Genomic DNA, 57,531 nt, shown 5'->3' on the forward strand with positions numbered 1-57,531 from the left:
ATGTATTTTCTTAGTGTGATAAAGTGAAACTTCAATCAGTGGGGGTTTTCTTCATCCCACACTGATTGTTAGTTGAACCAATCGGGCTTTTACGGGCAGTTATCTCAACCTATACTTCTCAATCTTGCTAAGTTTCAGGGGGATTACTGCCCGTTAATGCGGGGCAAATGAAAACGATTATCATTACTAATAACTTCATTATAAGTAATGAATATTGTAAAATCAACCTTCAAATAGGAAAACGAGTGGCTCGGATTACGCAACCCGTTCCATTACGAAACGCTGTCCCCACTTACTTTGTAGGGATATCCCGGTGAGGTTTCGGGAGTATTTTCACAAAAACTTCATAAATTATGATAGATTTTCCTTTATGTACGTGAGAGCTTCCTCAACATGACCTTTAACGGAAACTTTACGCCACTCTTTGACGAGATTTCCTTCTTTATCAATGATGAAGGTAGAGCGTTCAATACCCATGTATTCCTTGCCGAAGTTTTTCTTCAGCTTCCAGACTCCATATTTTTCTGCTACTTCGTGCTCTTCATCTACTAGTAATAAGAATGGAAGATCGTATTTGTCGATGAATTTTTTATGGCGTTCTAGTGGATCTGTGCTAACACCAAGTATTACAGTGTCAAGCCCGGCAAAGCTTTCGTGTGCGTCTCTGAAATCACAAGCCTCTGTCGTACATCCTGGTGTCATATCTTTTGGATAAAAATAAAGGACAACATTCTTCCCTTTAAAATCTGCTAATGAAACTGTTTCTCCGTTGCTTGCTGTTGCAGTAAATTCAGGTGCTTTTTTTCCAATTTCAATTGTCATCGTTTTTACCTCCTGTTTTTTTCCTTTTAAGAATAGGTTACATAATTTCGAATCGATATACAAATAACTGGATTTGTTCCTATTCGATTTAGTGCTAAAATAGAAACGTTGAGTTCAAAGCTAGGAGGATTAAAATAGATGAATCATTCAAAATCAGAAGAACTATACAGTGAAGCACTCGAGCATATCGTTGGAGGTGTAAATAGTCCATCCCGTTCGTATAAAGCGGTTGGCGGTGGTGCACCAGTGGCAATGGAACGTGCAAAAGGTGCTTATTTTTGGGATGTTGACGGAAATAAATACATAGATTATCTAGCTGCATACGGTCCAATCATTACCGGCCATGCTCACCCACATATTACAGAGGCGATTACAAAAGCGGCTGAAACTGGTGTTTTATACGGAACTCCAACACCACATGAAGTAAAGTTTGCAAAAATGCTGAAGGAAGCTATGCCAGGAATGGACAAAGTGCGCTTTGTCAACTCTGGAACAGAAGCGGTTATGACGACAATTCGTGTCGCTCGCGCTTATACAAATAGAACAAAGATTATAAAATTTGCTGGCTGTTATCATGGGCATTCCGATCTTGTACTAGTTGCTGCAGGCTCAGGTCCTTCAACTCTTGGAACTCCAGATTCTGCTGGTGTTCCTAAGAGCATTGCCCAAGAGGTCATCACCGTTCCATTCAATGACATCGAGCCGTTTAAAGAAGCCCTTGCAAAATGGGGCTCCGAAATCGCGGGTGTTCTTGTTGAACCAATCGTTGGGAACTTCGGCATCGTGGAACCGAACGAAGGCTTTTTAGAACAAGTACTTGAGCTTTCCCATGAGGCTGGCGCACTCGTCATTTTTGATGAAGTCATCACAGCTTTCCGCTTTATGTATGGTGGCGCACAAAATCTATTAGGTATCACCCCTGACTTAACTGCCCTTGGAAAAATCATCGGCGGCGGACTACCAATCGGCGCATACGGCGGTAAAAAGGAAATTATGGAACAGGTTGCCCCACTAGGCCCTGCATACCAAGCTGGAACGATGGCCGGAAACCCAGCATCCATGCTTTCCGGAATTGCTTGCCTAGAAGTCCTTCAAGAAGAAGGCTTGTACGAAAAATTAGATCAACTAGGTGCGATGCTTGAAAAAGGAATTCTTAAGCATGCTGCTACCTACAATGTGCCGATTACGATTAACCGATTAAAAGGTGCATTGACTGTTTTCTTTACGGAGGAAAAAGTAGAGAACTATGAGCAAGCTGAGAATACAGACGGAGAAATGTTTGGCCGCTTCTTCAAATTAATGCTGAGCCAAGGCATTAATCTTGCTCCATCCAAATATGAAGCATGGTTCCTCACCATCGCTCATACGGAAGAAGATATTGTGGAGACGTTACAAGCTGTGGAATATGCTTTTAAGAATCTATAAATTGAGTTGAAGAACCTGCCGGGTGGCTAACGGGTTCGGTTTTGAAGTAGAAAATGTAAAATAGAAGCATTAATAACGTGTGTTTTAGCGAACATTTTACAGAGATTCTGGTAACAGATTTAGCAAAAAAAGACATCGATTTATCGATGTCTTTTAATGATTTTATTTAGCGTATCCAACTACTTTTCCAATGAATTTTTCTTCTTTTAGTATCATCATTTTGCCTCGAAACCAATCATCTCCGATTAAATAGTATTCATCATCTGAGAGTTTTACTTCTCTCATACTCCTTTCGAAAATTTCCATCATACCTTTTTTATCGTAATCTTTATCCATCATTTCCAAATAACCTTTTTCATCCAAACCAAGTCTATGTGCTTTACCGTAAAATGTATCTAACTTTTGACCGTTAATATAAATCTGTCCTTTAGTTATTTTTATTTTTTCACCAGGCAAAGCAACCACTCTGGATATGTCTTTTTCTCCACCCTCATTATCGAAAAAAACAACATCTCCTCTCGAAATATCAGCCACACTGATGTTTGTCTCAATCGTTAGAGTTTTATCAAAATAATCGTGATTACCTCTGTCCATATTATCGGACATATGGTGATGTGTTATCATTTCGGAACCAAGGTTTTCAATAACCGTAACATCTGGGGTTGTATTTTCATCTGTAAGTGTCTCTGATGATCCATTAATGGAACAACCTAAAATAATTAAGACTGTAAATACCATTAAAATGAATACAAGAATTTTTTTCACCTCGTCACTCCCTTTTAGAATATCCACCATCTTTTTTTACAAATTATACCATAGACAAGTATTATTTACTTGGCTAATTGATACCTAATTAGCAGACGTTTTATTATCAGATCCAGACTGCTGAGAGACAGCAGGCTCACGTTATTTGCTATGCTAATTTATCTGTTAAAGTGGATAAAATATAAAGTAAAATCCCATTAAATCAATGAAAAAAGGTAAACTAATTAGCTTACCTTTTTGTATTCTCAAATCTGAACCCGTTACCGGGTGGCAGGTTCTTTTTATTTTTGGGGTGTTGATTGGGAATTGCGCTTTATTTTTGATATTTGCGCGTTATTCTGCGAATTTGCGCGTTATTTATGATATTTGCACTTTCCATGGGAAATATGCGTCTTTCTCTCAATTTTTGCGTCTCAGTCAGCTGATTTGCTTCCTCATTTAAAAATCTGCTTCTTTATCTATCCTTTCAACTAGGACATGTTTCCCTTGCTATACGCATAAAATCATTGTATGATACTGTATTGGTTTAGATTATGCAGAAAAAGCTAAGTATAAGATGATGTTTAAAAAGTCCGGTAAAAAATGACACACTGAAAGAGGAACTTCGACTAAATGCCGACACGTCCTGTGTCGAACGTCGAAGTCACCACATCCTGTTGGAAGCTCGTTGGCTTGCTTTTCCGCTCCTCACGTATAAATATCATACGTTCCGGTGCTCAAAGCTTCGCCGCCTCGAACTTTCGACGCACAGGATGTGCTAGTGTCGACAATGCCACAGGACGTGGCGTTATTGTCGACGTGGTCCTTTTTATCCTCCTTTTTAAACAGAAATTTTAAGAAAACAGCTTTTTTATAGAAAGGATTCGAAAAAATGAAATTTGGTGCCCGCATGCTAAAAACGGGAATTGCCATCACACTTGCATTAATGTTAGCGAAACTTTTGGATTTGCCTTCGCCCGTATTTGCAGGGATTGCGGCTGTTTTTGCGATTCAGCCTTCGATTTACCGCTCTTATTTGACGGTGATTGAACAGGTTCAAGCAAATGTTATTGGTGCGATCTTTGCCATTTTATTTGGATTGTATTTTGGCAATAATGCATTTATCATTGGACTTACCGTCGTTCTTGTTATTGCGATTAACCTAAGGTTTAAAATGGAAAAAACAATCTCAGTCGCAATCGTAACGGTCATCGCGATTATGGAAAGTCCGAGCGAACAGTTCGTTCAGTTTGCCAGTTTGAGATTCCTTTCCATTTTACTGGGGATCCTATCGGCATTTGTTGTGAATCTCGTTTTTCTCCCACCTAAATATGAGAAAAAACTATATGACGCAATTGTCGAGCAATGTGAGGAAATTTTCAAATGGGTGCGAGTTAGTACAAGACATGCTTCTGAGTACAATACATTAAAAGATGACATCGATAAAATTAAAGAAAACATTATTCAGATTGATCAGCTATTTCTCCTTTATAAAGAGGAACGGAATTATTTTAAAAAAGTAGAATATGAAAAGTCTAGAAAGCTTGTTTTGTTCCGACAAATGATTACTTGTACAAATCGAGCATTGGATACACTAAAAAAACTGCACAGGCATGAAAATGAACTGCAGGAATTGCCGATTCCGTTTCAGCAATTATTCGTAAAAGAAATCGACGACCTCCTCCATTTTCATGAGCAGATCTTGTTAAAATTTGTGGGTAAGGTAAAGGTTCAAGCTCCTGAAGAATTAATAGAGGATTTTTCATTCGATCGAAAAAAAGTCATTGATACATTGTTCTCCTATCACCGTCCAGGCGATGAAGAACACGAAGAAGCCTGGTACCATTTGATGACACTTGTTTCAGCCATCTTTGAATACTCGGAACAACTCGAGAGATTGGATACGTTGGTAGATAGCTTTCAAAGTTTCCACAACGAAGTGATTGTGGAGGAAGCAAATAAAGAGTAAAAAACAGCTAACACGAGTTAGCTGTTTTTCTATTGCTTCATTTTGGGATCCAGTGCATCCCGCAATCCGTCACCCATTAAATTAAATCCAAGCACGGTCAGCATAATGGCGATTCCAGGAAAAATCATTGTCCACGGAGCCTGTGTTAAGTAATTTTTTGAATCCGCAAGCATCTTCCCCCATTCCGGATTTGGTGGCTGTGCTCCCATTCCAAGAAAGCCAAGTGCTGCAGCTTCAATAATGGCTGTTGCAATGGCCAGGGATGCCTGGACGATAATCGGAGCCATGCTATTTGGCAAGATATGTTGAAATAAAATTCTTCTGTCTTTCATCCCAACGGCCCGGGCCGCAGTAATATATTCTTCTTCCTTAACACTTAACACCCTCGATCGAATCAACCTTCCGAAGTTTGGTACATTAATGATGGCGATGGCAATTAGCGCATTGCGCAGTGATGGTCCAAGAATCGCAACAATGGCAAGTGCTAATAAGATGCTTGGAAATGCTAGTAAAATATCAAACATGCGACTAATTAAGTTATCTACCCAGCGACCGTAGTATCCGGCAAGAATGCCTAGCAAGCTACCAACAATGGCTGAACCTAATACCGCAAAAAAGCCAACCCGCAATGAAATTCTCGCCCCATAGATAATCCTTGATAAAATATCCCTTCCAAAATCATCGGTTCCAAGCCAATGTTCACTGGATGGCGGCTGAAGGCGATCAGCCAAATTTTTATCATCAATCCCTTGAGGAGCGATGAGCGGTGCAAAAATGGCAAGAATAATAAATAAAAATACAATACAAGTCCCAACAAGGGCTAATTTATTTTTTTGAAAGCTTCGCCACGCTTCCTTCCATGGTGACACAGCCTCATCACTTTTTTTCAATGGTACATCCGTTTGTGTTAGCTCTGCCATCTGATCACCCCTCCCTAGCGATATTTAATTCGCGGATCGATAACCGCATATAAAAGGTCAACGATTAAATTAATAAAAACAAAGAAGGTCGCAACCACTAAAATCCCTGACTGAATCACCGGATAGTCGCGGTAATTGATGGCTTCATAAATATATCGTCCAATACCAGGCCAGCCAAAAATGGTTTCTGTTAGGATCGCTCCTCCAAGCAATAAACCGGTTTGTAATCCGATGACCGTTAAAACAGGAATAACTGCATTTTTCAAAGAGTGCTTGTACACGACCCAGAACATTTTCACTCCCTTTGCACGTGCTGTTCGTACAAAGTCTGACCGCATGACTTCTAGCATGCTTGAGCGAGTGATCCGTGCGATTATTGCCATTGGAATAGTGGCTAGCGCGAAACTTGGGAGAATTAAATGCTTTAAAACGGTTACAAATTGGTCCGTTCTCCCGTTAAGTAATGTATCGATTAAATAAAGGTTTGTGACCGAGTCAACCGGGTCACGCACATTTTCCCTACCCGTCGTTGGCAGTAAATCTAATTGCAAGGCAAACGCCCATTGCTCCATTAAACCTAACCAAAAAATAGGCATGGATACACCAATTAAAGCAAGTACCATTGCAATGTAATCGAACCATGAATTTTGAAACCAAGCACTTATGATACCTGCGTTAACGCCTATTACAATTGCAATAATCATGGCAACAATGGTTAACTCAATTGTAGCTGCAAGATATGGCCAAATCTCTGCACTTATGGCTGTCTTAGTCCGGATTGATTCCCCTAAATCACCAGTCAATAGCCCTTTTATATACTCGAAATATTGGATATACAACGGTTGGTCCAGTCCCAGTTTTGTGGTTAGTGCGGCAATGGACTCCGCTGTAGCGCGCTGGCCAAGCATGATTTGTGCAGGATTTCCCGGGATTAGGTGAATAATGGAAAAGACGACAAGTGTCATGCCAATTAACACTGGGATGACCATTCCGATTCTTCTAAGCGTATATGTGAACAAGGTTATCACCCCTTTTGTTTGAAAAATAGACACCAAAGAGGAGTAATGAAAACTCCCCTTTGACATGTCTCAAACTCTCAATTTCTTATTCGAACTCAACCTTCGTTAAAATATCCGAGCCAGTAGGGTGTGGTAGTAACCCTTTAAGATTTTTCTTTCCAGCCAACAAAGGTGTTGAGTGAACAAGTGGCGCCCATGGAGAGTCCTCATGGATGATTTCCTGTGCTTTTTTGTATAGAACATTACGTTGCCCTTGATCAGGAATGGTTTGAGCTTCTATTAAAATATCGTGAAGCTCATCATTGCTGTAAAATGAATAGTTATTGCTTCCAATGCTGTCCTTATCCAATAAGGTATAGATAAAGTTATCCGGGTCCCCATTGTCCCCAGTCCAACCTAGCATATAGGCATCAAATTCACCTTTAACCGCTTGGTCTAAATACGTCCCCCAGTCAACCGTTTTAATTTCTGCTTTCACACCAATTTCTGCAAAGCTAGATTGGATGACTTCTGCTACCTTCATTCCATCAGGCATATAAGGGCGTGGTACAGGCATTGCCCATAGATCCATTTCAAATCCATCTGGGTAGCCTGCTTCAGCTAATAATTCCTTTGCTTTCTCTAAATCATATGGATATGGCTCAATCTCATCATTATAGCCTTCCAATGCTGGCGGAAGTGGATTTTTGGCAGGCTCTGCAAGTCCACCATAAAATGCCTCAATGATTCCTTCTTTATCAATGGCGTGGTTAAGTGCTTGACGAACAAGTTTATTATCAAATGGTGGTCGAGTAACTGTAAAACCTAAATATCCAACGTTCATAGAAGGACGCTCAAATGTTTGAAAATCCGGATTTCCTTGAATCTGCTCAAGGTCCGATGGGTTCACTCCATCCATTAAATCGATTTCACCAGCTAGCAATGCATTTAATCGAGCAGAGTTTTCAGGGATTGATCTAAAAATGATTTTTTCTAGCTTTGGATAGCCTTCCATCCAATAATCAGGATTCTTTTCTAACGTAATTCTGTCGTTTTCTTTCCACTCTACAAATTTGAAAGGACCCGTACCTACTGGATTTTTCATAAAATCATCCCCATATTTCTCAAGCGCAGCCGGGCTTGCAATACCAAATGGAGACATCGCTAAGTTCTTTAAGAAAGGTGCTTGAGGACGATTTAGCGTGAATTTTACAGTATAATCATCTTCGGCTACTACCTCTTTAATCACGTGGCCTTCCTCCCCTTTATAACCACCAAACATGGTGTAATAAGGGAATTTTTCAGAATCTCCATTCATCCAACGTTCAAAGTTCTTAACCACTGCTTCCGCATTAAAATCTGTCCCATCATGGAACTTAACACCTTCACGTAGTTTCAACGTATATTCAAGACCATCCTCTGAAGGTGTCCATTCTGTTGCCAGACCTGGTTGTAAGGTTGTATCTTGCTCTCCATAATTAATTAACGTTTCAAACATATTCACTGTAACCTTAAAGGTTTCCCCTTCTGTTGTTGTAATCGGGTCTAAAGACACAGAGTCCCCACCGCGCCCAAAAACAAGCTCGGTTTGCACCTCTGCTGATGGTGTTTCTCCTGTTGGTTTTTCTCCCTCATTTGGACTTTCATTTCCTTTTTCACTTCCTCCATTACAGCCGACTAAAGCTGTTGATACTAGGAGTAGGAATAGAAACGAAAGTAGCACGCCTTTCCTTTTAAACAAAGAAATTCCCCCTTAAAAGCTTTATTTTTTATCATGAATGCTGCGAGTCACCCCAATGGCAAATTCAATAATGAAGAAAGTCCGTTAATAGAGATGACAAGCAACATAATGACCGTCTTCCACTTCCTTAAACTCTGGACGCGTCGTTTTGCATATCTCCATGCAGCTCCGACACCTTGTGTGAAACGCACATCCTGCAGGTGGATTGGAGGGGCTTGGTATCTCCCCGGTAATGCCCACTGTCTCTTTTTTATAATCTGGGTCCGGAATAGGCACCGCTTCCAACAATGCTTCTGTGTATGGATGAAGAGGCTTGTTATAAAGCTTTTCGCTTTCTGTCAATTCTATGATTCTTCCTAAATACATGACGCCCACTCTATCACTTATATGCCTGACTACCCCTAAATCATGTGCAATAAATATATAGGTCAAGCCATATTTCTTCTGTAAATCTTCCATGAGGTTTAATACCTGTGATTGAATCGAGACATCGAGCGCAGAAACAGGCTCATCGGCAATAATAAGGGATGGATTGGTCATTAACGCCTTTGCAATACCAATGCGTTGACGCTGACCTCCGCTAAATTGGTGGGGATAGCGCTTTGCATGATAACTACTTAAACCAACAACCTCTAGCATTTCTCGTACTTTACGTTTTCTTTCCTTTTTGTCGCCAATCCCATGAACAATCAGGGGTTCCTCTAGTATTTTTTCGACTGTATGTCTTGGATTAAGGGATGCATATGGATCCTGAAATATGATTTGCATGTCATGCCTTAGCTTTCTCATCTCAGAGATTGATAGATTCGTAACATCCTTCTCGTTAAATAGAACCTTGCCTTCCGTTGGTTCCAAAAGCCGCAAAATTAGTCGTCCTGTTGTGGATTTTCCACATCCACTTTCCCCAACGATTCCTAATGTTTCACCCTTATTTACAAAAAAGGAAAGCCCGTCAACCGCCTTTACGTCTCCTATCTTTTTTCCAAACACGCCCCCCTTGATTGGAAAATACTTTTTTAAGTTATGGACTTGTAGTAAAGGTTGTGTCATGATTGCTTTCCTCCTCTCCAAACTGTAAAAAGCAACGAACACGATGCCCGTTATCATCGACACTGTAAAGCTCAGGATTATTTATAAAGCAGCGATCAAACGCATACTCACAGCGTTCCGCAAATCGACATCCCTGTTTTACCGAACCTGGCTTTGGCACATTCCCCGGAATGGAATAAAGTCGCTCATTTTTATTGCGGATATCGGGTACTGATTTTAATAAGCCTATCGTATATGGATGCTTAGGAGTCTTAAAAATGGACGAGACTTTCCCTTCTTCTACAATTTTTCCGGCATACATAACAACAACTCGCTCGCAAATTTGCGCTACAACACCTAAATCATGGGTGATCAACATGATCGCCGTATTCATTTCATCATTTAATTTTTTCATCAGCTTTAAAATCTGGGATTGGATTGTTACGTCTAAAGCAGTCGTAGGCTCATCAGCAATTAATAGTTTTGGATTGCAGGCCATAGCCATAGCAATCATCACTCTTTGCCGCATCCCCCCTGAAAGTTGGTGCGGGTAATCGTTCATTAATTCTTCAGCGCGTGGGAGACCGACCCGTTTCATGATTTCAATGGCTCTTGCACGCGATTTTTTCTTATCCCATTTCATATGAATCTTGATTCCCTCTACCATTTGATCCCCAATGGTAAATAGAGGATTGAGAGATGTCATCGGCTCCTGGAAGATCATTGCAATGTCATTCCCTCTAATTCGACGCATCTTTTTCTCAGTGAAATGAACAAGATTTTCACCATTAAAGATAATTTCGCCTCCTACAATCTTTCCAGGAGGAGTTGGAACTAGTCCCATTATGGATAACGATGTGACACTCTTTCCGCATCCTGATTCTCCGACTACTCCTAAAATTTCTCCTTCGTTTATATGAAAATCAACATCGTCAACTGCTGGTATTTCCCCTTCATCGGTAAAGAAAGAGGTACGGAGACCCTTGACCTCGATTATTTTTTCCCCCATCCATTCCACCTGCCTTTACAAGAAGTTTTATTAACAAGTTGTCTCAAATATTACCTCAATGTAAAAAAAGGCATCGAGATTCGAATGGGATTTTCCGCTATTATCCGACACCATTTCCCTGGAAATAAGAATGTTTGTCGAATGAAAAAAGACATGGAAATTTACGGGTGTAGATTTAACAGTATTTTTCTTTCTGTTAAAATGTAGATAAACAAAGAGTTGAGGGGGAATTGTGATTAAATTTTATAAACTGCTAATTTTAAGTACTGTGGCCATGATTATCATTTCAGGATGTCAATCAAAAGCAAATACACAAGTTGAAATAAAAATGAAAAGTGAAGAAGAACAAAAAGAGATAGTGGACACTTATACTTTCGATGATTATAAGAAGGTGTTTGATGAAGCTGTATCTGAAGCAAATAAATTAGAAGATGATGAACAATTAAGGAAATGGATTATTAGAACATTAGCCCAAGAAAAAGTGTATTTTGAAACAGATTTAACTGATGTGCAAGTAATCGAACTATCTAAACAAGCAATGGAGAGAGATAAAGTATGGAAGTCAATTGCCAAAAATGAATATGGTATTATCGTAACTGATGAAGAAATTGATCATTATATTAAAGAGGGACCCGATACAAGCGATTTGCCACAACACCTGGCGTATGCAGATGCGTTAGGGTTATCCTTGGAAGAACTTAATCACGATTTTGACAGAGATATTTATGAAAAAAATGTTATTTGGTTAAAGCTAAAACCTAAACTAGAAAAAAAATACGCAACGACTGACAATAATCAACAGGTCGAAAGGTTTGAAAAGGAAGTAAAAAAACAACTAAATTAACTATTAAAAAGGCATTGGTTATCCAATGCCTCTTCGTTTGCTGTCAACTATTTTTCACTTCAAAACCTAACATCTTTTAATCATCTAATTGCTGAACCTGGAATAGGTCGTAATAATGTCCTTTTTTGCTCATTAATTCAGAATGTGTCCCGATTTCGACGATTTCCCCGTGTTCGATGAGGACTATTTTATCTGCATGTGTAATCGTGGATAATCGGTGTGCAACGATGAAGGTGGTTCGATTTTTAGCAAGTTCCTCTAGTGATTCTTGAATAAGATGCTCACTTTCAAGGTCCAATGCCGAAGTGGCTTCATCCCAAATCAATAATGGTGGATTCTTTAAGAATACACGTGCAATCGCAATCCTTTGTTTTTGGCCACCTGATAACTTAACGCCTCTTTCCCCTACTTTTGTATCATAGCCGTGTGGAAGATTTTCGATAAATTCATGGGCATTGGCTGCTTTAGCTGCTTCAATAATCTCCTCGTCAGTAGCACCTGGTTTTCCAAGAAGAATATTATGCTTAACCGATTCACTAAATAAAAAGGTATCTTGATGAACCATCCCAATTTTATCGCGGAGGCTTCTTACCTTAAAGGAGCGGATATCCGTTCCATCTAATAGAATCCTTCCATCTGTTACATCATAAAACCTTGGAATTAAGCTAACGAGTGTCGATTTTCCGCCGCCACTCATTCCAACTAAGGCAACGGTTTCCCCGCTTTTAATATCTAAATTGATATTCTTCAATACAATTTGATCATCGTCATCATCCCCATATGAGAATGAGACATTTTCAAACTTCATTTTCCCAGATACATTTTTACATTCAACTGCATTTGGTCCATCGACGATATCATATTTTTCATCAATAAATTCAAAGACACGGTCCATTGACGCGAGAGCCTGTGTTAATGTTGTCGATGAGTTCACGAGTCGTCTTAACGGATTATAAAGTCGGTCGATATATGCAACAAACGCAACTAAAGTACCGACTGTTAGATTGCCTTGAATGACCTGATATCCGGCATACCCAATCACAAGAAGTGGTGCGATATCAGTAATGGTGTTCACGACTGCAAAGGTTTTTGCATTCCAGTTTGTATGGTCTAATGCTTTCTGAAGAAAATTACTATTTTGTTTATCAAAAAGCTTTTGTTCATGGTCTTCAATTGCAAAACTTCGGATAACAGGTATCCCTTGAACCCGTTCATGGAGATAACCTTGAACCTCTGCTAGTGCCTGTGAGCGAGACCTTGTGAGATGGCGAAGTCTGCCATAAAAATACTTAATCGAGAATCCATAGAGTGGGAACAAAATGATAGACACGATAGTTAACGGGATATCCAATGTCAGCATAATACCTATGGCAATAAAGATGGTAAAAAGGTCGAGCCACAGGTTCATCAATCCAGTAATAACAAAGGTCTTTGTTTGTTCTACATCATGAATAACCCTTGAGATCACTTCACCTGCTCTTGTGTTGGCATAATACCGAAGACTAAGCTTTTGAATATGATCAAACAGCTGGTCGCGGATATCATAAAGAATTTTACTGCCGACCCATTGCGCATAATATTGGCGATAGTATTCGACAGGTGGACGCAGTACAAGAAAAATAAAAAACATGATTCCCATTGCAAGGAAAAGCTTTGATAGTTTTTCATCCTGCGTAAGGTCTGCTGCGATGACATCATCCAATACATATTTCAGTAATAGTGGTGTCAGCATCGGAATCGAAAATTTTATAATCCCAATGATGATTGTAATCAAGATTTGAAACCGGTACGGTTTCACGAATTTCAAATAACGTCTAGTACTCCCCAAACCCCTGACCTTCCTTCAAGTTGTTGTGCTAAAAATATTGAAAACCTGTTGCTATATTTTCAACAGGTTCTTTTCAAATTATTAACTTCGATAAGTTAAATAGCGCTCATACCAAATATCAATAAAATCTGGTGCGAATGGACCTTTTCGTCCACGAATCCATTGGATAAGCTTGTCTACATTATTTTTTAATATCTTATCAATTACATCTGGATAATTCATTTCACGACGATGCTTTTCATATTCATCCTCATCTAGCAGGATAAATGTCATATCAGGAAAAACCTTTATATCCAAATCATAATCAATATATTTCAACGCTTCGTCATCAGAAATGAATGGTGAACTGATATTACAATAATAATACACTCCGTCCTCACGTATCATTCCGATAATATTAAACCAATGGCGCGCATGAAAATAACATATAGCCGGTTCACGTGTAATCCAAGTACGACCGTCGGATTCAGTCACGGTTGTGCGATCATTTCCGCCAATTACAAGGCTCTGTGTTCCTTTTAGCACTCTCGTTTCTTCCCACACACGGTGAATATGGCCATTATGTTTATAACTATGGATTTGTATTTTATCTCCTTCCATGGGAATACCCATTCTCTCTCCCTACTTTCACTTTGGGCAGCTTTGTCTTATACATTTCAAATTTCATTTATGAAATCTCCCGTATCGAAAGTATAAAAAACAAAGAAAAACCTTTTTCTATTATTATAACGGTTCAACTAGTATTTTAAAACAAAAGAGCCATCGGAAATTTTCGATGACTCCACTTAGTTTAGACTGTTTGATGCATTTTGCCCTGATAGGACCGGATGACTTCTTCGGTTTGTTTTTGAAATAAGTCATGAATTTGCATAAGTTCTTCCTGCATACGCTTAATCTCTTCCTGTATCGTTTCGAGGTCTGTTTCTTTTTGGAGTTCTAAAATTTGAGACTCTAGTTCCTGGCATCTTTCAATTTCGGATTGAATGAAAAGTAGCTTGTCCATTGTTTTTAGCTGCTCACCAACAAGGTCATTAAAATTGCTCATCTTGTAATCCTCCTATAGTCTATAAGTGAGTGTTCAAAAAGGAGGATGAAAAGGACCAAGAAGTTCGAAGCGGTGCAGGTTTGAGTAGCGGAACGTATGTAGTAAATACGTGAGCACAAGGAATACTTCTACCCTGAATCCGCATCGCACTCCGGAAAAGTGGTTTTCTTTTCCAAGGAACGGAAAAGCAAGCCAACGAGCTTCCACAGGATGTGGTGACTTCGACGTTCGACACGGGAAGTGTCGGTAGTTAGTCGAAGTTCCTCTGTGATGTATCATTTTCACCGGACTTTTTGAACATCCTCTTAACCATCTTTATTGTTATAACCTATTATTTCTGTAAATAGACTTAATTTCCTTTGTCTTTATATGTAGTTATATAGGAGGTTTTGTCACATCAGTAGGAAAAATTCTTTTATCTGGTTTATGAAGGACTTTTCTGAGGAATTCTCGTGGCGGAATGGTCTTCATACCGCTTATGAAGAACCTTTCGAGTATGTTCCCTTGACGAAATGGTCTTCATCCGGCTTATGAAGGACTTTTCGAAGATGTTTCCTGGCCGAAATGGTTTTCATTCCGCTTATGAAGAACTTTTCGAGCTGGTTTCCTTGACGAAATGGTCTTCATTCCGCTTATGAAGAACCTTTTCGAACTGGTTTCCTCGCCAAAATGGTCTTCATCCGGCTTATGAAGAACTTTTCAAGTATATTTCCGTGGCAGAATGGTCTTCATCCCATTTAATCGGTCAAAACTCCCCCTCCGGAATGACCTTTATCCTTTGACGCACAAAGAAAAACACTTCCAGCCGAATGCTTGGAAGTGTTTTTTGGTAAGTATGAAAATCTTGTTTATGTTAGCCTTGTCCTTTGTTAGACTGAGACTGTTGGTTTTGACGTCTTACTTCTTGAGCGTTAGTTTCGCTAGCAAACTCAGTACCGAATTGACCACCAGCACCTTGAGATTGAGCGTTTTGTTGTCTTACTTGCTCAATGTTTGTTCCAGCTGAAGATTTGTTTGGTTGTTTAGCCATTGTTATCACCTCCACGACCATTAATTTGTCCCAGAAGTGAAGTTTATATCCGTAAAAAAATTTATTTGATTTTTAGGATAATTTTTCTACAATTGGATAATCTTATTATGAACAAAGGAATTAATAGTGTGTGTTCAAATAGAGAGACGGTTTGAACATCCAATCAAAAGGAGGGTAATTGAAGATGTATTCTGGTCGTGACATGACTCATTTATCAATGATCCCAAAAAATGAATGGAAGGAAAGCGAACTCGCTTTTTTCCACCATTCCTTTCAACAAATTGTTCCATATTTAAATGCGGAGGGGCAATCCCTACACCGCGAAATTGTCCAGGAAATCGAAGCTAGAGGCGGTTTCCATCGTAACCATGACTACACAAGTGATATTAGGATGTCGTATGACACTGAATGAAAAAAGAGCTTTCTCATCGATTGAGAAAGCTTTTTAAAATTTTTTGATGAGAGACAGGGAATGTATACTCCTCCAGCCCCTTTAAACTAACCAGTTTCAAATGAGGTGTTTCAGCTACGGAGCCATCAATTCTCCCTTCAAAAACAGTAATATTCCAAATTAAATGGGAAAACACATGTTGAATTGTTGTAAATGCTTGTCCAATTTTCGCATCAACTTCATATTCCCTTTTTAAAAATTCACCTAATTGTTCTTTTGGTGCTTGTAGGTCTAAAATCGTTTCGTGATTTGGAAACTCCCATAAATTTGCTAAAAGTCCTTTTTCCGGACGTTTATGAATTAAAAATCGACCCTCTTCGTCCTGTAGGACAACTGCTGCCATTGAAACTGCGGTGGGAGCCTTTTTCTTACTTTTTACAGGAAGTTCCTTTTGGACTCCCTCAGCAAAAGCCCTGCAATGTTCACGAACCGGGCATAATAGGCAGGCGGGGTTTCCAGGAACACAAATCAAGGCGCCTAATTCCATTAAAGCTTGGTTAAAAGCAGACGGGTCTTCTTTTGAAATCAGTTCTCTAACTATGTCTTCAAACAATTGGCGTGTTTTCGGTTTTGCAATGTCATCCCAGACGGATATAATCCTTGAAAGAACGCGCATCACATTACCATCGACGGCTGGTTCAGGTATTCCATACGCAATACTTAAAATGGCTCCAGTTGTATAGGGTCCGACACCTTTTAGACTTGAAATTTCCTCCACTGTGTTGGGAACTTTGCCTCCATACTCTTGTGCCACTTCTTTAACCGCCGCGTGTAGGTTTCTCACCCGTGAATAATAGCCCAAACCTTCCCAAGCTTTAAGAACTTTTTCCTCGTCAGCTTCCGCAAGTGCCTCAATTGTCGGAAACTTGGAAATGAAATTCTCAAAATATGGAATGACGGTATCGACTCTTGTTTGTTGGAGCATGATTTCAGAAACCCATACTTTATACGGGTCCTGATCCTGTCTCCAAGGAAGTTCCCTCTGTTCGTTCTCAAACCACTCAATTAAATCCTTTTGAAATTCATTTATCGAAAAATTTTCTAACATTTTCATTAATTTTTACCATTCCCTCTCACATGGTGTTATTATTATCAAAAATGCCTAAGCGTTAACTGCTTCATTTGAAAATCCGCTGAGGTCTTTACCCATATTCAGCAGTAGTCCACAACAGCTGAATAAAGGTATCATAATTTATTTAAATACATGATTTTGGTTACATTAATCTTAGATACGTATGGAAAAGGAGGTCCCATTTTTGGACACAGGAACACATATTGTTATGGGTCTTGCTTTGGGTGGTATTGCCACTCTTGACCCAGCTGTTACAGCCAACCCCGCTACTACTCATGCAGTGCTCTTTGGAACGCTTATTGGTTCACAGGCACCAGACCTTGATACCATACTTAAATTGCGTAACAATGCTAATTATATAAAAAATCACCGTGGAATAACACATTCCATTCCGGCCGTGCTACTGTGGCCACTTTTAATCACAGGAGCCCTTTTATTCTTTTTCCCTGGGGCTAACCTACTGCATCTTTGGATTTGGACCTTTATTGGTGTAATTCTACATGTGTTTGTCGATATTTTTAATGCATATGGAACACAAGCATTACGTCCTTTTTCACATAAATGGGTTGCTTTAGGCGTTATCAATACATTTGACCCATTTATCTTCCTGATTCATTTAGCAGGGATTGTTGTTTGGAAGCTCGGCTTACATCCGGGAGTTACTTTTTTTTCTGTCTATGCTATCCTGTTTGTCTATTATATCATCCGGTTTCGAATGCGAAATAAGGTCGAGTTAGGGGTTCGTGCTAAAATCGATGAAAACATCAAAGAAATCATCATATCGCCAACGTATCGCTTTAATCAATGGCATATTGCAGTCGTGACTGATAAATATTTTTATGTCGCACGCTCCAAAAACAATGAAATTATTATCCAGGACCAATTTGTAAAACGCCCAATTCCTGATACTCCGGTTGTTAATGCGGCGAAGGAAGACAAGAACTTGGCTGCCTTCCTTCACTTCTCACCTGTGTATCGTTGGGAAATCGACGAGTATGATGATTACTATGAGGTTCGCTTTATTGATCTACGTTATCGAAGCAAAGGGCATTATCCATTTGTTGCGGTCGTTCAGTTAGATCTTGATTTAAACATTGTAACATCCTATACTGGTTGGATTTTTAGTGAAGAAAAGCTTCGTAAAAAGCTTGATCTCCTTCCAAGCTGATCCATTTTCCCCATAACAACGGTTGTTATGGGGATTTCCATTAATTCACGTTGTCCTTTTTACATGTTAAGAAGGCATGAACTCCATACTAGTAATACGTGTTTAAAGGTGAGAGTTCCCTTTTTACACGATGCCCAAATGCCCTTTTAGGAGGTATTCGTATGCGGAACAAAAAACGAGGATTCCCAAATCAGAATCGTAATAAGTTTCAGGGTGAGCCAAGAGCAAAGGCTGAATACGCTTCAACAAGAGCAGATGGTTCCATTAACACACATCCACAGGAGCGAATGAAAGCTTCAGGTGAACGACACGATTTTTAAAACCAGGAGTTTTTAGACTAAAACGCCACATCCTGTGGCAACTCTTTGTGCTCCACCTCGTGTGGGCCTAAAATCGAGTTTAACTCGGAGGTGCGTGTAATGGGTAAAAAAGGATATAAACGCAATGAATACAACAATCCTTTCCAACAAGCATGGGCTAATCCGAAACATGCTTGGGCACAGGTGAATGGAGAAACAAGACTAACTCAAAACCTCATCATATTGGAGCGAGAGACTAGAAAACGCTCCTAGAACATCGAAAACCAGAGAGATCCTTCTCTCTGGTTTTATTTTTTAAGAAGTAATGAAATCGGTAATGCCTCTTCTCTATCCTCTTGCCCAACACGATGCCCCCATGCAAATACACCGTTAAGATAATGAATCTTAAAATAACTTCCAGGGTCGCCATCGATTTCATATTCTTCCCCTTTATTAAAATCCGCTGGATTTAGCATATACGCCTTAGCCATCGCTGCTTTACGTTCAAGGACAGCAAGTTCGTTTATAATTCCGAGCTGTTCGGCTTTACGTGCTAGTTCTTTTAAGTTTGCAATTTCTTGTCTTAATTCAAATTCTGGCATTTGACTATATCGTTTTTCTTGCATGTCAGTTCTCTCCGTCCTTCATGTGTTCAATGAATTTGTCGATCATATCTAAATCAAAGCCTTTTCGGAAAAGGGCTGCCTTCATTTTTTGTTCATATTCCCATCCATCCAATTTTTCATATTTACGATGGGCTTTCAATCCTTGATGTTTTAAGGCTTCCCACTCTTCATCCGTATCTTTCTCGGTTTCTGCTTCTTCCATGGCGATTTGAATAACATCCCATGGATAGCCTTTCCTTTGAAGAGTTTGCTCAAGCTTTTGTTTGGTTTGGCGTTCTGAAGCTTTATTGTTTTTAGGGATCGTTTTTATAATTAGTTTAATGGATTTTTCAATTTGCTCGTCCTTTGAAAAAAGCTCAAGACTTTTTGTTACGATGTCCGGGTCAATTCCTTTTTCAAAGAGCTCTTGTTTGATAACCTCAGGTCCCTTTGAAGTTGTATTGATTTGCGTTTGAACATAGGCTTTTGCAAATTCAGTATCATTCACATATTTATACTCAGCAAGCTTATGCATCACATCAGGAATAATCGGGTCATCTACTTCCTTTTTCTTCAGATAATCAATGACTTCCTTCCTTGATCGCATTCTATATGATAAAAAGTTCAACGCCAAATTAAAGGCTTTCTTTACTTCATCCTCAAATTGGATTTCCGTAATATCAAGGTCATCCAGTTCCATCCCTTTTTTGAGTTGAAAGGAAATTAGAATATCTTGATCAACGCTAAAAGCATATTCTTCACCCTTGCCATTCCCGTAATCAAGATAAATATTAAAGCGTTCCGTATTTTTCTTTTGAGTTGTGATTTTTGCTATTATCGCCATTTGAATTACACCTCCCTATAATAGTAGCATAAGATTTTTGAAGGATATACGGAAAACTTATTGAATTATCTAGGAAAAGAGATGGAAAGGAAGAAAACCATGAAAATTGCAATTGCGGGAGGAACGGGCTTTGTCGGTAAAAGCCTTACAGATTATCTTTTAGACCAAAATCATGAAGTATTTATTTTAACGAGAAATGCAGCCAAAGCAAGTCATCACCCTAGGCTATCTTTTGTAGAGTGGCTAAAGGTGAATAGTGCTCCTGAAACTGAACTTCAGGATGTTGATGCCGTTATTAACCTGGCGGGAGAATCTTTGAATAGTGGAAGATGGACGGAAGCCCGTAAAAAAAGAATCTTGGAGAGTAGGGTGACTGCAACAAAGGAAATTGTTCGCATCCTCTCTTCATTACCAAAAAAGCCAAAGGTATTATTGAATGCAAGTGCAGTAGGTATTTATGGAATCTCTGAGAGTGAGACTTTTACGGAAGAAGCTACTCAGATTGGGAATGATTTTCTCGCCAATACGGTATCTGCTTGGGAGCAGGAAGCAAATAAAGCCTCTACACTAGGTGTGAGGACTTGTTTCTTACGATTTGGAGTTGTGCTAGGTGCTAATGGCGGTGCTCTAACACGGATCGTCCTCCCCTATCAGTTTTTTATCGGAGGTACAATTGGCTCTGGGAAACAGTGGCTATCCTGGATTCATATTGATGATGTATTAAAAGGAATTGATTTTCTATTACATCACGAGAACGTAAGTGGACCTATTAATTTCACTGCACCAAATCCAGTGCAAATGAAGGAGTTTGGTCAAACGGCAGGAACCGTTCTTCATCGACCACATTGGCTTCCTGTACCCGGATTTGCTTTACAGCTTTTACTCGGTGAAATGAGCATGTTAGTGCTGGAAGGACAAAAAGTACTTCCGAAAAAACTTGTTGAAAATGGTTTTTCTTTTACTTATGAAACTGTTGAAAAGGCATTAAGCGACATTTTTAGAGGGTAATTCGACACAAGGTCACAAAATTCTGCAGAAAGGTCGAAATTACCAATAATTTGATACAAAAATTTCACAAAAAACCTATTTATTTTTACAAAAGATTCGAGTATGATACCTAAAGTGAAGTAAAAAAATTTAACTAAAAAGTAGTGTTCAAAAAGGAGGATGAAAAGGACCAAGAAGTTCGAGGCGGCGCAGCTTTGAGTACCGGAACGTATGACAATAATACGGGAGGAACGGAAAAGCAAGCCAACGAAGAAATTCGATGTGTCATTTTCACCGGACTGTTTGAACTTCAACTAACAAATCAAATACAAAACTTAAATTTGGCCAATGCAAAATGGCTAACTTTAGGGAAGGCAAATGGTGCGCCACCAGTTTCACTGGTTCTAGTGGGTTCGATTCCCACCCCGAAATTTTTTAATGACACAAAAAATTTCGAGGGTGGATCCTGGCCACAGGTCCGGTCTGTCCTCATTTGGAGGGGAAACTGATGCTAAAAAAGCGTGAACTTCAAGATAGTCAAGCTCTTTATGACTTAATGGTGCACCCGGATGTCTTTCCTTTTGTGCGTCAAAAGGCATATTCTTACGAAGAGTTTTTATTTTTAACCAAGCAAACGATTGAGGCAGAAGAGCGAGGTGAACTAATTTCACGTACCATTTTAGATGAGTGGGGCTCTCCAATCGGAACTATTAATTTATTCGATATCCAAGAAAATGCAGGTTTCCTTGGAACTTGGCTTGGTAAACCGTTTCACGGTAAAGGCTACAACCAACCTGCTAAAGATGCATTCTTTGCTGAGCTCTTTTTTGAGCTTGGGATTGAAACGATTTTTATGAGAGTTCGTAAAGTTAATCAGCGCTCGTTGATGGCTGTTCAAAAACTCCCATATGTTACTTTAGCAAATGAAACGCGAAAGTCTTTACTTGACGAACTAAATGCCAATGGCGATATTTACAACCTTTTTGAAGTATCAAAGGATTTATATACATTACACACGATGCGTGTTGGACATATTTCTGAAGAAGAACATTTGAAAGAAGCTTAAACTGGAACCCGTTTTTTAACGGGTTTTTTGTTTGGAATTTTTTTGGATGGATAAAATAATACTACATTACTTAGAAAGTGAGGGAACTTTGATGCCAAAAGATAAAAGGCGTGAAAAGTCGAAAAGCACATTAAGCAGCATGCAGGCTGTAACTTATTCTAGGGAATTTAAAATGGCAGATCGTGCTGGCGGGTATACGACGAAAAAGTAATACATATCAGTATCTTCCACTTATGAAGCCTGTCATCAAGGTCATCCTATAATTGAGCAGGTTGTCATAAGCGACCTCTCCATTATTGTTAGGGTGGTGTTGGTAATGGGACGATCAAGAGGACAAAAAACACGAGATAAAAACAAAGGGAGCCTTCCACAGGTTCCAAAAAATATGAAATCAGACGGTCGTGATGTCGAGTTCTCACGTGAACTTGCTGACCAGGATGATTTAGAGGCACTAGCACGTTCTAACGCAGCCGATGCTAGAGCGAAGAAACGAAAAAAGAAATAGGGTTTATAACAAACCAGAGGGAGGAGAAGTCTATTCCCTCTGGTTTGTTTTTGAAATGAAGGAACATTTTATTTAGACCCTAAAATTGAGTCAGTTGGTTAGTTTGTCCGAATTGATGCTTCATTTGGACTCGACTTGCTTTTTTCCTTTCACTTCTGTCCAAATTTTAATCTCAATTTAACAACACATGCTCCCTAGTCTCCTCCATGAACCAAGCCTATTTTGGCACGTTACAAACATTAAAGTCATAAAATAAATGGATTGTAATACTCATAGTTCATGGAGGTGAATGAAATGGAGTATCCAATTACTAGAGATTATATTCGTTTTGGAAATTCACGTTCTGGTCAAAAGATTTCAAAGGTCCGTTTTATCGTAAGTCATGATACAGGGAATCCAGGTTCAACGGCCTATGGAAATCGAAATTATTTTGACCGATCACAGCCAAGTGCTTCTGCCCATACATTTATTGATGATAAATATATATTAGAAATCATTCCACTTACTGAGAAAGCTTGGCATGTCCGCTACAATGTAACGACAGATAATAGATTGTTTGGTGATGATGCAAATGATGCAGCCATTGGCGTGGAGTTTTGTCACGGAGGGAAAATTAATTTCCAAGAGGCATATAATCGGTATGTCTGGTACCATGCTTATTTATGTGACAAGTTCAATTTAGATCCGAAAAGACATATCGTTGCGCATAGTACTTTAGATCCTTCGCGCAGATCAGACCCACAGAATGCGCTGCGGCCACATGGTGTATCTTGGGAAGAATTTATTAATGATGTACAAGAATCATATAATCGCGATTTTAAAGGAATTCCGACGAGCAACCCAAAACCTGTTGTTGCAGGAGTGTCAACACGACTTCCAATTCGAAGAGGGAATACAGGTGCCTTTGTTAAGGAAATTCAACAAGATTTAATTAAAGCAGGTTTCCCACTACCTCGTTATGGTGCGGATGGAAGCTTCGGTCCTGAAACAGAGACTGCAGTCATGCGGTTCCAAAAACGATATAGATTAGCCGTGGATGGTCTAGTTGGTCAAGCGACTTTGAGGAAGCTTGAGGAAGTTATTAAGCAGGGAAATTCAACCCACGAAGAGTTCCCACTTCCTGATGGCGTTTGGGGACGTGGGGACAAGGGCGAAGAGGTTCGCATGATCCAACGTGCCTTAAAGCATATCAACTTTGATCCTAAAATGATTGATGGTAGCTATGGTCCGTTAACGGAGGATGCTGTTCGAAGATTTCAATCGATGTATGCCGCTCTTGCCGATGATGGAATCTATGGACCGAATACGAAAAAATATATTCAGTTGGAATTGAATGATATGTAAAATGTAACCCACTGGCGTCAGTGGGTTGTTTCAATTTTGAAGCTAGTAGCAGTATTTCCGGGATAGTGGCAGTATTTTTAGTTAGTGACAGTAATTTCGAAATAGTGACAGTATTTTTCAATTAGTAACAGTATTCGAAGTAATGACAGTATTTTTTAGTTAGTGACAGTAATTACTTCACATTCAACCGCAATCACCTATTATTAATCTCCTTCCACACCTCTTCATACACTTTTTTCAATGGAACGCCGTGTTCTTCGGCTATGCGGCGGCAATCTTCATATTCAGGAGACCTTTGAACTGATTCTCCCGCGAAAATTCCTTCTTTGATCGTGACTTTTCCCCATTGCGTAATTACTTCTGTAAAAATTCGCTCGAGGCGGTGAACAGTCAAAGGATAATACCGCAAACCTAGTGTGGTGGTCTCCGCAAATAGGATTTCCTTCATTTTATCTAATTTATGTTTTGAGCAAAGAAGCTGAAGAAGGACAGCTGGCCGATTTTTTTTCATATAAATTGGGGTGTAATAGACGTCATTTGCCCCTGCATCAAATAATAAATCCATGACATAGCCCAGCCATTCGCCAGACATATTATCAAGATTTACCTCAAGCTTGATCATGTCGTCGTCAACATGCTCATGATTTGGTGGAAGTTTTTTGTCCATGATTCCCTTCCCTTTCATTCGAAAATTCACTACCGCTAGTATATCATTGAGAGATGAAAATAGCCCGCCAAACTGGCGAGCTATCAACGGTCGTTCATTTTTTAAAATTCAAAGTACTCTTTTGCGTTTTGGTAGCAGATTCCTTTAACAACATCTCCTAGTAAGTCCATGTCGTTTGGAACTTCACCGTCTTCTACCCATTCTCCGATTAGGTTACAAACTAAACGACGGAAATACTCATGTCGAGTGTATGATAGGAAACTTCTTGAGTCTGTTAGCATCCCGATGAATCGGCTGAACAAGCCAAGGGCTGCTAATGCTTTCATTTGCTCAAGCATACCTTCTTTTTGATCATTGAACCACCAAGCTGTTCCGAATTGCATTTTACCTGGCTTACCTCCACCTTGGAAGTTACCAATTGTTGTTCCAATGATGTAGTTGTCGTTTGGATTTAATGAATACAGAATCGTTTTTGGTAGTAAATCATCAGTAGCAAGTGCATCAAGGAATTGGTTTAATGGTCGAGCTAATTCACCATCGTTGATGCTGTCGTAACCAGTGTCTGGTCCTAGCTTGCCAAACATTCGTGTGTTGTTGTTACGTAATGCGTGAATATGTAATTGCATCGCCCAGTCGCGTTTTGCATACTCTTTTCCTAGGAAAACCAATGTATAGGATTTATATTTAGTCTCTTCTTCTATAGAAACCTTTTCACCTTTGAATCCCTTTTCAAATGCTGCTGCCGCTTCTTCCTTTGTTGAGTGCTCATACATCATTGTGTTAAGAGCATGGTCAGAAACACAACCGCCGAGTGAATGGAAGAATTCAATTCGGTTTTCTAATGCCTTTAAGAAATCATCGTAGCTTGAAATTTCAATTCCTGAAACCTCACTAAGCTTCTGCACCCAGCCTACAAATGTATCTTGGTTGATTTCTAGCCCTTTGTCAGGACGGAAGCTTGGTAATACCTTTACATCGAAGCTTGCATCTTCTGCAATAAGCTTGTGATACTCTAGAGAATCAGTTGGATCGTCAGTTGTACATACTACTTCTACATTCGATTTTTTAATTAAGTCTCTTGCTCCGAAACCTTCTCCAGTAAGCTTACTGTTTAGTTTTTCCCAGATAGCTGGAGCTGACTTTTCGTTTAAAATTTCATGAACGTCGAAGAAGCGTTGAAGCTCAAGATGAGTCCAGTTGAATAACGGGTTCCCGATTGTCATTGGAACTGTTTTCGCCCACGCAACAAATTTATCATAATCTGATGCATTGCCTGTTACATACTCTTCTTCAATTCCGTTTGCTCTCATTGCTCTCCACTTATAGTGGTCACCATATAACCATGCTTCAGTTATATTTTTGAAGGTTTTGTTTTCATAAATTTCCTGAGGACTTAAATGGCAGTGATAATCAATAATTGGCAGATCTTTAGCGAAATTATTGTACAATGCTACCGCAGTGTCGTTTGACAATAAAAATGTTTCATCCATAAATTTTTTCATCTTGTCCACCTGCTTTTAATATTTTACTTTCTAATAGTACCCTAATCTTGGGGAGATAATCAACTTTGACCTGGCTTTTGCGCCAATGTCTAAAAGAAAAAAAGGGAAAGGGGTATCTACATAGACACCCCACTTCCTCTATTTTATAAGCAAATCTGGTAAGAAGAGAGACAATTGTGGAATGAATGTAATCGCAAGTAATACTGCGATCATTGCCGCATAGAACGGAATCATTCCTTTCATGGTCTTCTCTATTGGTATTTGACCAATCGCACATCCAACAAATAGACAGGTGCCTACTGGTGGAGTGATTAATCCTATTGCAAGGTTTAGAATAAGCACAACACCGAATTGCACCGGATCCATACCGGCCGCTGTAGCAACAGGTAATAGAATTGGAGTTGCAATTAAGATAAGTGGAGCCATATCCATAAACATACCAAGTACTAGTAGAATTAAGTTGATGATTAATAATGTGACAATGTCATTTGGTGAAAATGCAAGAAGCCCCTCTGTCACCATAGCTGGAACTTTTAATAATGCTAATAACCATCCAAAAGCTGAAGATGCAGAGATTAAGAAAAGCACCATCGCTAGGGTTTTTGAAGTTCTAACTAAGATAATACGCATTCTTGAAAGTGGAATATCACGATATACAAAGAATGTAATAATAAATGCATATACAACACCAATCGCAGCAGATTCAGTTGCTGTGAAAATACCACTTACAATACCACCGATAATGATAACTGCTGTAAAAAGACCTAGTAAACCTTCACGAATAATTTTTGGAACTTCTTCTTTTTTAACAGGTTCACCTTTTGGATAATTACGTTTAACCGCAATAATATATGTGACAACCATTAGAACAAGTCCTAATAAAATTCCTGGAACAAGTCCACCCATAAATAGCGCGCCTACTGAAACCCCACCGGCAGCCGTTGAATAAATAATCATGTTATGGCTTGGAGGAATCATAACTCCTTGAGCCGCACTGGAGATTGTTACGTTAACTGCATAATCTGCATCGTATTTCGCCTTTTTCATCATTGGAATTAACACGGAGCCGATTGAAGATACGTCTGCAACCGCCGAACCTGAGATTCCGCCGAAGAAAGTACTTGCTAATACGTTAACGACAGCAAGTCCACCACGAACCTTACCAATCATAACGTTTGCTAAGTTAATTAAGCGTCTTGAAATACCGCCTTCATTCATAATTTCTCCTGCTAAAATAAAGAATGGAATCGCAAGGAGTGAGAATGAATTAAGTCCGCCTACCATACGTTGAACCAATGCTGCTAAATCGATATCCATGTAAATTCCTGTAATAAATGAGGAAACTACTAGGCTCAGTGCAACAGGAACGCGTATTAGTAAGAGAAGAACAAAGCTTCCTAATAATATTAATACTTCCATTTACAACTCACTCCTCTATCTGTTCATCCCATTCTTGATGCATACCCTTTTTAAACAAGAGCTCGATACCATAAATTAGCATTAAAATACCCGTTGCTGGGATTGCACCGTATAAAACACTTTGTGGAAGTCCTGTACCCGGCATTGTTGACCCACCCATAAGTGCAGTAAATCTAAGCCCATAAAAAATAAAAACAATTGCAACCAAAATAACTAAGATTTTTGCGATAATATCACACAATGTTTGGACCTTTTTTGGCATTATTGCAACTAATGCACCCACACCAATATGGAGCTTATCCCTAAAGCCGACTGCGATTCCAATGAATCCTACCCATACAAGTAGAAGTAATGATACCTCTGAGGACCATCTTGGAGTGTAGCTGAAAAAGTATCGAGTAAATACTGTTGCTGCTACGATAATACACATTACAGCTATGAAAATAGCAATTAGATTATCAATGGCATTATCAAAGATCCTTTTGACTTTTTTTAACCCATCCATTTAACTAGCCTCCTTAAAGCAAACTCGATGATTGTCGAGCCTCAGATGAAAGCAAAGCAGTCGTTGCATTATACTTTCTTTATCCGTTAAAAAAGTAACGAATCCTTTCATTACCTTTTTAACTAACCCAAACACATCATATAATCTATATTTTCTTTGCTTTCAAAACACGAAGTCTTACTAAACTATATGGAGGCAATCCTCCCTCAAGACCAGAATCTTGAGGAGGAAATGCCACTAAAAGCTTAATAGATTATTATTTTACTGCTTCGATTTTTTCAATCCATGCTTTGTATGCGCCACCATGTTTGTCGTAAACTGGTTGTACCGCTTCACGCCATGCTGCAGTGTCAGTAATTTCAACTACTTCGTTACCAGCAGCTTCAACTTTTTCTTTTGCTTCATTTTCTAGATCAGCCCATGCATTTTTTTGAGCCTCTTGTGATTCCATTGCAGCTTCTTTGATAGCTTTTTGGTTTTCTTCACTTAGATCTTTCCATACTTTAGAAGAGATCATAAGAATTTCTGGTACACGTGAGTGTGCATCTAATGTGAAATACTTTGCAACTTCATAGTGGTTCACTGAGTAATAACTTGGATAGTTGTTTTCTGCACCATCGATAACACCTGTTTGAAGTCCAGAATATACTTCTTCATATGCCATTGGTGTAGCTGATGCACCAAGAGATTCAACCATGTCTACTACTAATGCAGATTGTTGAACGCGAATCTTTAATCCTTTTAAATCCTCAGGTTTTTCAACTGGATGTTTTGAATTATAGAAGTTACGGCTACCAGAATCATAGAATACAAGTCCTCTCATATTCGATTCTTCCATACCAGCTAATAAATCCTCACCAATCTCACCATTCAAGACATTCCACATATGGTCTGCATCTCTAAATAGGTAAGGCATGGAAAGAACCCCTAAATCCTTAGAGAATTCAGCAAGTGGACTTGCATTAACACGAGCAAAGTCGATTGTACCTAATTGAACTTGCTCGATTACGCTCTTCTCGTCACCAAGCTGACCCCCTGCATACACTTCAACCTTAACTTGTCCATTTGTCTTCTCTTCTACTAATTTCGCAAACTCTTTATCCCCTACAACAGTTGGATAATCCTCAGGTTGGTTGTCTGCAAGTTTTAAAACGATAGGATCTTTTGCATCGCCATCGCCTTTACCACTACTTTTAGTAGCTGAATCATCGCCTCCGCCACAAGCTGCTAATAAGCCTGCAAGCACAAAGGACATCGATAAAACTGCTAAGCCTTTCTTCTTCATAAAAACCTTCCCCCTCTGGTGTGATTTTTTGTTTTAAGTCTATAAATCAAGCGTTTACAATAAAACGCTTACAACCCTTACAGAAAAATATGAAAGCAATTTGCGATCGCTTTCATATTTCATAAACGGTTAATAGACTCTCTGTATGAAATAACAACGTTGTTATTTCTCCTACATCATAAATTAAACAAAAATAGTTTTCAAGTCTTTTTTTGTAGAAATTTCGGAATTTATAATTATGTAAACGTTGACAATATATGGCGAACCTGTGAAAATATAAAATAAATTAACAATTAATTTAGTAATAATAATAACGTTGTTAAAATTTTTTCATTCAAAAATATCAATGTACAGGTGACTTCTATGATAACAATTAAGGATATTGCGCAAGTAGCTGGTGTGAGTTACTCTACTGTTTCTAAAGCATTGAACGATAGCCCGCTTGTAAAACCGGAAACAAAAGCAAAAATTAACAAGATTGCCAAGGAACTAGGGTATGAACCAAATTTTGCTGCTCAACGGTTAGTTTCGAAGCAATCAAAAGTAATTGGTTTAATTTGGCCGACATTGGAACGGATTGCACCTTCTACATTGGTTACAAGAATCAATAAGCAAATTAAATTAAATTCTTATTCTATGATTTTATCCATAGATTGTATTGAGGATTCTCTCGAGTTATTTAGGCGATTTCAGGTAGATGGGGTTCTTGTGTTTGATGAGCATAATCATAGTATACTAGATACTGTTTCGTTCCCTTTAGTGACCTATGGTGTTGGAAAAAATAAAAATCATACCGTGATTGATGTGAACTATCAGATGTGCATGGAGATGGCGGTAGAATATTTATACAATCTCGGGCATACAAATATTGCGTATATAGGTGACTTCTCGCCGATTGACGATCGGCAATTGGAAAAATATTATGGTGTAAAAAAAGCGATGCGCAGGTTTAATTTACCCATTACGAGCGATCACTTTGTGAATACGGCTGGACTTAATTGGTATGATGGGTATTTAGCAACAAAACGATTATTGAACTCTTCCAATAGACCTACAGCGATTATCGGTTCAAGTTATGATATTAGTGCAGGAGTTGTTCGTGCCCTACGTGAAGCAAATTTGATTATACCAAAGGATATTTCCGTCATCAGCTACGATAATATCTCACAAATGAATAACCTGGAAATACCTGTTACAAGTGTCGGAGTTCCTGTGGATGAGATTGCTAGTAATATGGTTGAAACTCTTATAACCCAAATAAAATCTAAGGATACAACTCCTATTATTAAACAACTAAGACCTACTATTAATGAGCGTATCTCATGTGCTCGAGCAGGCATCGTTTTATGAATGGGCTAGAATCATGATCTAGCCCTATTTATTTTAACAACTAGGAGATTAAGTCATGATCATTTTATATAGTTTACTTTTTCTATTCTATTTTGTAAGTTTAATTGTTGATTCCTCTTGGATAACAACTGGAACGGGGATACTCGCTATAGTTGCGTGGATTTTTTCTATAAAGGGGTCCTCATTGTTATTTAGGGTTATTAGTATTCTCTTTGTTGGAATCGGGGTGCTTGTATTTTTTGTTGAGGGAAGATCGATAACGGAACTCCCACTATATATGACATCGATGGTTCCATTGTTAGCTATTTTTTACGTCCTACCTTTTATCAATTCGATAATTATTGTAGGGCGATACGATCAACAGGTTAGTAAACTTTTAAAAGTTCGGATTCACAATATGGGACAATTATTCAGCCGAACATCAATGGTCACCTTTTTACTAGGTGGATTTTTAAATCTTGCTACCCTTCCACTTGTAAAAGCTGTTATTCAAAAAAACATTTCTCACATGGCTGAAGATCTCAGGAATAAATTTATTTCACGTGCCATGCTAAGAGGATATGTATTTAGTATTATCATTTCGCCAATGGAATTGTTAGTGATTTTAACTATAGAATCAACACATCTTCCTTACTTAGATGTCTTACCATGGCTTATTCTTTTTACATTTATATTAATTGTGTTGAATTGGTTGATTGGCTATTTCTCCTTTAAAAAGTTCGAACTCACGGAAGGGAATCAGGCGATTGAGTCAAAAAGTGCAAAAAAACAAATGAAACAAAAGGTACTATCTCTCGTCTTTTACCTTGTCTTGTTCATGATTGTGATTTTAAGTGTGAATCACTTTTTAGATATGGGGTTCCTTCAAACGATTGCGTTTGTTATTGTTCCCTTCTCATTCTTATGGGCCATTTCCATTAAACGGTTAAAGTCGTATGTCACTTTTGCGATTCCTTTATGGAAAAAGCGGACGATTGGATTAAAGGATAATTTGGTTTTGTTTCTTGGAGTTGGCTTTTTTACGAGTAATTTAGGTGATTCAAGTTTTATCGATTATTTGCAGGAACCTTTTACGCAATTAAGTCAATATCCTGTTTTCTTGTTTTTATTCATTCAGGTTCTATTTCTTGGGCTTGCATTGTCAGGATTTCATCCTTTAGTTACGTTAAGTATATTAATGGCGATTGTGGAACCCGTTCTCCAGTTGGTTAATCCGTTATCGTTGAGCCTGGTTATGATTACTTCTGCTCTATCGACTACGATTGCGGGTCCTTTTAATGTGTCAGTTTCCATTACCGGTGATTTATTACATGTCAATTCCTATAAGGTGTCCTTATGGAATATGGGATTTGCCTTTTTGTTTAGTGGTGTTGGAACGATTATGGCATTGTGTTTATTATGAAAAGTAGCCCTACCTCAGTTTCGTTCTGCGGTAGGGCTTCTTATTTATCTGTTTACTTTACAGCTTCGATTCTGTCAATCCATTCTTTGTATGCTCCACCATGCTTGTCATAGACTGGCTGAACGGCTTCACGCCATGGTGCCGTATCAGTAATTTCAACGACTTCATTACCCGCAGCTTCAACCTTTTCCTTCGCCTCTTCAACTAAAGCCGCCCAGGATTCGATTTGAACTTTTTGAGATTCCATTGCAGCTTCTTTTACTGCTTTTTGATCGTCTGCACTTAAATCATCCCAAACCTTCTTTGAAATCATTAGAATCTCCGGTACACGTGAATGTCCATCTAATGTAAAATATTTTGCAACTTCATAGTGATTCACGGAATAGTAGCTAGGATAATTGTTTTCTGCACCGTCAATTACGCCTGTTTGAAGAGCTGAATATACTTCGTCATATGCCATCGGAGTTGCTGAAGCGCCAAGAGCTTCAACCATGTCTACTACTAAAGCAGATTGTTGAACACGAATCTTTAACCCTTTTAAATCTTCAGGCTTTTCGACTGGATGTTTTGAATTATAGAAGTTACGGCTACCAGAATCATAGAATGTGAGTCCTCTCATATTCGCTTCTTCCATACCCGCTAATAACTCCTCACCAATCTCTCCGTTAAGAACATTCCACATATGATCTGCATCTCTGAACAGGTAAGGCATGGATAGTACCCCTAAATCCTTAGAAAATTCAGCTAGCGGACTTGCACTAACGCGTGCAAAATCGATCGAACCTAATTGAACCTGCTCAATAACGCTCTTCTCATCGCCAAGCTGTCCTCCTGCATACACTTCGACTTTAATGCGGCCATCCGTTTTTTCCTCTACTAATTTTGCAAACTCCTTATCCCCGACAACAGTTGGATAATTATCTGGTTGATTGTCTGCTAAACGTAACACAATTGGATCTTTTGCTTCTTTTTCTCCACTGTCCCCCGGAGAACTTGCTGGTTCATTTTCACCCCCGCTGCAGGCTGCCAAAATACCTATCATAAGAAATGAAATCGATAAAGCTGCCAACCATTTTTTCTTCATACCCCAACCCCCTCTATTGATTTTTAAAAGGTCTTTGTTACCGCTTACATTTTTTGACCTTCAAACACCTATATCTTAAAATAATCTTATCTTGTTTTCAAGATTTTTATTAGAATTTTCACAATTATTAAATTTGTTATAATAGGCATAAAAAAGTGCCTCACATTTGAGACACTTAGGTCCACACGAGGTGGGTCACAAAGACGTTGCTACTCTTAGTCTTTGACTATATACTTATAGTTTGACTGGTCTTCCTTCTCTTGCCGATTGGTAAATAGCAAGGATTAATTCTAGTGATTTTTTCGCCTCTTCTCCAGTCACAAGTGGCTCCCGATTTTCTAAAATGGCTTGCACAACATCTGTGTATTGTTTGACGAAGGATTGATTCGATTTAACGATATTAGATGACACGTTTGTTTCCATTTCAGTTTGTTTGTTCTCGTATTCCAACCCACTTTTAAACTTCCATTCTTTCACGTTGTCATTTTCGATAATGACACTTCCGTTTGTACCAAATATATCAAGTGTGGTTGAAAAGCCAGGATAAGCCGTTGTGTTCCCTTCAATTAGACCTAATGCACCGGATTTGAATTTAACAGTCGCTACTGCAATATCCTCAACTTCAATACGTTCATGTGCACGGGTTGCCGTATAGGCATAGACCTCATCAACTGGTCCCATCACGTATAGTAGCAGATCAATGTAATGGATCGATTGGTTGATTAGGGCACCTCCACCGTCCAATTCCCATGTACCACGCCATGCCCCACTATCATAATATTCCTGTGAGCGATAGATCGTTGTGCGTGCTGCACCAAAGTTTAGTTGTCCAAATTCTCCTTCGTTCAATACTTTTTTAACATCTTGAACGGCCTCATCGAAACGATGCTGGAATATACAGCTTAAGGTGACGTTTGCTTGTTTACATGCAGCAATGAGTTGATTTGTTTTATCTATCGTAATATCAATTGGTTTTTCAACAACGACATGCTTCCCTGCCTTTGCGGCAGCAATTCCAAGTTCCGCATGGGTTCCACTTGGTGTAACGATAGCAACCATATCGATTCCGGCATTTGTTAAAAAGTCCTGGTAGTCAGTGTAAGGCGTGATATTGTATGTATCTGCCAGCTTTTGAACGGTTTCCTTGTTTCGTGAATAGACCGCAACAAGTTCAGCGTTTGGCACTTCAATAATACTCTTCATATGAGTATTCGCAATGCTACCGGATCCGACGATTCCGACTTTCACCTTTTGGGTCATAAAACCAGCCTCCTAAAATAATACGATTATTATCAATAGTATAGGCTCTTTCAATTTAAATTGTAAACGCCTATCATTTGAATAAAATGAAAAAAGATAAACACTCAGTTTTTCTGTTTACCTTTTTTCACTCTATGTTGTTTGTATTTATCTAATCTTAAAGTCACCAGAGCTTGTTCTTGCTGTAATCTGATATCCCCCTACTCCGATTTCACCCAGAATTCGGTGTTCTGATTTTTCGGTAAACTTCATTCCCTCCATGGTAGCATTTCCATCGCCGGAATTACTTTTAAAATCCACAGCCAAGGATTCAGGTACATGTACAAAGCTTACATCGATGTCACCACTGCTTGCTTCCATTGAAATATCACCGGATATTTCTTTTGCATCAACTATAATATCCCCAGAGGATGTGTTCATGTTCATTTTTTCAGATACTTGATTGTTTGAATCAATATCACCACTACTTGTAAGTAATTCAATTTCCTTTGCTTTATTATTTATCGCCGTAATATCACCGCTACTGGTTTGAATGTCAATAACATTTCCAGTCGTATCTTTAACCCTTACATCTCCACTAGATGCTTCGAGATTTAAGCTTCCTTTAATCATACTGTTCATTATTTCAATATCACCGGATTGTGTTTCAATCGTCATTTCCTTTGCATCAATTTCTTCGACAGCTATATCACCTGAAGATGCTTTAATTTGAAGCGAATCGTACATTTTTTCTGGGACTTCTACAGTAAGGCTTACACGCGTGAAATTAAACATCATGAATTGGAACTTGTTTTTCTTTTCCATTGTAATTTCTACTGAATCACCGTCTTCGTCAATGTTGAGCTTATATAAAGCCTTACTCTTTTTACCTACTTTCCCTGAAAACTCAACCTCAATCAGATTTTTCTTTGTAGGAATAACATTGACATCAACAGCTGAATCAATAATTATATTTGAAACCCCTTTAGAAGAAACCTCTTGTTTTTCATTGACATCTACTGAACTAAAGGTAAAAGCCTCCACTCCAGAATTATTCAACGTAATAATTACGCCTAAAACTCCGATCAACACAAAGATTAACGCTCCATACATTATTTTTCTCATTGTTTATTCTCCTTTTATTAATCCTAAATTCCAATTTACATACATGGCAAAAACCTTATATAGTCCTTTTCCTGCTTTTATCATTCCTACACCAAGCAGAGTGCCGATTCCACAAAGCAGAATCGAAATAAAAAATTCCAAGCTAGTGAACCCTCCAACAAACACCTGAGTCACAACTAAAAGCGGTGATACCACAAAGCAAAAAGACATAATCCAAAGTGAAAAATAGATGGAAATAACCGCAATCGCTGGACCTAAAACAAAAATACTGTTAAATAATATCAAACTGACTAAAGCAAGAATCATTCGTCCACTATTTCGATAAGATTTTTTTTCTACTAAATGGGATACTTCAGAATTGTCTTCTAATTCAACTGATTCCATAAAGCTTGAATTCACGTTTCGATTTTCTTTGGCTACATCGATAAGATCCTCATATAGTTCAATTAGCTTTTGTCGGTCATCAGCCGGCAGCCCTTTCAAACGATCTTCCAATTCCTGAAGCATTTGGTCTTTATTCATATTTCTCGGTCCCTTCTAACTTCCTATGACCTTATCATACAAAGTAAAAGTCATATGACCACAGTGAAGCCAGTCACAAAATTCCAAGTGAATGATAATATGACGGAATGACCCCTACTTACTTTGTCAAATTGATTTGCATAAATGACATTTTTCATTTTATAGACTACTAGAAATCCCTAATTTCTTGTAATATAGGTAGAGATAGGAAAAAAGTCTTGGAGATTGAGGTGTGGTTATGAAAAAAACAGACCCAGATTGGATCTGGATTGACTGGTTTATTTTTTTCCTAAGGCTTTGCTGGTATTTATCCGGCATGCTCTATTTCTATATTCATATTGAAACTCTTGGTGATTTACCCTATTTATTATTTGTTTGCATTTTAACTGTTTGTTATCTTGTACCACATCTGTTTTGGAGGCCTGGTTATAAAAATCCTATCCTATACCCAATCTCCGAGCTCGTCCTTGCTGGTGGAGCATCCATCTATGTAAACATCTTTTTACAGGTGAATCTTGGTACCTCCGTGATTTTAATGTCCTTTTTAATGATTGGCTACCTAGCTACAAAGAAGACTGTTAAATGGACATTTCCAATATTTCTAATCATCTTTCCATTGCCACGTCTATGGTCACTGGACACTGTTTCTTATTTGCTTCAATACTTTGATATCTTTATCTTCTTAGGCTTCGGCGCTTGCTTCAATTATGTCATCCAATCACAACGTAGAACAGACCGAATCATTGAAGAAAATAATAAGCAATATAGGTTGATTCAAGAACAGAATAGAGTGTTACAGCAATATGCTGAGCAAATTGAAAAAGTCACTCTGCTCAAGGAACGGAATCGGCTTGCAAAAGAGCTTCACGACACCATCGGTCATCATTTTACCTCTGTCACAGTAGGCCTTGATGCTGTTTCTTACTTACTAGAAACGGATATTGAGAAAGCAAAACAAAGGATTGAATTATTAGCTAACGTTTCACGTAGTGGTTTACAGGATATAAGGAAGCATATCCATGAAATCGCTCCCTCTGAAAGTGAAGAGAAATTATCGATTTTATTAGAACAAATCGCTACCAATTTCAAGGAGAATACTGATACTGATGTTCAGTTCCATAAGCATGGAACCGAATATCCAGTTACACCTTCAATTAAACTGGTATTTATTCGCAGTTTACAAGAAGCTCTTACAAACGCCAAAAGACATGGTGATGCAACAAAAATTGTTATTCATTTTCTTATTTCACATACCGCCGTTACTCTATCTGTTGAAAACAACGGTACTCCAATTGAGACACTAAATCCCGGATTTGGATTAACAGCAATGAAGGAACGGATTGGAGAATTACATGGAGACCTTGCGATAACAAATGGAAAATATCGTGGAGTTAAGTTAACAATTACAGTACCTATAAAGGAGATAGTCTAAATGAGTATTATTAAACTCTTACTTGTGGATGACCAGGAGCTTATTCGTGAAAGCCTATCAATTGTTTTGAGTATGGATAATGAAATTGAAATTGTTGGATTAGCACAAAATGGTATTGAGGCTATTGACCTTTGTGAACAGCACAAACCTACAATCATTCTTATGGATATTAATATGCCTGAAATGAATGGAATTTCTGCAACCAAAATAATTAAGCAGCGTTGGCCGGATATAAAAATTATCATCTTAACCACCTTTCAAGAGGTGAATCATGTTATTGATGCATTAAAGATAGGTGCAGAAGGCTATTTGCTAAAAGCGATACATCCAAAGGATTTGCTTTCTGGTATAAAACTGATACATAAGGGTGGTACACTGCTTCCACAAGATTTAGCAAGACTTCTCGTCCAACAAATTAACAGTAACGAAGGCTCTAGCATACAAGAGAATATTACAAGATACAATTTAACAGAGCGTGAAGAAGAGGTGCTTGAATGCCTTGCTTTGGGACTTAGTAATAAACATATCGCGCAAAAGTTATTTTTATCAGAAGGTACAGTCAAAAATTACATTTCCAATATTTATCACAAACTAGACGTAAAGGACAGGTTCCAGGCGGCATTAAAAGCACAGCAGGAAAAGTTAATTTAAATAGTTTTTGAATTAAAACAAACCATCCTGATTGGGATGGTTTGTTCGATTTAATTATGATTTCTACTATTTTTAGTAGTTGGGGATTTTCGCGTTTTAGGTAACACTTTTTTTTCCTCACGAGCGTCTACTATTTCACCTTTATAAAAATCCTTTTTACTAAATGTGATCCCTAGGTCATGCCCCATTTTTTTGAGGAAACTTTCCTCACGTGAATTGACGATGGAGATGACTACACCTTTTTTCCCCATCCGCCCTGTTCGACCTGAGCGGTGAACATATTGCTCTGTTGTTTTTGGAAAGTCAAAATGAATCACATAGGTGACATCCTGAATATCTAGACCCCTTGCCGCTACATCTGTTGTTAGCAACAACGGAATTTTTCCAGCACGGAAGTTTTTCATCGATTGCTGTCTTTCCTGCTTCTTCGCTTCTCCAGCAAGTACCGCAACATCGATATGGTTATAGGTTAACTTCGCTTCGATTTCTTCTACTTTATCGAGACTTTTTATAAAAGCAATTGCCTTGTCTGGCTCGGTATACATAATTTTGCGAAGCACATCGATTTTATCACGCTGTTCACATAGGAAATAGATATGCGATGTGTTTTCCTGGTTGAGAGTTTGTTTTACCCGAATGATCTCCGCATTGTTCATCAAGGACTTCGCAATCTTTTCGGTTTGCTCAGTGATTGTCGCTGAGAAGAAAAGGATTTGGCGATCCCTTAATGTTGATTTGATAATGCTTTGCACATTGGATAGATGTTCATTTGAAACGAGCTGATCCGCTTCGTCGACAATGACGGTCGTAACCTCGTGCATTTTCATTTTTTTCATTTTGATAAGTTCGATGATTCGGCCAGTTGTTCCAATGACGATTTGCGGACGTTCTTTCAGCTTTTCGACCTGTTTTTTAACATTTGCACCGCCAATGAAAGACGCGCTTACGATGTTTGTGCCTTTCGTCCATTTTCGAACTTCCTCCAGGATTTGCATGACGAGCTCACGGGACGGAGCAAGGATTACAATCTGGATGCCGCTCTTTGTTTCGTCGAGCTTCTGAATAGCAGGAAGTAAATACGAAAGAGTTTTCCCTGTTCCTGTGGGAGATTCACAAATAACGTCCTTCCCTTCAAGGATCGCGGGAATCGCTTTTTCCTGTATCGCTGTTGGAGCTTCAAAGCCTGACTCCTGCCAGACTTCCTGTATAAAAGGTTTCATTTCTTCTAATTGAGACCATTTTGACATTGTTATGTACCTTCCTTATACGTACTTGTATGGTTAGACTATTGTATATTCTAACTATCTTTTGGCTTAAGTGCAAAAAATAGTTTGATCGAGGGGATATTTTGGTTTAATGGGGCTAGTTTTTTTACTGGGAATGGATGACTCCTATGATGCGTCTGTTTGGAGTACCATCAGTCTCCTAATAAGTGGTATACGGAGTCTTTTCAGGGGTGTTGGAGTGTCACCAACTTCCTAATAACTGGTGTGGGGGGGATTTCCAGGAGTTCTGGAGTACCATCAACTTCCTAATAACTGGTATACGCTGGATCTCCAGAGGTGTTGGAGTTCCTTCAACTTCCTAATTACTGGTATGCGGGGGATTTCCAGAGGTGTTGGAGTGCCTTCAACTTCCTAATTACTGGTATGCGGGGGATCTCCAGAGGTGTTGGAGTGCCTTCAACTTCCTAATTACTGGTATGTGGGGGAATTCCAAAGTAAATGCTACACCTCCAACTGAAATTAAATACGCTTTTAAAGCGTTCCACGTGTCTCTTTACATAAAAATGCCCCTCACCTAGAATGAGGGACATTAACAAAACATTGTTCTATTAGATTTGTTTTGCTTCTACTACTGTTGCAGATGGGTCCTGCGAGAATGTACCTTTGTATTCAACTACGTCAATATGGCAGTTTGGTCCAATAGTGATGTTATCTCCTCGAACCATTTTAGCATTTGTATATTCAATTTCAATTTCATCTGCCTCGATTATTTCCGTTGTTAGCGAAACTGGATAGACCGCTTTAAAAAGATTATTAAGGAAACTAAAAATTCCTTTTTTAACTTTAATGGTTCGACCGCCGATTTCTTTCGCATGACATTCACCGGCAATGGAGATATCGATTACGTCCGCGTTTAATAATCCTCCGATTACAAAATCGCCTGTGCCTTTGAACTCCTCAGCCTCACAATCTTCTGCAATCGTGGCTTTTCCTCGTAATTTTATTTCTTCCGCTTTTAAGCTGCCACCGATTTTTCCGTTACCTGATATCTTCATGTTATTAATTTTTGCATCACCTTGAATTCCACCAGCACCTTCAATGATAAATTGCTCAAATTCGATAGACCCTTCAATGTTTCCGTTACCGCTTATTTTTCCTTCATTTCCTTTGACATTCCCGGCAACGGTGCCAGTTCCATTTATCGTAAAATCATTACATTCAATGTCCCCCTGCACATTCCCTTTACCGTTAATTAATACTTTATTAAAGCTGCCACCACCGGAAGATCCCATTCCGTTAATAATTAAGTTTCCTTGGTTCTCAAGATTCACCATATTTTAAGCCTCCCACTTAGATTAATTTCGTTCTCAATTCTTCCATTTCATTTGTAAAAGCGATTTTGACGATTAGTTTAGTTCCTTGGTCCATCACAAAATCTGTTGTACTTTGCACAATAAAACAAGTTGAAACTCCTAGCTTGCGGACAATCACCATTTCACCGTAGCTTTGTTTTTCTTTTGAAAAATAATCGTTTGAAACTTGGATTACCATTTTAGCCTCTTCAAGGCTGATATCTCCTGTTTGCAGCAACTTTTCTACCAGATAGACAGTTAAGATTCCTTCAAAATGAAACTTTTCTGGACTATCTTTGAGCTGGTCTAGGTAGAGATTGATGGTCGTTTCTGAGGCGAGACCACGTTTCACCAGTTCCATTTTACTGAGGTTCAAATCACCTACATTGGGTGAGAACATTTCCGCCATTTCATCAAGGGATAGATTTTCCTTCATTTTTTGAATCCGATCAATTCGCTCTAAGATCCTTTCTTTTGGAAAAAAGGTCTCCTGCCCGGTAAAAGTTGATTTTCGAATAAACCACTCCTCCGGAATCAAGTCTTTTCGCTTCCATCTGTAAAGCTGCCCATAAGAAATGCCTGTTACTTCAAGTAACTCCTTTTTCGATAATAACTCTTCACTCATTTCTAACCGGCTCCTTTCTATAAAAATAATGTAACATAACACTGTTACGTTACACAACATAAAATTACATGATTTTGTAAAAAAATTTTTGGACGAGGAACCTGTCCCTCCATCCAAAAAAAAAAAGCTGATTCGCATATTTTGCGAAACAGCTTTTTAAAGGATTTATCTCGCCAACCAACCGCCGTCAACTGCAAGGGTGTGGCCATTTACGTAATCGGAAGCGTTGCTTGCTAGGAATACGACTGCCCCCATTAGGTCGGCTGGGGTTGCCCAGCGTGCTGCAGGGATACGTGATAGAATTTCGGTATTGCGCTTTTCATCGGCACGGATTTGTGCAGTGTTATTTGTAGCTACATATCCTGGTGCGATTGCATTTGTTTGAATCCCGTATTCAGCAAGTTCATTGGCAAATGACTTGGTAAGTCCGTGTACCGCATGCTTACTTGCAGTATATGGAGGAACAAATTTTCCGCCTTGGTAGGAAAGCATGGACGCAACATTGATGATTTTTCCACTCTTTTGCTCTACCATTACTTTTGCAGCCTCTTGACTTAAAGTATAAAGTGAATTTAAATTCAGATTGATAACCGCATCCCAATCCTCTTCCTTATACTCTAGGATTGGAGAACGGCGGATTGTTCCTGCGTTGTTTACCAAAATATCAACTTTCCCATATGCTTTTACGCATGCAGCTACTACTTCTCTTGCATTTTCGCGTTTGGATAAATCCGTTTGGAAAAATTCAACACGGCGGCCTTCTTTTTCGATTAATTCTCTTGTTTCGTCCCAGCTAGTACCGTGTGTCGTGATGAACAGGTCTGCTCCAGCTTTTGCTAATGCTACCGCAAAGCCTTGACCTAGTCCAGTTGCTCCACCAGTTACAATGGCAACTTTTCCTTTTAGCGAGAAAAAGTCTAATGAGAAATCAGACAATTGTGTAGTCATTTTGCGTCCTCCAAGTTTCTTATCGTAAATCTTCCATTGCTACAACATCCATGTCCGTATATGTGATGTTTTCTCCACACATACCCCAGATGAATGTATAGTTGCTTGTTGCTGTACCAGTATGAATTGACCAGCTTGGTGAAATCGCACACTGTTCATTTTTCATGACAAGATGTCTTGTTTCATCAGGTTGCCCCATGAAGTGGAATACACGAGTTTCTGGCTCCATATCAAAGTATAAGTAAACTTCCATTCTGCGCTCATGTGTGTGACATGGCATTGTGTTCCAAACGCTTCCAGGAGAAAGCATCGTTAGACCCATTTGTAATTGGCAGCTTTCACATACATTTGGATGTACGTATTGATAGATTTTACGTTCGTTCAGTGTTCCAGGCTCGCCTGTTTCGAATGGTTTAATTTCATTAATATCGATTTTTACAGTTGGATACTTATGGTGTGCTGGTGCTGAATTGATGTAAAACTTCGCTGGATTGTTAGGATCCTTAGAAGTGAATAAAACTTCCTTCGTTCCTTTACCTACATATAATCCATCTTGACGAACCATGTTGTATTCTTCACCATCAAGAATAACCATTCCTTCGCCACCAATGTTAATAATTCCTAATTCACGGCGCTCTAAGAAATACTCAACTCCTAATTCTTTATTAAGGGTTATTGTTAATTCTTTATCAGTAGGAGTTACTCCACCAAAGATCATACGGTCATTATGTGTATATGTTAACTTTACTTGTCCTGGCTCGAAAATGGTTTCCACCAAAAATTGTTTTCTTAATTCATCAGTATTAAATCTTTTGATTTCCTCCGGATGATTCGCATAACGTGTTTCCATTTTTGTTTCCATGTTATATTCCTCCTAAAAGTCATATTTTTATATTTGAAGCAGACGTTCAAAAAGTCCGGTGAATATGACACATCGTATTTCTTCGTTGGCTTCCTTCTCCGTTCCTCACGTATTAACTACATACGCTCCGGTACTCAAAGCTGCGCCGCCTTGAAATCCTTGGTCCTCTTCATCCTCCTTTTTGAACTTATATTTGAATACCTTTAACGGACGATTTTACCTGAGGCATTTTCAGCAAATGCTCTGATATCCTCTTCCGAAAAGATATTGCTATCACCATGAACAGAATGTTTTAAAGCGGATGCTGCCGTACCAAAGGTGACGATTTGCTCGGGCTCAAGTCCTTCTAGAATTCCAAAGAGAACTCCAGAAGCAAACGCATCTCCGCCCCCAACCCTGTCTACAATCTGAGTAATGTCATGGACCCTTGATTGATATAACTTCCCACTAATAAATAAATTACCTTGCAATCTATTATGGGAAGCAGAAAACACTTCTCTAAACGTAGAATACAAGTATTTGATATTGGGATACATTTCCGTAATCTTTTTATAGTAAAAAGTAAGTTTTTGAGATTGGTCCAAAGTATCATCTGCTTCTTCAATTCCTAACAAGTTAAGCGCATCCAATTCTCCACATGAGCAAATATCGACATATGGTAAAAATGGTTTCATTGCTGCTGAGGCCTCTTCAAGACTCCATAATTTTGCTCGGTAATTGAAATCGAAGCTTGTTGTGACACCTAGTTCTTTAGCAATTTTTAATCCTTGGAGAGTTAATTCCTGTAAGTTTCGCGATAGTGCGGGCGTAATCCCTGATACATGAAACAGATCAGCATCTTGTAAAATTTCAGCAAAATTGATTTCGTCCGTTGAAAGTTGTGCAAAGCTTGAGCCTTTTCGGTCATATGTGACCTGTGCACTTCTTTCACCTACACCTGTTTCCAAGTAGTATGTACCCAGGCGCTCTCCACCTTTTAAAAGGTAATCAGTGTGAATGCCAAATGAATGTAAATGCCGTTCATACCCCTGCCCGAGTGGATTATTCGGCACTTTCCCAACAAAATAGACCTCATAGCCAAAACGTGAAAGGGATGCTCCCACATTTGCTTCAGCTCCGCCGTAATTGATTGTTAGCTGGTCTGTTTGAAAAAGGCGTTCACCTAGGTTCGTGGATAAGCGAAGTAAGGGTTCACCAAATACAACAATCTTTTTCATCATTTACTCCCCTCTTACTTCTTTAACTTTAGCGACATATTGGGCAGCGTATTCCGTTATTTTCGCGTAATCTCCTGTTTTTGCAGGGGCAACTAGATTTCCGCCAACACCTACAGCCACACATCCATTTTTAATCCATTGATCAATGTTATCGAGGCTTACCCCACCTGTTGGCATGATATTCACCTGTGGGAGTGGTGCTTTAACCGCTTTCACAAAATCCGGCCTAAAAGCATTCCCCGGGAAGAGCTTGATAATATCTGCACCGGATTCAAGTGCACGTTTCATTTCCGTAATCGTCATGCACCCGGGCATGTACGGAATTTGATACAAGTTACATAGTTTAGCAGTTTCTTCATCAAAGCTTGGGCTCACGACAAATTGTGCTCCTGCTAATATCGCAATTCGTGCAGTTGTCGCATCAAGAACAGTCCCTGCTCCAATTACAACTTCACTATTTTTGTAGATGGAAGCTAGCTCCTTAATCACCTCGTCAGCACCATCGACTGTAAAGGTCACCTCGATTCCTTTGATCCCACCCTCGACACAGCTTTCTGAGATTTTTACTGCTTCTTCTTTTGAATCTGCTCGGACAACCGCGACTACGCCGCAATCCGCAATTTTTGAGAGTATCTTTATTTTTTTCATGGTTGCCTCCAAAATCTCTTGACTATTTCCTATTTGGAAATTAACTTTATTATATGGAAACTTACAAGGCTATTATATATAATAGTGTAAGGGATTTCAACAGCTAGATTAATAAATTTACGGAATATTTACGAAAAGAGAGTGACGACCTTGCAAGAAAAGAAGCAACCATATGGCACTGTCCTGATAAAAGCCGACAGCATCTTAAAATATCTGTCCTCGACAGATAAGCCACAAAGCCTTCAACAAATCGCGAAAGAAACCGAACTAACTAGTTCCACAGCATTAAAAATTTTAGATACTCTCCAATTAATTGGATATGTACAAAAGGACGAGGAAACGAAAAAATTCCGGCTTGGTAGGTCCATTATCAAATACGCAAACAAAGCTTTAAACCAAACCGAAATAAAAGATCTTGCACAGCCCTTTTTAGAAAAACTAAGGGAACAAACAACGGAAACGGTCCATATGGGCATCCTTGACCAATCGAGCATCATTTATATCACAAAACTAGAAAGCTTTAATCCAGTTTCCTTGTATTCACGTGTCGGTAAAGCTATCCCGCTCTATTGTTCTGCAATGGGAAAATCAATCCTAGCCGACCAAACGGACGAACAAATCGAAGAGTATTTTAACAATCATACATTAGTAAAGAAAACAGAAAACACGATCACAACTAAAGAAGGGTTTATGAAGGAAATCCATGAAATCCGTAAAAACGGATATGCATTTGACAATGAAGAACACGAAGCGGATATATTCTGTGTAGGGGCAAGTATTACAGTCAATGGTAAAAACTACGGGGCATTTAGTGTCAGTGTTCCAAAATATCGGATCACCGATGAATTTATTACACAAATCATTGAGAATGTGCTTGCGTGTAAAAGAGGGATTGAGAGTGAATTAGGATAAGGACAAGGATCCCGTCCTATTCAAAACTCCCAATTATAAAAACTATCAAAAAACTTATTGACCTTCTCTTACTTCCCTGTTATTATACCAATATATTAAAAATCGATGACGAGAAAGAGTACGATAGGAATTCTGTTCCCCAGAAAGTCGACAGTTGCTGAAAGTCGATGTTCAGAGCCATCCGAAAATCATCTCAGAGATGCAAAGCTGAAAATAGTAAGCTTTGACGGGGAGTCCGCCGTTACGAAGGAACACGTATGATAGTACGTTAGTGAGCGTCGCGCCTTTTTGGCTGCGGAATCTGGGTGGTATCGCGAGTTAACCTCGTCCCTATTATAGGGGCGAGGTTTTTTGTTTTTTCGTCAGGACAACGGACCTGTCCCTCCGTCCCAAAAATACTATGTAAGGAGAGTAATTCCCATGAAGAAATTAGACACTTTATTTATCGGTTTTATGTTATTTTCAATGTTTTTTGGTGCTGGTAATTTAATTTTCCCACCGTTTTTAGGTGCTGGTGCTGGTACAAACTTTTGGACTGGTATGCTTGGATTTATCGTAACGGGAGTTGGTTTACCTGTTCTTGTCATCTTCGCAGTTTCCCTTGTAAAAGGTGGCGCTCAGGCAATGGGCGATCGAGTTCACCCTGTATTTAGCACAGCTTTTATGGTTGCTGTTTATCTATGTATCGGACCATTTCTTGCGATCCCAAGAAACGCAAATGTTGCTTTCGAAATGGGGATTACCCCATTTTTACCTGAATCAACCAATACTGCACTTATTCTTTTGCTTTTCTCCGTTGTCTTTTTTGGTATTGTCTATTTTATCAGCTTAAATCCTAGCAAAATGGAACAATATATGGGGCGCTTTATTGCTCCAACCCTGGTAGTTGCCATTGTTATTTTAATCGCTGTTGGATTATTTAAGCTTGATACACCTTTCCTTAACCCAACAGAGGGCTATCAATCAGGTGCGTTTTTCACAGGATTCCTAGAAGGATACAACACAATGGATGCTCTTGCTTCTTTAGCATTCGGAATTGTTATCTTAAACTCAATTCAAAAAAGAGGTATCGAAAATCGTTCACAGTTAACAAGATACACGTTTAAAGCTGGGATGATTGCAGGTATTTTGCTTTCTGCCATTTATGTAGGGATTGGATTAATTGGCGCTAAGATGGCAGGTCACGGCACTTTTGCAGACGGAACACAAATTTTATCTTCCGCTGCTACCCTATTATTTGGCCCAAGCGGTACTCTACTTCTTGGCCTGATTTTCACATTAGCTTGTTTCACTACTGTAGTTGGACTAACAACTGCTTGTGGTCAATATTTTTCAAATTTACTTCCAAAGTTAAGCTATAAAACAGTTGTACTTCTTGTAACGTTAGTTGGATTTACGCTTTCAAACCTTGGATTAGCACAGATTTTAAAAGTTTCTGTTCCATTCTTAGTGATGACGTACCCACTATTAATTGTGTTAGTAGTCTTAACCTTCTTTAGTCGATATTTTAAAAATGTCAAAGCCGTTTATGGTTCATCGATGTTATTCACCGGTTTATTTGCCTTAATCAGTGGATTAAATGCATTCGGACTTGACCTTGGACCTGTTCAGGATATGAAAAATATGCTTCCACTTGCATCTGCTGGGTTAGAGTGGATCGTTCCCGCTCTCGTTGGTACCGCACTTGGACTGGTGATGAGCCAATTCAGTAAAAAGGTCGAAACAGTACATGACATGGAAATAAAAGGTTACACAAAAATGATTGATTGAAAAGAGTACTTATGGTACTCTTTTTAAATGTTGTAATTTGTTTGTTTTCTAAACAAATCAATTTTACATTGTTCCAATTTTTAGGATAAGTTCTACTATCCAACACAAAATATAAAAATGGAACCGCTTATTTTTAATCTTAGGAGGAAGCAGCATGAGAAAGATTGCCCTATTACTACTTGTTGGATTAATCGCATTTTTCATTGTAGGGTGTAACAATCAAGAGGCTGGGGTTAAAGAATTGAAGCTTGCCCACAACCAAACGTTAGACCATCCAGTTCATCTATCACTCGTGGAATTTGGCCGATTAGTTGAAGAAAAATCAAATAATAAAATACAGGTGGAAATCTATCCAAATGGTCAACTAGGAAGTGAACGTGAAGTACTTGAATTAACACAATCAGGTGCTGTTGATGTCGCAAAGGTAAGTGCAAGTGCTTTAGAAGGTTTTGAATCCGATTACTCAATCTTCAGCTTGCCATATGTGTTTGAGAGTTACGACGAATTTGAGAAAAAAATGAATGATAAAAATATCACCGATCAACTTTATTACAAAACCGAGGATATCGGTTTTATTGCCTTAACCTACTTCAATGCAGGTTCTCGAAATTTATATACGAAGGATCGAGAAGTAAAAACGGTTGCTGATGTGTCTGGTTTAAAAACGAGGGTTCAACCAAGTCAAACGAGTGTAAGTATGATCGAGGCCTTCGGTGGTCTTCCTACTCCAATGGCTTATGGAGAGGTGTATACAGCCCTACAATCAGGAGTTATCGATGCTGCTGAAAATAATGAAACCGCTCTAGTTGGTAACAATCATGGAGAGGTTGCCAAATATTATATGTATACCGGTCACCAAATCGTACCAGATATGCTCATCATTAACGCAAAACGATACAACGAATTTACAGATGATGAAAAAAGAATCATTCAGGAAGCAGCAAAGGAAGCTACCCTTTATCACGAAGATGTTTGGGCAAAATCAATTAAAGAACAGACCGAAATCGCAAAAACAAAAATGGGCGTTCATTTTATCGACGTAGATAAAGACTCCTTCATTAATGCTGTAAAGCCACTTCACGAGGCTTATGCGAAGGATGAAAAAACAAAAAATATTTACAAATTAATGAAGGGGACATCATCTAATGAATAAGGTAAAACAAATTCTGGACAAAGTATTAATCGTCTTCTCAAGTTTACTGCTTGTCTCCATGGTTGTACTATCGTCCTGGCAAGTATTATCTCGATATGTTTTTAATATTTCCTCTCCCGGAACTGAGGAATTAACACGATATATGTTAATTTGGTTTGGACTCATGTCAGCTGCCTATGTGTTCGGTGCAAAAAAGCATATTGGAATTCTTTTTATAAGAGAAAAGTTTAGTCCAAAGGTACAGCTCCAAATTGAATTTGCAACCGATATTATTATTCTTTTGACGGCTGCCATTTTAATGGTTTACGGCGGTATTAGAATTGTCATACTAACTTCTGCTCAAGCTGCAGCTGCAACTGGGCTATCAATGGGAGTTGTTTATGCTGCCATTCTAGTTTCCGGCATATGCATTGTCCTTTATCAAATTCACAGTTTGATGTCCTATAAAGAAAGAAAAAGAGAGGTGATCCTATAATGGAAACAATCGCTGGTCTTATTCTTTTTGCCACCTTTTTCTTTTTATTATTATTTGGTGCACCAATTGCGATCGCCATTATCTTGAGTTCAGTTGTTACATTTTTATTTGTATTGCCATTCGATGTGGCCATTTTAACATCAGCGCAACGAATGGTAACGGGTATTGATAACTTTACAATGTTAGCGATTCCTTTATTCGTATTATCAGGGATTATTATGAATAATGGTGGAATTGCCTTCCGACTTGTCAATTTTGCGAAGGTATTGGTTGGAAAGCTTCCAGGATCATTAGCCCATACGAATGCGGTTGGTAATATGTTATTCGGTTCAATCTCTGGTTCGAGCGTTGCCTCTGCTGCTGCAATGGGACGTATTATGACACCAATGCAAACGAATCAAGGCTACAAATTGACTTATTCGGCAGCCGTTAATATCGCCTCCGCTCCAACGGGATTAATTATCCCGCCAAGTTCAGTATTAATTGTGTACTCATTAGTTAGTGGTGGTACTTCAGTTGCAGCTCTCTTTATGGCTGGATATATTCCAGGGATTTTATGGGGTCTTGCCGTGATGGTTGTTGCTTATTTTATGGCAAAGAAAGAAAACTACCCTGTTTCGCAATTACCAACTGCAAGAGACGTATTTTATATTATCTTGAGTGCTATTCCAAGTTTATTCTTGATTGTCATTGTAATCGGCGGAATTGTTGCCGGTGTTTTTACAGCTACTGAGGGTGCAGCTGTTGCGGTTATTTACTCAGTTATTCTTTCGATCATTTATAAAAACTTTAAGCTTAAGGATTTACCAGCTATTTTTATTGAAACGATCGAAATCACAGGCATGATTCTTTTCTTAATTACAGCTTCAGCTTTATTTTCACTTGTAATGTCTTATATGAGATTGCCTGAAGCGATTAGTAGTGCTTTACTATCAATTACGGATAATCAAATTGGGATTATTCTCATTATCATTTTTATCTTGTTACTCGTTGGTACGTTTATGGATATTACACCAGCCGTCCTTATTTTCACGCCAATCTTTTTACCAGTGGCACAAAGCTTCGGAATGGACCCTATTCATTTTGGAATGATCATCTGTTTCGGACTTTGTATTGGAAACATGACTCCGCCAGTGGGAAGTGCATTATTCGTTGGTTGTAGTGTTGCGAAGGTTAAAATTGAAGAAGTGGTCCCAACATTATTACCTTATTTCGGGGTTGTTATTTTGGTATTACTACTCGTTGCCTTTGTCCCACAAATTTCATTATTCTTACCACAACTGTTTGGATTATAAAATAGGTAAGGCTAGGTACCGTATTTTGTACCTAGCCTTTTATTTAGTCTGTTTTGATATCTAGTAGTTTTTGACGTAATTCTGTTTCCATTGATGCAAGTTCAAGCTCGGCTTGGCGTCGCTTGTTTCGACCTTCTTCTTGGATTCTTAACGTTTCTTCTAATGTAGAAATGAGGTTTTCTTTTGTTCTCTTCAATGTTTCTACATCAACTAATCCGCGCTCATTTTCTCTTGCTGTTTCAAGCGTATTGCTTTTTAGCATTTCAGCATTCTTCAATAAAAGTTCATTCGTAGTTTTGGCAACTTGTTTTTGTGCTTCTACCGCATTTCGCTGTCTGATTAATGTTAACGCAATCGCCACTTGATTTTTCCATAACGGAATCGCCGTCATGATCGATGATTGAATTTTTTCAACAAGTGCTTGGTTTGTGTTTTGAATCAATCGGATTTGTGGCGCACTTTGAATCGTAATTTCACGGCTTAACTTTAAGTCATGTACACGTTTTTCAAGGCGGTCCGCAAATTGAACCATATCATTCACTTCTTGAACTTTCATTTGGTCATTTGTTGCTTCTGCTTGTTTTTTTAATTCTGGGATGACTTGTTTATGCATCTCTTCAAGCTTCAGTTCACCTGCAGCAATATATACGTTTAACGCATCAAAATAATCCTTATTGTTATCGTAAAGCTTTTCTAAAATCGCAATATCTGATAAAAGGACATTTTTACTTCGATCAAGCTTCACACTAATTCGATCAATTTGAGCCCCTGTTTTTTGGTATTTGGATAGTACCTCTTGTACGGAATTAGATACTTTTCCAAAGATCCGTGAAATGACAGAGCGTTTTTCAGGACTCAATTCTTCAGGCTTCATGTCATCTAGACGGTGCATGAGTTCTGAAATGATTTTTCCAACCTCACCGACATCATTTTTTTGAACATGCTCAAGCATTGTATTTGAAAATGAAAGCAGCTTGTTTTGTGCCGGCGTTCCGTACGAAATCATCGCTTGGTGATTCGTTGGGTCAATTTGTTTCGCAAGCTGAAGAGCTTTCTCCTTATTTTCTTCAGGCAATACATCTACTAATCGAACAGGCTTTTTTTCTTCTTGTGTGAGAACAATCGGATTTTCCTGCTCATCTTTCTTCTCATCAAATGGATTGGCAAGTAATTCATCCATTAAATTTGTCGGCTCTTTATAATTTGGAGAATACTGTTCACTCATACTCATTTACCTCCTGTTTTGATCAAGAAATGCGTTATCATTTGCTTGTTTATTCGAGTTCTTTGCTACATCAATTTCGAACTGTAGGTCTTCTATATCATTCGAAAGCATTTTGTGTAAATCCTTCTCAATAGTGTGTGTTAATTCTTCAAGTACCCTTCGTGTTTCGTGCAGTGACCGCTCAAGTTCACTATTTTTCTTCGGTTGGGATGAAAGAAAAGCATACTTCTCCGTTAACTCCACAACTGAATCTAGATGTGAAAAATAGAATCGTTCTGCTAGGTAAAAGCGTCGCGGTTCACTTTTCGTTAAGCGATAAATTTTCTTGGTGACACGATGTAAGTCGACTCTTTGTTTTAATGACGGTATGTGACGAACGGAAAAAATGGATTTATTGAGTCTAGCAAGTTTTTTCTTTGCTTCTTTTAAATTTCTCTCAATATACTGATATTCCTTCCTCGTTAGGCGATGTTTTCGCAAAAAGGATTGCTTGATAATGGCTGACGTTCCAAAATAGGCAATTCCGCCACCTACTAATGCATATCCAGACGAAAGTAGGAATGTTTGATCAAATGCAAAAAAGCTTACTAACCAAACAGTAGCCGTTGTCGGCACTGAAATAAACGATTTAACAATAAAAGCGAGAAACGAATTCATACCATCGACTCCTAACATTTAAGTCTTACTATTATATACGAACCAACACGAACGTTGGTTTCAAAAACTTTAGAGGGAAAAAATGGTGTTGTTCATTGGAGGTGCCGCCCTAAGAAAGGCTTGCTGGGTTCTGGGTAAGGCGCTCTGGATTCCGGGGTCTGGACTACATAAGTTGGATGAAGGACTTTCTCTCCGGATGACTGCTTCTTTCGGGATTTCATCGTCTTGGATGAACGGGATTCCCACCACACCAGCGTGGCCTTTTACCCTTCATTCTCTCGATGAACGGGATTCCCACAATACCACCACTACCATTTCCCCTTCATCTACCCAATGAACGAGATTTTCGCCCCACCAAAGCAACCTTTTCCCCTTCATAATCTCTTTTTCCTCAACTTAACTATACTATAAGATATTTATTCAAACTATGGACCTAGAAATTACAAGAATCTAAGACTTGAGGCGTATTTTCAACAAAAGCAATTCCTACAACTCTACCCTAATTATAGTCCATTTTTAAAAATTATAGTAAATTATCTGGAAATTATTCATAGGATGTAGTATAGTACATTATATCACTAATGCACTAATGTACATATTCACCTAAGGAGGTGTTTGTATGAAGTTTAAGCAGGATGGCGCAAAACCTATTTATGTACAGATTTCTGAATGGATTGAAACTGAAATTTTGAGTGGAGCGATACCTGAGGATCATAAGGTGTTTTCCCAGTATCAGCTTGCGGAGATGTTCAATATTAATCCTGCTACTGCTGCGAAGGGGCTCAATCTCCTTGCAGACGAAAATATCCTCTATAAAAAGCGCGGCCTTGGCATGTTTGTGACGCCGAATGCCACGCAATTTATTCTAGAGAAAAGGAAAAGTCAAACAATGAAAAATCTCGTGTACGAACTAGTGTTGGAAGCGGAGCGTTTAGGGGTTAGTGAAACAGAATTAATCAATCTAATTAAGGAAGAAAAGGAACGGCAAAGGGGGAATCAGAAGTGAATGCGATTGATGTGAACAACGTATCAAAACTTTATGGTGATATGAAAGCCTTAGATCACCTCACTTTTACAATCAAGCCTAATACAATAACAGGGGTCATTGGGAGAAATGGTGCAGGAAAAACAACTCTTTTAAAAATTATCGCCGGATTTTACCCAGTTTCTTCTGGAGAGGTTCACGTTTTTTCTGAGAATCCGTTCAATAATTTAAAAATATCTTCCAATCTTATTTTTGTGGATGACAATATGGTCTTTCCGCCTTGGTTAAATTTATCCGAGATTTTAAATGCAAGTGCAGGCTTTTATCCGAATTGGGATGACCAATTGGCCAAACGTCTATTTGATTACTTTGATTTAAATCCAAAGCAGCACCATCATCATCTCTCAAAAGGTATGAAAAGCACCTTTAATATGATCATCGGTCTCTCAGCCCGCTGCCCCATTACAATCTTCGATGAACCGACAACCGGAATGGATGCGGCGATACGTAAGGACTTTTACAAGGCATTATTGAAAGATTACATTGCACACCCGAGAACTGTACTCTTTTCAAGCCACCTTCTAAATGAGATCGATAGTATTCTAGAAAATGTTCTCCTCATCCGAAATGGCAGTGTTGTGCTTCATGAGCCAATTGACGATTTGAAGGAGTTTGCGGTCGGGCTTCGCGGAAAAACCGACGTAATCGAACAAGTTACGAAGGGTATGGAAGTTATTTATGTTGAGGACTTCGGTCATGACTACACGTATTCGGTTGTAAAGGATATTTACCCAGAACCAACTTGGTTAGAAGCGAAGAAGCGTGGGATTGAACTATCACCTGTTGCAACAGAAGATCTTTGTATGTATCTCACGGCAAAGAATAAAGGGGGTATCAATGATGTCTTTAACTAATGCTAGTTTACTTGATGTTGTAAAAAAACAATTATTTTTTAAGGTTCGCTCCTATTATGGTGCGTTTACAAGCCTTGTAACTGTGCAGGCCATTGCGCTATTGTTTTCTTTTAATGGCGTTGGGCAGATGGGGCTTAGTGGAATATCCATTTCCACCTACTCCGGAAGCATGATCTTTGTGTTTACGGCCTTCTGGGCTTTTATTACGGCAATCACACTAACGACAAAACCCTATCATTATATTGATTTTTCATTTGTAACAAACCGGATGAGTAGCCATCTATCCACGTTCGGAATGCTAGTGATCTATTCATTCATTGCCAGTATCACTTCGACTTTTGTTGGGATTCTGTTAAGGGTGATCCTTTACTTCAAAGAAAGCAACAAGTTGATCATCACCAATCACTTTTTTCTATCATTTTCTGATTTGTTAGTTGGAATTTATATTGGTGCCCTATACCTAATTTTGTTTGCTGCACTTGGTTATTTCATCGGAATGTTTACACAAATAAACAAACTTTTCGGGTTCGTGATACCAGCCCTATTCATTGGATGGGCAATTTACGAAGGTAGAACTTTTGACACATTTAGCGGCTTTACGTTTTTTGCATTCGAAACATCCATCCTTATTTTTACAATAAAGGTAGTGGTTACAGTTGCGATATTAATTTGGATTGTGATTGCGGCAACTAACCGATTGGAGGTTCGAAAATAATGTCAGTAATCGGTATTTTACTTCCTTTTATCATCTTGGTATTTATTATAGCTCTTGTTTTTCTAACCGTATTTTTCGGTAAAAAGTACACGGGCTCTAAACTTACAAAACTTTTACTCGGAACGTATTTTATTATCTTGGTAGTGGCTGTTATTGTCTATTATTGCCTCCCCAAATCAACCATTGATTCAGCTGAAAGCCCTAATATGACATTCGAGCAAATTCATCAAGCGATTGAACAAGAGACATTTGAAAATGTGGAAGCGATAAAAGAAAAAGAAAGATGGAATATCCCGTTTGACCAAGCGCAACTTAATATTCAATATTTGGATAACATTAACATGTATACCATTTTTGATCGAAAAGAAAATGACGACCAAACGATCGAGATTATTTATTATGTAGCAAATACACAATTCAATGGGTACGATTTTTACGACGAAATCCCAACACCAACAATCTCAATCCAGGGTAATACGTTAATTGCGAATCCTGCAATGGACCATGAGGTAAAACTCCATAGCTTTCATAATGATTTTGTGATTTCTCAATTTAGAGGTGGTGGGATAACTGATGAGTTTGATGAAAGGATTAATGATGATAAGCCCCTTAATTATGATTTTCTCATCATCCGAGTTCCGAAAAGCCTTGAGTTAACTGGTAGCGAGTTTGTGAACTTTCTCGGAGAACAATGAAAAAAGGAAGGGTCTCCCCTTCCTTTTTATTATTATGCATATTTTTGTTTGCTTGGATCTTTTAATACATTTGAGTAGCTGTAAAGCAAGTTTTCAAAGATGACATCCCATTTTTGGGTTAATGCATATTTTCTTCCTTCCATTGCCATTCGGTTGCGAACACCGTCATTTTTGAGTAGATGCAGAATTGCATCCGTAATGTCCTTTGTGTTACCTGGCTCACACAAATAACCAGTCAAACCTTCTTGAACAACATTCTTAACGCCACCCGCATTCACTCCAACTACCGGTGTACCGCTTGCCATTGATTCAAGCATGACATTTCCAAAGGTTTCTGATGATGACGGAAAGACAAAAACATCCGAAGCCGCATATACCTCTGCCAAATCAGTTCCTTTTAGAAATCCAGTAAAGGCCATATTGGATGGTGCTTCTTCCGCCATTTTACTGCGTAATGGACCGTCTCCAACGATGAGCCATTGAATTTGTTCACTCCACTCCCTTGGCAATGAGTTTGCAATGTCAACGAGTACTTCTACATTTTTTTCCGGCGCTAACCGACCCACATAAGTCAGGATAAACTTTTTTGAAACCTGATACTTCTCTTGAACAACATCCCTATTGTAATAAGGATTAAATAGTTCGCAATCCACTCCGTGAGTCCATATTTCGATGTTAGAAAACCCTTTTTCCTCAAGCTGATTTTTTGTCACAAGGGTTGGAACATAAAGCTTTTGAAATGGACGATGAAACCATTTCATATATTTCCACAAGGGGTTGGATAAAAATTGCAAATCATAAAACTGTAGATAATAATCAAAATCGGTATGATACGATCCTACAAGCGGTATATTTAACTTTTTCGCATAGTAACTTCCCCAAAATCCAATATTAAAAGGGGTCGCGACATGGATGATATCAGGTGAAAACTTCTCGAGTTCAGCTCGAATGTGAAACATATTCGGAAAGGCAAGTCTGCACTCTGGATATAGGAAAAAGGATAAGCTTTTAAAACGGTGAATATGACTCGATACATATTCATTCGAATCTGACATTGGCGCAAACACCTTCACATCCATATTTTGTTCCTCTAAATAATCCGTAAACCTTTTTAATGTGCGTGCTACACCGTTAACCTCTGGATAGTAAGTATCTGTAAAAATCGCTATTTTCATAAGATCCCCCTTAAGGTAGACTCCGATAATTGAATGGCCAAAGATAAGCTTAAAACTCCAGATGTGGTTCCTAAAATCACACCCGCCATCACGTCAGAAGGATAATGCAAGCCTAGAAAGATTCTTGATAGTCCCACACAGATCCCTATAGGAAGTAGGAGGATGGAAAGGTATGGCATATATAAAATAAAAGGAATAATAACTGAAAATATCGCCGTTGTGTGTCCTGAAGGAAACGAGTGGTCTGTTAATGCTTTTAACGGAAACTTTGATTCTTCCACTATTAAGTAAGGCCTTTTCCTAGGATACAGTTTTTTGATTACATGGACAGGTAGATGACTAATCGCAAGTGAAAGCGCGCTTGCGATTGCCGTAATCCTTAGTTGATTTGTCGTCAAAAGGGCTAAAGCAAGACAAGTGATAATGGTAAAGGTAGCCCCACCTAAAAATGTGATTCTTGAGAAGAAAAAGTGTAGCCATTTTATATCATAATGCTGGTTCACTTTTTGAAAGATTCGACAATCAGCATTATAAATGGAATATAAAACCTTCATGTTCCATGTCTCCCCTTTACCCTTAAAGCTTATTTGTTAGTGTTTTCACCACTGTTGGTCTGCCAATCGAAACATATAACAGTGGGTATTTCTGTACTTCTTCAAGTGGGTAGCAATTTCTTCCGTCAATCACTTTTGGTTCTTTCATATATTCACTGTAGAGATTTAGTGGGAATTGCTTAATTTGCTCCCATTCGGTA

General features: G+C 38.7%; 61 protein-coding genes, 1 pseudogene and 1 other annotated feature (1 of these 63 only partly in view). Of the genes and pseudogenes, 27 read left to right on the plus strand and 35 right to left on the minus strand.

From position 1 onward, the window contains the following. Positions 1-351: 351 nt before the first annotated feature. The gene (bcp, locus tag RGU12_RS08420; protein ID WP_309535672.1) at positions 352-822 is read right to left on the minus strand and encodes a thioredoxin-dependent thiol peroxidase; all 471 of its coding nucleotides are present in this window, start codon (positions 820-822) and stop codon (positions 352-354) included. A gap of 138 nt (positions 823-960) precedes the next feature. Here bcp and RGU12_RS08425 point away from each other — a divergent pair, with 138 nt between their 5' ends. After that, entirely contained in the window at positions 961-2,247 is a 1,287-nt protein-coding gene (locus tag RGU12_RS08425; protein WP_309535673.1) for a glutamate-1-semialdehyde 2,1-aminomutase, read from the plus strand. A 162-nt stretch (positions 2,248-2,409) separates the two neighbouring features. Here RGU12_RS08425 and lepB read toward each other — a convergent pair whose 3' ends face one another. Continuing rightward, complete coding sequence (gene lepB / locus RGU12_RS08430; protein ID WP_309535674.1) at positions 2,410-3,012, minus strand: signal peptidase I; 603 nt, start codon at positions 3,010-3,012, stop codon at positions 2,410-2,412. Positions 3,013-3,883: 871 nt separating this feature from the next. On the opposite strand from lepB, the gene RGU12_RS08435 reads away from it, so the two are divergent. Further along, positions 3,884-4,960, plus strand: a complete 1,077-nt coding sequence (locus RGU12_RS08435; protein ID WP_309535675.1) for an FUSC family protein — start codon at positions 3,884-3,886, stop codon at positions 4,958-4,960. 29 nt (positions 4,961-4,989) lie between these two features. Here the strand turns inward: RGU12_RS08435 and nikC are convergent, their stop codons facing one another. From nikC to RGU12_RS08460, 5 genes are all read right to left on the minus strand, one after another. Then, positions 4,990-5,880: a nickel transporter permease gene (nikC, locus tag RGU12_RS08440; RefSeq protein ID WP_309535676.1), complete on the minus strand. Its 891-nt coding sequence runs from the start codon at positions 5,878-5,880 to the stop codon at positions 4,990-4,992. A 14-nt stretch (positions 5,881-5,894) separates the two neighbouring features. Next, on the minus strand, positions 5,895-6,899 hold the full coding sequence (locus RGU12_RS08445; protein WP_309535677.1) for an ABC transporter permease: 1,005 nt from the start codon (positions 6,897-6,899) through the stop codon (positions 5,895-5,897). 85 nt (positions 6,900-6,984) lie between these two features. Beyond that, the gene (locus RGU12_RS08450) at positions 6,985-8,619 is read right to left on the minus strand and encodes an ABC transporter substrate-binding protein (protein ID WP_309535678.1); all 1,635 of its coding nucleotides are present in this window, start codon (positions 8,617-8,619) and stop codon (positions 6,985-6,987) included. 84 nt (positions 8,620-8,703) lie between these two features. Then, a complete protein-coding gene (locus RGU12_RS08455) occupies positions 8,704-9,669 on the minus strand; it encodes an ABC transporter ATP-binding protein (protein WP_309535679.1) in 966 nt (321 codons plus the stop codon). Then, positions 9,641-10,657 carry an ABC transporter ATP-binding protein gene (locus RGU12_RS08460; protein ID WP_309535680.1) on the minus strand — a complete coding sequence of 339 codons (1,017 nt, stop codon included), beginning with the start codon at positions 10,655-10,657 and terminating at the stop codon, positions 9,641-9,643. Before RGU12_RS08460 ends, RGU12_RS08455 begins: the two co-directional genes overlap by 29 nt. A gap of 232 nt (positions 10,658-10,889) precedes the next feature. Here RGU12_RS08460 and RGU12_RS08465 point away from each other — a divergent pair, with 232 nt between their 5' ends. Beyond that, complete coding sequence (locus RGU12_RS08465; protein WP_309535681.1) at positions 10,890-11,501, plus strand: hypothetical protein; 612 nt, start codon at positions 10,890-10,892, stop codon at positions 11,499-11,501. Between the two features lie 76 nt (positions 11,502-11,577). Here the strand turns inward: RGU12_RS08465 and RGU12_RS08470 are convergent, their stop codons facing one another. The 4 genes from RGU12_RS08470 to RGU12_RS08485 all read right to left on the minus strand — a co-directional run bounded on the left by RGU12_RS08470 (position 11,578) and on the right by RGU12_RS08485 (position 15,404). Beyond that, the gene (locus tag RGU12_RS08470; protein ID WP_116354048.1) at positions 11,578-13,329 is read right to left on the minus strand and encodes an ABC transporter ATP-binding protein; all 1,752 of its coding nucleotides are present in this window, start codon (positions 13,327-13,329) and stop codon (positions 11,578-11,580) included. Positions 13,330-13,410: 81 nt separating this feature from the next. Further along, entirely contained in the window at positions 13,411-13,941 is a 531-nt protein-coding gene (gene ntdP / locus RGU12_RS08475) for a nucleoside tri-diphosphate phosphatase (protein WP_136379427.1), read from the minus strand. Positions 13,942-14,119: 178 nt separating this feature from the next. Further along, a complete protein-coding gene (locus RGU12_RS08480) occupies positions 14,120-14,374 on the minus strand; it encodes a YgaB family protein (protein ID WP_309535682.1) in 255 nt (84 codons plus the stop codon). 853 nt (positions 14,375-15,227) lie between these two features. Continuing rightward, positions 15,228-15,404 carry a gamma-type small acid-soluble spore protein gene (locus RGU12_RS08485; protein WP_116354051.1) on the minus strand — a complete coding sequence of 59 codons (177 nt, stop codon included), beginning with the start codon at positions 15,402-15,404 and terminating at the stop codon, positions 15,228-15,230. 184 nt (positions 15,405-15,588) lie between these two features. On the opposite strand from RGU12_RS08485, the gene yfhS reads away from it, so the two are divergent. Beyond that, on the plus strand, positions 15,589-15,816 hold the full coding sequence (gene yfhS / locus RGU12_RS08490; protein WP_116354052.1) for a mother cell protein YfhS: 228 nt from the start codon (positions 15,589-15,591) through the stop codon (positions 15,814-15,816). A gap of 13 nt (positions 15,817-15,829) precedes the next feature. Here yfhS and mutY read toward each other — a convergent pair whose 3' ends face one another. After that, positions 15,830-16,909 carry an A/G-specific adenine glycosylase gene (gene mutY / locus RGU12_RS08495; RefSeq protein ID WP_309535683.1) on the minus strand — a complete coding sequence of 360 codons (1,080 nt, stop codon included), beginning with the start codon at positions 16,907-16,909 and terminating at the stop codon, positions 15,830-15,832. Positions 16,910-17,111: 202 nt separating this feature from the next. On the opposite strand from mutY, the gene RGU12_RS08500 reads away from it, so the two are divergent. The 3 genes from RGU12_RS08500 to RGU12_RS08510 all read left to right on the plus strand — a co-directional run bounded on the left by RGU12_RS08500 (position 17,112) and on the right by RGU12_RS08510 (position 18,667). Beyond that, a complete protein-coding gene (locus tag RGU12_RS08500; protein ID WP_309535684.1) occupies positions 17,112-18,095 on the plus strand; it encodes a metal-dependent hydrolase in 984 nt (327 codons plus the stop codon). A gap of 161 nt (positions 18,096-18,256) precedes the next feature. Next, positions 18,257-18,415 (plus strand): small, acid-soluble spore protein K, encoded by a 159-nt coding sequence (locus RGU12_RS08505; protein WP_116354055.1) that lies wholly within the window; start codon positions 18,257-18,259, stop codon positions 18,413-18,415. Positions 18,416-18,514: 99 nt separating this feature from the next. Next, the gene (locus RGU12_RS08510; protein WP_116354056.1) at positions 18,515-18,667 is read left to right on the plus strand and encodes a YpzG family protein; all 153 of its coding nucleotides are present in this window, start codon (positions 18,515-18,517) and stop codon (positions 18,665-18,667) included. A 35-nt stretch (positions 18,668-18,702) separates the two neighbouring features. Here RGU12_RS08510 and RGU12_RS08515 read toward each other — a convergent pair whose 3' ends face one another. After that, a complete protein-coding gene (locus RGU12_RS08515; protein WP_309535685.1) occupies positions 18,703-19,020 on the minus strand; it encodes a YfhH family protein in 318 nt (105 codons plus the stop codon). Position 19,021: 1 nt separating this feature from the next. Then, the gene (gene recX, locus RGU12_RS08520) at positions 19,022-19,843 is read right to left on the minus strand and encodes a recombination regulator RecX (protein WP_309535686.1); all 822 of its coding nucleotides are present in this window, start codon (positions 19,841-19,843) and stop codon (positions 19,022-19,024) included. 99 nt (positions 19,844-19,942) lie between these two features. Here recX and RGU12_RS08525 point away from each other — a divergent pair, with 99 nt between their 5' ends. The 7 genes and pseudogenes from RGU12_RS08525 (at position 19,943) to RGU12_RS08555 (ending at position 23,745) form a co-directional block, all read left to right on the plus strand. Beyond that, positions 19,943-20,851: a TIGR01777 family oxidoreductase gene (locus RGU12_RS08525; protein WP_309535687.1), complete on the plus strand. Its 909-nt coding sequence runs from the start codon at positions 19,943-19,945 to the stop codon at positions 20,849-20,851. Positions 20,852-21,045: 194 nt separating this feature from the next. Next, complete coding sequence (locus tag RGU12_RS08530; RefSeq protein WP_309535688.1) at positions 21,046-21,339, plus strand: hypothetical protein; 294 nt, start codon at positions 21,046-21,048, stop codon at positions 21,337-21,339. After that, entirely contained in the window at positions 21,339-21,896 is a 558-nt protein-coding gene (locus RGU12_RS08535) for a GNAT family N-acetyltransferase (RefSeq protein WP_309535689.1), read from the plus strand. Before RGU12_RS08530 ends, RGU12_RS08535 begins: the two co-directional genes overlap by 1 nt. A gap of 91 nt (positions 21,897-21,987) precedes the next feature. Further along, positions 21,988-22,107, plus strand: coding sequence for a YfhE family protein (locus tag RGU12_RS08540; RefSeq protein WP_116354095.1), 120 nt, complete (start codon positions 21,988-21,990; stop codon positions 22,105-22,107). A gap of 105 nt (positions 22,108-22,212) precedes the next feature. Beyond that, positions 22,213-22,401: a YfhD family protein gene (locus tag RGU12_RS08545; protein WP_309535690.1), complete on the plus strand. Its 189-nt coding sequence runs from the start codon at positions 22,213-22,215 to the stop codon at positions 22,399-22,401. Between the two features lie 294 nt (positions 22,402-22,695). After that, positions 22,696-23,208 (plus strand): annotated as a pseudogene (locus RGU12_RS08550) (peptidoglycan recognition protein family protein); the annotation flags it as partial. Positions 23,209-23,262: 54 nt separating this feature from the next. Continuing rightward, positions 23,263-23,745 (plus strand): peptidoglycan-binding domain-containing protein, encoded by a 483-nt coding sequence (locus tag RGU12_RS08555; RefSeq protein ID WP_309536286.1) that lies wholly within the window; start codon positions 23,263-23,265, stop codon positions 23,743-23,745. Between the two features lie 193 nt (positions 23,746-23,938). Here the strand turns inward: RGU12_RS08555 and larC2 are convergent, their stop codons facing one another. The 5 genes from larC2 to RGU12_RS08580 form a co-directional block, all read right to left on the minus strand. Beyond that, entirely contained in the window at positions 23,939-24,412 is a 474-nt protein-coding gene (gene larC2 / locus RGU12_RS08560; RefSeq protein ID WP_309535691.1) for a nickel pincer cofactor biosynthesis protein LarC2, read from the minus strand. A gap of 101 nt (positions 24,413-24,513) precedes the next feature. Next, positions 24,514-25,914, minus strand: a complete 1,401-nt coding sequence (uxaC, locus tag RGU12_RS08565; protein ID WP_309535692.1) for a glucuronate isomerase — start codon at positions 25,912-25,914, stop codon at positions 24,514-24,516. Between the two features lie 138 nt (positions 25,915-26,052). Then, the gene (locus RGU12_RS08570; protein ID WP_309535693.1) at positions 26,053-27,333 is read right to left on the minus strand and encodes a TRAP transporter large permease; all 1,281 of its coding nucleotides are present in this window, start codon (positions 27,331-27,333) and stop codon (positions 26,053-26,055) included. A 7-nt stretch (positions 27,334-27,340) separates the two neighbouring features. After that, complete coding sequence (locus tag RGU12_RS08575) at positions 27,341-27,838, minus strand: TRAP transporter small permease (protein WP_309535694.1); 498 nt, start codon at positions 27,836-27,838, stop codon at positions 27,341-27,343. Positions 27,839-28,094: 256 nt separating this feature from the next. Further along, a complete protein-coding gene (locus tag RGU12_RS08580) occupies positions 28,095-29,123 on the minus strand; it encodes a TRAP transporter substrate-binding protein (RefSeq protein WP_309535695.1) in 1,029 nt (342 codons plus the stop codon). A 363-nt stretch (positions 29,124-29,486) separates the two neighbouring features. Between RGU12_RS08580 and RGU12_RS08585 the strand changes: the two genes are divergently transcribed. Both RGU12_RS08585 and RGU12_RS08590 read left to right on the plus strand, forming a co-directional pair. Continuing rightward, positions 29,487-30,473 carry a LacI family DNA-binding transcriptional regulator gene (locus tag RGU12_RS08585; protein ID WP_309535696.1) on the plus strand — a complete coding sequence of 329 codons (987 nt, stop codon included), beginning with the start codon at positions 29,487-29,489 and terminating at the stop codon, positions 30,471-30,473. Positions 30,474-30,528: 55 nt separating this feature from the next. Then, the gene (locus RGU12_RS08590; protein WP_309535697.1) at positions 30,529-31,875 is read left to right on the plus strand and encodes a hypothetical protein; all 1,347 of its coding nucleotides are present in this window, start codon (positions 30,529-30,531) and stop codon (positions 31,873-31,875) included. Positions 31,876-31,927: 52 nt separating this feature from the next. Here the strand turns inward: RGU12_RS08590 and RGU12_RS08595 are convergent, their stop codons facing one another. The 4 genes from RGU12_RS08595 to RGU12_RS08610 form a co-directional block, all read right to left on the minus strand. Then, the gene (locus RGU12_RS08595; protein ID WP_309535698.1) at positions 31,928-32,959 is read right to left on the minus strand and encodes a TRAP transporter substrate-binding protein; all 1,032 of its coding nucleotides are present in this window, start codon (positions 32,957-32,959) and stop codon (positions 31,928-31,930) included. 234 nt (positions 32,960-33,193) lie between these two features. Further along, positions 33,194-34,219, minus strand: a complete 1,026-nt coding sequence (locus RGU12_RS08600; protein WP_309535699.1) for a Gfo/Idh/MocA family protein — start codon at positions 34,217-34,219, stop codon at positions 33,194-33,196. 147 nt (positions 34,220-34,366) lie between these two features. After that, positions 34,367-35,323 (minus strand): DUF4097 family beta strand repeat-containing protein, encoded by a 957-nt coding sequence (locus tag RGU12_RS08605; protein ID WP_309535700.1) that lies wholly within the window; start codon positions 35,321-35,323, stop codon positions 34,367-34,369. A gap of 3 nt (positions 35,324-35,326) precedes the next feature. Then, positions 35,327-35,845, minus strand: a complete 519-nt coding sequence (locus tag RGU12_RS08610) for a DUF1700 domain-containing protein (RefSeq protein ID WP_309535701.1) — start codon at positions 35,843-35,845, stop codon at positions 35,327-35,329. A gap of 238 nt (positions 35,846-36,083) precedes the next feature. Here RGU12_RS08610 and RGU12_RS08615 point away from each other — a divergent pair, with 238 nt between their 5' ends. Both RGU12_RS08615 and RGU12_RS08620 read left to right on the plus strand, forming a co-directional pair. After that, on the plus strand, positions 36,084-37,277 hold the full coding sequence (locus RGU12_RS08615) for a sensor histidine kinase (RefSeq protein WP_309535702.1): 1,194 nt from the start codon (positions 36,084-36,086) through the stop codon (positions 37,275-37,277). Continuing rightward, a complete protein-coding gene (locus RGU12_RS08620; RefSeq protein ID WP_309535703.1) occupies positions 37,278-37,928 on the plus strand; it encodes a response regulator in 651 nt (216 codons plus the stop codon). It abuts the gene before it with no gap. Between the two features lie 50 nt (positions 37,929-37,978). On the opposite strand, the gene RGU12_RS08625 is transcribed toward RGU12_RS08620, so the two are convergent. The 7 genes from RGU12_RS08625 to RGU12_RS08655 form a co-directional block, all read right to left on the minus strand. After that, entirely contained in the window at positions 37,979-39,175 is a 1,197-nt protein-coding gene (locus RGU12_RS08625) for a DEAD/DEAH box helicase (RefSeq protein WP_309535704.1), read from the minus strand. 587 nt (positions 39,176-39,762) lie between these two features. Continuing rightward, complete coding sequence (locus RGU12_RS08630; protein ID WP_309535705.1) at positions 39,763-40,488, minus strand: polymer-forming cytoskeletal protein; 726 nt, start codon at positions 40,486-40,488, stop codon at positions 39,763-39,765. 16 nt (positions 40,489-40,504) lie between these two features. Further along, the gene (locus RGU12_RS08635; RefSeq protein WP_309535706.1) at positions 40,505-41,131 is read right to left on the minus strand and encodes a YhbD family protein; all 627 of its coding nucleotides are present in this window, start codon (positions 41,129-41,131) and stop codon (positions 40,505-40,507) included. Positions 41,132-41,296: 165 nt separating this feature from the next. Beyond that, positions 41,297-42,079 (minus strand): 2-dehydro-3-deoxy-D-gluconate 5-dehydrogenase KduD, encoded by a 783-nt coding sequence (gene kduD / locus RGU12_RS08640; RefSeq protein WP_309535707.1) that lies wholly within the window; start codon positions 42,077-42,079, stop codon positions 41,297-41,299. Between the two features lie 19 nt (positions 42,080-42,098). Continuing rightward, positions 42,099-42,929 (minus strand): 5-dehydro-4-deoxy-D-glucuronate isomerase, encoded by an 831-nt coding sequence (kduI, locus tag RGU12_RS08645; RefSeq protein WP_309536287.1) that lies wholly within the window; start codon positions 42,927-42,929, stop codon positions 42,099-42,101. A 215-nt stretch (positions 42,930-43,144) separates the two neighbouring features. After that, entirely contained in the window at positions 43,145-44,158 is a 1,014-nt protein-coding gene (locus RGU12_RS08650) for a PfkB family carbohydrate kinase (protein ID WP_309535708.1), read from the minus strand. Between the two features lie 3 nt (positions 44,159-44,161). Next, on the minus strand, positions 44,162-44,806 hold the full coding sequence (locus RGU12_RS08655; RefSeq protein WP_309535709.1) for a bifunctional 4-hydroxy-2-oxoglutarate aldolase/2-dehydro-3-deoxy-phosphogluconate aldolase: 645 nt from the start codon (positions 44,804-44,806) through the stop codon (positions 44,162-44,164). A gap of 150 nt (positions 44,807-44,956) precedes the next feature. Between RGU12_RS08655 and RGU12_RS08660 the strand changes: the two genes are divergently transcribed. From RGU12_RS08660 to RGU12_RS08680, 5 genes are all read left to right on the plus strand, one after another. After that, the gene (locus RGU12_RS08660) at positions 44,957-45,718 is read left to right on the plus strand and encodes an IclR family transcriptional regulator (protein WP_309535710.1); all 762 of its coding nucleotides are present in this window, start codon (positions 44,957-44,959) and stop codon (positions 45,716-45,718) included. Between the two features lie 96 nt (positions 45,719-45,814). After that, positions 45,815-46,053, plus strand: a binding site (T-box leader). Positions 46,054-46,138: 85 nt separating this feature from the next. Next, on the plus strand, positions 46,139-47,488 hold the full coding sequence (gene brnQ / locus RGU12_RS08665) for a branched-chain amino acid transport system II carrier protein (protein ID WP_309535711.1): 1,350 nt from the start codon (positions 46,139-46,141) through the stop codon (positions 47,486-47,488). Between the two features lie 154 nt (positions 47,489-47,642). After that, complete coding sequence (locus RGU12_RS08670; RefSeq protein ID WP_309535712.1) at positions 47,643-48,641, plus strand: TRAP transporter substrate-binding protein; 999 nt, start codon at positions 47,643-47,645, stop codon at positions 48,639-48,641. Beyond that, positions 48,634-49,116, plus strand: coding sequence for a TRAP transporter small permease (locus RGU12_RS08675; RefSeq protein WP_309535713.1), 483 nt, complete (start codon positions 48,634-48,636; stop codon positions 49,114-49,116). The genes RGU12_RS08670 and RGU12_RS08675 overlap by 8 nt, the downstream gene beginning before the upstream one ends. Then, positions 49,116-50,411 carry a TRAP transporter large permease gene (locus RGU12_RS08680; protein WP_309535714.1) on the plus strand — a complete coding sequence of 432 codons (1,296 nt, stop codon included), beginning with the start codon at positions 49,116-49,118 and terminating at the stop codon, positions 50,409-50,411. The genes RGU12_RS08675 and RGU12_RS08680 overlap by 1 nt, the downstream gene beginning before the upstream one ends. 43 nt (positions 50,412-50,454) lie before the next feature. Here RGU12_RS08680 and RGU12_RS08685 read toward each other — a convergent pair whose 3' ends face one another. Together RGU12_RS08685 and RGU12_RS08690 are read right to left on the minus strand one after the other, a co-directional pair. Then, on the minus strand, positions 50,455-51,636 hold the full coding sequence (locus RGU12_RS08685) for a toxic anion resistance protein (protein WP_309535715.1): 1,182 nt from the start codon (positions 51,634-51,636) through the stop codon (positions 50,455-50,457). A 6-nt stretch (positions 51,637-51,642) separates the two neighbouring features. Next, positions 51,643-52,293 carry a 5-bromo-4-chloroindolyl phosphate hydrolysis family protein gene (locus tag RGU12_RS08690; RefSeq protein ID WP_309535716.1) on the minus strand — a complete coding sequence of 217 codons (651 nt, stop codon included), beginning with the start codon at positions 52,291-52,293 and terminating at the stop codon, positions 51,643-51,645. A 619-nt stretch (positions 52,294-52,912) separates the two neighbouring features. On the opposite strand from RGU12_RS08690, the gene RGU12_RS08695 reads away from it, so the two are divergent. From RGU12_RS08695 to RGU12_RS08710, 4 genes are read left to right on the plus strand one after another with little or no spacing between them, the layout of a single operon-like run. Beyond that, positions 52,913-53,299, plus strand: a complete 387-nt coding sequence (locus RGU12_RS08695) for a GntR family transcriptional regulator (protein ID WP_309535717.1) — start codon at positions 52,913-52,915, stop codon at positions 53,297-53,299. Next, entirely contained in the window at positions 53,296-54,192 is an 897-nt protein-coding gene (locus RGU12_RS08700) for an ABC transporter ATP-binding protein (protein ID WP_309535718.1), read from the plus strand. Before RGU12_RS08695 ends, RGU12_RS08700 begins: the two co-directional genes overlap by 4 nt. Continuing rightward, positions 54,179-54,907 carry a hypothetical protein gene (locus RGU12_RS08705; RefSeq protein WP_309535719.1) on the plus strand — a complete coding sequence of 243 codons (729 nt, stop codon included), beginning with the start codon at positions 54,179-54,181 and terminating at the stop codon, positions 54,905-54,907. The genes RGU12_RS08700 and RGU12_RS08705 overlap by 14 nt, the downstream gene beginning before the upstream one ends. After that, positions 54,907-55,602, plus strand: coding sequence for a hypothetical protein (locus RGU12_RS08710; protein ID WP_309535720.1), 696 nt, complete (start codon positions 54,907-54,909; stop codon positions 55,600-55,602). Before RGU12_RS08705 ends, RGU12_RS08710 begins: the two co-directional genes overlap by 1 nt. A gap of 32 nt (positions 55,603-55,634) precedes the next feature. Here the strand turns inward: RGU12_RS08710 and RGU12_RS08715 are convergent, their stop codons facing one another. The 3 genes in view from RGU12_RS08715 to RGU12_RS08725 are tightly spaced (at most 22 nt apart) and all read right to left on the minus strand, a layout consistent with a single transcriptional unit that may run on beyond the window. Continuing rightward, a complete protein-coding gene (locus tag RGU12_RS08715) occupies positions 55,635-56,777 on the minus strand; it encodes a glycosyltransferase family 4 protein (protein ID WP_309535721.1) in 1,143 nt (380 codons plus the stop codon). Further along, positions 56,774-57,331, minus strand: coding sequence for a phosphatase PAP2 family protein (locus RGU12_RS08720; protein WP_309535722.1), 558 nt, complete (start codon positions 57,329-57,331; stop codon positions 56,774-56,776). The genes RGU12_RS08715 and RGU12_RS08720 overlap by 4 nt, the downstream gene beginning before the upstream one ends. Positions 57,332-57,353: 22 nt before the next feature. After that, positions 57,354-57,531, minus strand: partial view of a UDP-glucose dehydrogenase family protein gene (locus tag RGU12_RS08725; RefSeq protein WP_309535723.1) — the 3' end only. 1,148 nt of this gene lie beyond the right edge of the window; the window shows 178 of its 1,326 coding nt (coding positions 1,149-1,326); its start codon lies off the right edge, out of view — the gene reads right to left on this strand; it ends in the stop codon at positions 57,354-57,356.

This window comes from Ferdinandcohnia sp. QZ13 (genome assembly GCF_031324165.1).
Lineage (GTDB): Bacteria > Bacillota > Bacilli > Bacillales > Bacillaceae_L > Ferdinandcohnia.

What these genes read in the sequence shown, in the direction of transcription:
- RGU12_RS08580 (WP_309535695.1), bottom strand. Translation starts at nt 29,123, where the DNA reads ATGAAGAAGAAAGGCTTAGCAGTTTTATCGATGTCCTTTGTGCTTGCA.
- RGU12_RS08590 (WP_309535697.1), top strand. Translation starts at nt 30,529, where the DNA reads ATGATCATTTTATATAGTTTACTTTTTCTATTCTATTTTGTAAGTTTA.
- larC2 (WP_309535691.1), bottom strand. Translation starts at nt 24,412, where the DNA reads ATGGACAAAAAACTTCCACCAAATCATGAGCATGTTGACGACGACATG.
- RGU12_RS08585 (WP_309535696.1), top strand. Translation starts at nt 29,487, where the DNA reads ATGATAACAATTAAGGATATTGCGCAAGTAGCTGGTGTGAGTTACTCT.
- RGU12_RS08545 (WP_309535690.1), top strand. Translation starts at nt 22,213, where the DNA reads ATGGGACGATCAAGAGGACAAAAAACACGAGATAAAAACAAAGGGAGC.
- RGU12_RS08715 (WP_309535721.1), bottom strand. Translation starts at nt 56,777, where the DNA reads ATGAAAATAGCGATTTTTACAGATACTTACTATCCAGAGGTTAACGGT.
- RGU12_RS08630 (WP_309535705.1), bottom strand. Translation starts at nt 40,488, where the DNA reads ATGGTGAATCTTGAGAACCAAGGAAACTTAATTATTAACGGAATGGGA.
- RGU12_RS08720 (WP_309535722.1), bottom strand. Translation starts at nt 57,331, where the DNA reads ATGAAGGTTTTATATTCCATTTATAATGCTGATTGTCGAATCTTTCAA.
- RGU12_RS08600 (WP_309535699.1), bottom strand. Translation starts at nt 34,219, where the DNA reads ATGACCCAAAAGGTGAAAGTCGGAATCGTCGGATCCGGTAGCATTGCG.
- RGU12_RS08455 (WP_309535679.1), bottom strand. Translation starts at nt 9,669, where the DNA reads ATGACACAACCTTTACTACAAGTCCATAACTTAAAAAAGTATTTTCCA.
- mutY (WP_309535683.1), bottom strand. Translation starts at nt 16,909, where the DNA reads ATGAAAATGTTAGAAAATTTTTCGATAAATGAATTTCAAAAGGATTTA.
- RGU12_RS08460 (WP_309535680.1), bottom strand. Translation starts at nt 10,657, where the DNA reads ATGGGGGAAAAAATAATCGAGGTCAAGGGTCTCCGTACCTCTTTCTTT.
- RGU12_RS08570 (WP_309535693.1), bottom strand. Translation starts at nt 27,333, where the DNA reads ATGGAAGTATTAATATTATTAGGAAGCTTTGTTCTTCTCTTACTAATA.
- RGU12_RS08670 (WP_309535712.1), top strand. Translation starts at nt 47,643, where the DNA reads ATGAGAAAGATTGCCCTATTACTACTTGTTGGATTAATCGCATTTTTC.
- recX (WP_309535686.1), bottom strand. Translation starts at nt 19,843, where the DNA reads ATGGCGATAATAGCAAAAATCACAACTCAAAAGAAAAATACGGAACGC.
- RGU12_RS08610 (WP_309535701.1), bottom strand. Translation starts at nt 35,845, where the DNA reads ATGAATAAAGACCAAATGCTTCAGGAATTGGAAGATCGTTTGAAAGGG.
- kduD (WP_309535707.1), bottom strand. Translation starts at nt 42,079, where the DNA reads ATGACTACACAATTGTCTGATTTCTCATTAGACTTTTTCTCGCTAAAA.
- RGU12_RS08615 (WP_309535702.1), top strand. Translation starts at nt 36,084, where the DNA reads ATGAAAAAAACAGACCCAGATTGGATCTGGATTGACTGGTTTATTTTT.
- RGU12_RS08435 (WP_309535675.1), top strand. Translation starts at nt 3,884, where the DNA reads ATGAAATTTGGTGCCCGCATGCTAAAAACGGGAATTGCCATCACACTT.
- RGU12_RS08690 (WP_309535716.1), bottom strand. Translation starts at nt 52,293, where the DNA reads ATGAATTCGTTTCTCGCTTTTATTGTTAAATCGTTTATTTCAGTGCCG.
- yfhS (WP_116354052.1), top strand. Translation starts at nt 15,589, where the DNA reads ATGTATTCTGGTCGTGACATGACTCATTTATCAATGATCCCAAAAAAT.
- RGU12_RS08675 (WP_309535713.1), top strand. Translation starts at nt 48,634, where the DNA reads ATGAATAAGGTAAAACAAATTCTGGACAAAGTATTAATCGTCTTCTCA.
- RGU12_RS08510 (WP_116354056.1), top strand. Translation starts at nt 18,515, where the DNA reads ATGGGTAAAAAAGGATATAAACGCAATGAATACAACAATCCTTTCCAA.
- kduI (WP_309536287.1), bottom strand. Translation starts at nt 42,929, where the DNA reads ATGGAAACACGTTATGCGAATCATCCGGAGGAAATCAAAAGATTTAAT.
- RGU12_RS08425 (WP_309535673.1), top strand. Translation starts at nt 961, where the DNA reads ATGAATCATTCAAAATCAGAAGAACTATACAGTGAAGCACTCGAGCAT.
- RGU12_RS08635 (WP_309535706.1), bottom strand. Translation starts at nt 41,131, where the DNA reads ATGAGTGAAGAGTTATTATCGAAAAAGGAGTTACTTGAAGTAACAGGC.
- RGU12_RS08535 (WP_309535689.1), top strand. Translation starts at nt 21,339, where the DNA reads ATGCTAAAAAAGCGTGAACTTCAAGATAGTCAAGCTCTTTATGACTTA.
- RGU12_RS08625 (WP_309535704.1), bottom strand. Translation starts at nt 39,175, where the DNA reads ATGTCAAAATGGTCTCAATTAGAAGAAATGAAACCTTTTATACAGGAA.
- RGU12_RS08705 (WP_309535719.1), top strand. Translation starts at nt 54,179, where the DNA reads ATGTCTTTAACTAATGCTAGTTTACTTGATGTTGTAAAAAAACAATTA.
- RGU12_RS08620 (WP_309535703.1), top strand. Translation starts at nt 37,278, where the DNA reads ATGAGTATTATTAAACTCTTACTTGTGGATGACCAGGAGCTTATTCGT.
- RGU12_RS08525 (WP_309535687.1), top strand. Translation starts at nt 19,943, where the DNA reads ATGAAAATTGCAATTGCGGGAGGAACGGGCTTTGTCGGTAAAAGCCTT.
- RGU12_RS08680 (WP_309535714.1), top strand. Translation starts at nt 49,116, where the DNA reads ATGGAAACAATCGCTGGTCTTATTCTTTTTGCCACCTTTTTCTTTTTA.
- RGU12_RS08515 (WP_309535685.1), bottom strand. Translation starts at nt 19,020, where the DNA reads ATGCAAGAAAAACGATATAGTCAAATGCCAGAATTTGAATTAAGACAA.
- RGU12_RS08655 (WP_309535709.1), bottom strand. Translation starts at nt 44,806, where the DNA reads ATGAAAAAAATAAAGATACTCTCAAAAATTGCGGATTGCGGCGTAGTC.
- RGU12_RS08710 (WP_309535720.1), top strand. Translation starts at nt 54,907, where the DNA reads ATGTCAGTAATCGGTATTTTACTTCCTTTTATCATCTTGGTATTTATT.
- RGU12_RS08695 (WP_309535717.1), top strand. Translation starts at nt 52,913, where the DNA reads ATGAAGTTTAAGCAGGATGGCGCAAAACCTATTTATGTACAGATTTCT.
- RGU12_RS08505 (WP_116354055.1), top strand. Translation starts at nt 18,257, where the DNA reads ATGCGGAACAAAAAACGAGGATTCCCAAATCAGAATCGTAATAAGTTT.
- nikC (WP_309535676.1), bottom strand. Translation starts at nt 5,880, where the DNA reads ATGGCAGAGCTAACACAAACGGATGTACCATTGAAAAAAAGTGATGAG.
- bcp (WP_309535672.1), bottom strand. Translation starts at nt 822, where the DNA reads ATGACAATTGAAATTGGAAAAAAAGCACCTGAATTTACTGCAACAGCA.
- RGU12_RS08595 (WP_309535698.1), bottom strand. Translation starts at nt 32,959, where the DNA reads ATGAAGAAAAAATGGTTGGCAGCTTTATCGATTTCATTTCTTATGATA.
- RGU12_RS08685 (WP_309535715.1), bottom strand. Translation starts at nt 51,636, where the DNA reads ATGAGTGAACAGTATTCTCCAAATTATAAAGAGCCGACAAATTTAATG.
- RGU12_RS08540 (WP_116354095.1), top strand. Translation starts at nt 21,988, where the DNA reads ATGCCAAAAGATAAAAGGCGTGAAAAGTCGAAAAGCACATTAAGCAGC.
- RGU12_RS08485 (WP_116354051.1), bottom strand. Translation starts at nt 15,404, where the DNA reads ATGGCTAAACAACCAAACAAATCTTCAGCTGGAACAAACATTGAGCAA.
- RGU12_RS08605 (WP_309535700.1), bottom strand. Translation starts at nt 35,323, where the DNA reads ATGAGAAAAATAATGTATGGAGCGTTAATCTTTGTGTTGATCGGAGTT.
- uxaC (WP_309535692.1), bottom strand. Translation starts at nt 25,914, where the DNA reads ATGAAAAAATTTATGGATGAAACATTTTTATTGTCAAACGACACTGCG.
- brnQ (WP_309535711.1), top strand. Translation starts at nt 46,139, where the DNA reads ATGAAGAAATTAGACACTTTATTTATCGGTTTTATGTTATTTTCAATG.
- RGU12_RS08480 (WP_309535682.1), bottom strand. Translation starts at nt 14,374, where the DNA reads ATGAGCAATTTTAATGACCTTGTTGGTGAGCAGCTAAAAACAATGGAC.
- RGU12_RS08650 (WP_309535708.1), bottom strand. Translation starts at nt 44,158, where the DNA reads ATGAAAAAGATTGTTGTATTTGGTGAACCCTTACTTCGCTTATCCACG.
- RGU12_RS08575 (WP_309535694.1), bottom strand. Translation starts at nt 27,838, where the DNA reads ATGGATGGGTTAAAAAAAGTCAAAAGGATCTTTGATAATGCCATTGAT.
- ntdP (WP_136379427.1), bottom strand. Translation starts at nt 13,941, where the DNA reads ATGGGTATTCCCATGGAAGGAGATAAAATACAAATCCATAGTTATAAA.